Raw genomic sequence first — 55,197 nt, 5'->3', positions numbered from 1 at the left:
TGTGGACGGGCGCACCGCCCATGGATCCCCCACCGACCACTCGCCAAGATTGCGTTGACCCGTGAGTACTGCGAACAACAGCCCCGGACTCGTCGTCCTCGCCGTCGACGACGAGAAGGCGGGCATGGACGTGCTGGTCGAGCGGCTCAACGGCAACCGGCACGTGCGCCGGGTCCTGTCCGCGTTCGACGCGACCGAGGCGCTGCTGCTGCTCTCCGGCGACGACCCGGAGCTGGCAGGCCGCAAGGACCAGGGCCTCTCGGTCGTCGACGCGGTCTTCGCCGACCTCGACATGCCCGGGTTGACCGGCATGGAGCTGGCCAAGGTCCTGGCCGGGTTCAAGCCCGCGCCGATCCTGGTGTTCGTCACCGCGCACAGCCACGAGGCGGTCGCGGCGTTCGAGCTGGGCGCGGTCGACTACCTGCTCAAGCCCGCCGAGCAGCCGCGCATCGACAAGGCCATGGAGCGGGTGCTCGCCAAGATCCACCAGAACGGCGGCGGCAGCCAGAACCCGGTGCCCGAGCAGCGCGACGACGAGGTCATCCCGGTCGAGCTGGCGGGCACCACGAAGCTGGTGTCGCGGGCGTCGGTGCGCTGGGTCGAGGCGCAGGGCGACTACGCCAGGCTCTACACCTCCGACGGCTCGCACCTGGTGCGCATCCCGCTCGCGCAGCTGGAGGAGCGCTGGGAGAAGGCCGGGTTCGTGCGCATCCACCGCTCCTACCTGGTGCCGATCTCGCTGATCACCGAGCTGCGGATGGGCGGGTCGGGCTACTCGGTGGTGATCGGGCACGAGGAGAAGGTGCTGCCGGTCAGCCGCAGGCACACCCGCGAGCTCAAGGACCGGCTCGTCCGGGGCGGCGGCGCGTGAACGGGCCCGGCGACTCACCCGCGCCGAGACCCCGGCGCAAGAAGGTCGTCCTCGCCGACTCGCGCGCGCCGGTCACCGTGCTGCGCACCGTGGTCGAGCTGGAGGAGCAGACCAGCTGGGCCGAGGAGGTCGTCCGCTCGTTCATCCGCACCCAGTTCAAGGACGCGGTGAAGTTCGCGATCGGCACCATGCTGCTCTTCGGCGCGCTGCCGCTGGCCTTCTACCTGTTCCCCGAGCTCTCCGACGTGGAGTTCGCAGGCGTCTCGCTGCCCTGGCTGCTGCTGGGCGTGCTGCCGTTCCCGGTCCTGTTCGCCATCGGCTACTGGTACAACCTGGTGGCCGAGCGCAACGAGCGCGACTTCGTCGACATGGTCGAGAAGTGACGCGGTGGAGCTGAACCCGTGGGCCGTGGTGGCGATCGGCCTGGTCAGCCTGGTCACCTTCTCCCTCGGGTTCCGCAGTTCCCGGCTGGCCAGCACCACCCAGGACTTCCTGGTCGCCCGGCGCACGGTGCGGTCGCGGCGCAACGCGGCGGCGGTGTCGGGGGAGTACCTGTCGGCGGCGTCGTTCCTCGGCGTCGCCGGGCTCGTGCTCAAGGACGGCGCCGACGCGCTGTGGTACCCGATCGGCTTCACCGCGGGCTACCTGGTGCTGATGCTGTTCGTCGCCGCGCCGCTGCGCCGCTCCGGTGCCTACACGCTGCCCGACTTCTGCGAGGCCCGGCTCGGGTCGGCGGGTCTGCGCAGGCTCGCCACCGCGACCGTGGTGTTCATCGGGATCCTCTACCTGGTGCCGCAGTTCCAGGGCGCCGGGCTGACCGTGCACCAGATCCTGCCCTCGGTGCCCAGCTGGATCGGGTCGGCGCTGGTCGCGGTGCTGGTGATCGTGAACGTCTTCGGCGGCGGCATGCGCGCGGTGACGCTGGTGCAGGCCTTCCAGTACTGGCTCAAGCTGTTCGCCATCGCCGCGCCGACCTTCATCCTGTGCGTGCTGTTCTTCAGCCAGGGCGGGGTGAGCGGCCTGGGCGCGACCGGGCTGTCGGAACCGCTGCCGCCCCGGTTCACCCGCGACGCCGTGGTCACCGTCGAGACCGACGTGGTGCTCCAGGTCAAGGACGGCGTGCTGCTGTGGGCGAACGGCCGGGTGCACGGCACGGCCGTCACCGGTCCGACCTACTGGGGCCCGGGTGACCACCCGGTCGACGAGGGCACGGAGCTGCGGTTCTCGTCGGGCAGCGAGACGCCGGTGGTGCACCCCGCGGTGCTCGACAACGCGTCCTGGCTGCGGCCGGTCACCGGGACCGGCGACCTGTTCACCACGTACTCGCTGATCATCGGCCTGTTCCTGGGCACGATGGGGCTGCCGCACGTGCTGGTGCGGTTCTACACGAACCCGGACGGCAAGGCCGCGCGCCGCACGACGCTGCACGTGCTGCTGCTGCTGGGCCTGTTCTACGTGTTCCCGATCCTGATCGGCGCCCTGTCCCGGGTGTACGCGCCGGAGTTGTTGGTGGCCGGTAGGACTGACGCGGCGGTGTTGGCGCTACCGCTGAAGATCGCGCCTAACACGCTGGGGGAGATCCTCGGCGCGGTTACCGCGGCAGGCGCGTTCGCCGCGTTCCTGTCGACCTCGTCCGGGCTCGTGGTGAGCGTCGCGGGCGTGTTGTCGACCGACATCCTCAAGGGCCGCGTGCGCGACTTCCGGTTCGGCACGGCGCTCGCGGGCGGGGTGCCGTTGGCGTTGGCGCTGGTGCTGCGGCCGAGCGACATCTCGCTGAGCATCGGGCTGACCTTCGCGCTGGCCGCGTCCACGTTCTCGCCGGTGCTGCTGCTCGGCATCTGGTGGCGCAAGATCACCTGGGTCGGGGCGGCCGCGGGCATGGTCGTCGGCGGCAGCATGGTGCTGACCTCGATCGTGCTCACCACGGTCAGCGGCTACACCGGCGGCTGGGCACCGTCGTTCCTGCTGCAACCCGCGCTGGTCACCGTGCCGGTCGCGTTCCTGGTCGTCGTGATCACCAGCAAGGCCACCCAGAGCCGCGTCCCGCCGGACACCAACCGCACCAGGCTGCGCATGCACGCCCCGGACCGGCTCGGCTTCATCCGCGACCGCGACATCGCCCGGTTCGGCACCGTCCAGGAGCACACCCGGCTGGCGAACGGACGACACCGGCGCTGACCGTGCAACCCCCGGTCCGGTTGCCGCGTATGTGCGGGTGAGACCGGGGGAGGGCGCGGGGTGCTGCGGGTTCGCGACGAGGAGTTCGCCGAGTTCTTCTCGGCTCGCTTCGACACCTACCGCCGGATCGCGCACGCCCTGTGCGGGAACTGGTCACTGGCGGAGGAACTGGCCCAGGAGTCGTTCGTGAAGGTCTACGCGCGGTGGCCGAAGGTTCGGCTGGAGACCGCCGACGCGTACCTGCGCACGGTCCTGACCAGGACCTTCCTCGACACGAAACGCCGCGGGCGGGCCCGCGAGCACAGTGTCGCCGAGGTGCCGGACACGCCGGTCTGCGGGGAGTTCGCGGCACCGGAGCGCGACGTTCTCCGGGCGGCTCTACTGGGGGTGCCGCCCGGGCAACGCGCCGTTCTGGTGCTGCGGTTCGTCGCCGACCTGTCGGTCGAGGAGGTCGCGGCCACGCTCGGGTGTTCACCGGGCACCGTGAAGAGCCAGACCGCGCGGGGCCTCGCCGCGCTGCGGGCCGCCTACCCGGAGAGCACGAGGAGCGCCTGATGTCCGTCGACGAACACGCGCTGCGCGATCTCCTGGCAGGTCCCGCCCCCGCGGGCACCACCTCGCTGGAGGAGGTCGTCCGGCGTGGCAGGCGGTTGGTCTACGTGCGGGCGGCCAAGACGTCCACGATCATGGTGCTGGTGGTCGGCTTGATCACGGGGTCGTTGTCCTGGTTGCAGGGCGCGCAGATGCCGCCTGCCGTGTTGCGGTTGTTGCCGAGCGAGGCGGACTGGCCGCGGGTCGACCTGCGGCCCTCGACCACGCCGCGCCTGTGGAACGGCGGGGGGCCGCCGCGGTACGTCTGCCCGGTCACCGGGGAGCCGCAGGTCGGCTACGGGGAGGTGTCCGGCGCCGTGCTCGGGGTCACCCGAACGGCGGTCAGCAAGGTGCTGTCCAAGACGAAGATCGGCTACTGGGACGCGCTGACCGGCGGCACCTCGGGCACTCTGGCCGACCTGGACCTGACTGACACGAACGGCGTGGGCAGTCTCGCCGTCCGTAGCGCCATCTTCACCGGTAGCCCTACCTCGTTCGCGGACGCGTTGGCCTTCACCGACAGCAACTGCGAACCACCGAAGCGGCTCGTCACCCAGGACGGCACTGTCGTGCAGGTCTACCCGGAGGTGCCGTCCGAGCCGTACGTGACGCTGACCATGCGCGCCCGGATCTTCCGGCCCAACGGGTCGCTGGTGGTGCTGGAGGTCCGCAGCTTCGGCTCGGTCCACCTCCGGCAGACCGCGGACGGCGCCGAGCGGCTGCCCGGCCGCACGACGCTGCCGATGACCGAGGCGCAGCTGGCCCAGGTCGCGGCCTGGGTCGCCGCCGCGTGAGACCCTTCACCCGCGTCCTACGCCCGGGCGTGGCAGCATCAACGACTGTGATGCCTTCCAGCGTGCCCACCGCCACCGTCGACGCCATCCCCGCCGACGCCACCCTCCTCGACGTGCGCGAGCAGGACGAGTGGGACGCCGGGCACGCGCCGACCGCCCGGCACATCCCGATGGGCGAGCTGGCGGCCCGGCTCGACGAGCTGCCCGCGGACGGCCAGGTCTTCGTGATCTGCCGCTCCGGTGGCCGCTCCGCGCGCGTCACCCAGTACCTCAACGGCAACGGCTGGGACGCGGTCAACGTCGACGGCGGCATGCAGACCTGGTCGGCGCTCGGGCAGCCGGTGGTCAGCTCGTCCGGCCAGGACCCGCAGGTCATCTAGCCGTGTACCAGGGCTACGAGTGGGTGGCGACCCCACCGCCCACGCAGCGGGCACCGGAGCCCCCGCGTCTCCGCTTGCCCTACCTCGGCCCACCGCGCTACCGCACCCCACCCAGGTGGGGCTTCCCGGCCTTGGCCTGGCGCTGGCCGACTGCCGTCGTCGGGGTCGCGGACGAGGCGCCCGCGGCGGTCGAACGGGTCCGTGGCCGGGCTCGTTTCGCGGCGTCGGCGCTGTGGTTGCTGGCTGCGGTGGCCGTGATCGCGGCTGGCGCGGAGATCTGGCGGTACGTGCTGCTGCTGGAGAGCCGCACCGGGGCGCTGTCGCGTGGCGTGGTCCAGTGGTCGGACAGCCTGGTCACGACCGGCTCGGTCCTGTCCATCGCGGCCGGGATCATCAGCGTGACCACGGTGATCTGGTGGCTCCACGCCGCCCGCGACGCCGCAGCGGAGACCGCGGGCTACACCCCCGCCCGCCCGGACTGGCACCTCGTCCCCGGCATCCTGGTCCCCGGCGTCAACCTGGTCGTCCCCGGCGCGGTCCTGGCGGAACTCGAACACGCCATCCTCCGCCGCCCCGCCGCAGGCCGTCCGCGCCCGAGCCCCCTGCTCATCACGTGGTGGCTCACCTGGTCCGCCAGCGGTCTCCTCTTCGCCACCACCCTCCTCTGGCGCCTCCAGGACTCAGCCCAAGCCCAAGCCGACGGCGTCCTGCTCACCGCGGCCACCAACCTCGCCGCCGCCGCCACAGCCATCCTGACCATCCGCGTCGTGGACCGGCTCTCACTCCTGCTGGCCCCCATCGTCCCCTCATCAGTCCGCCGCCTCCGCGTAGTCCGCGTCGAGACCGCGGCCGCTCCCACCCGCGCACCCCGCCCCACCACCGCCAGCCGCTGAGCTGTCCTCAGTGGACCAGCAGGCTGCGCAGGCCTCGGATCACGAACTCCGGGCGACGCACGGGTTCCGCCGCCAGCCGTAGGTGCGGCAGCTGTGTGGTGAGCGCGCGTAGAGCCGCCGCGACTTCCACCCGGGCCAGTGGAGCCCCGACGCAGTAGTGGATTCCTGCGCCGAAGGAGAGGTGGGGGTTGGGGGTTCTGGTGATGTCGAGGCGGTCCGGGGAGGGGAAGGCGGCGGGGTCTCGGGCGGCGGCGCCGAGGAGGGCGGCGATCTTGGTGCCGGGGGTGATGGTGTGGCCTGCGACGGTGACCTCGGTGGTGGCGGTGCGCTCGAACAGTTGCAGCGGGGAGTCGTAGCGCAGGAGTTCCTCGACGGCGCTGGGCACCAGGTCCGGTGTGGACACCAGGAGGTCCCACTGGTCGCGGTGGCGGAGCAGGGCCAGGACGCCGTTGCCGATGACGTTGACGGTGGCCTCGTGGCCCGCCATCAGCAGCAGGACGCCGGTGGCGACGAGTTCGTCGTCGGTCAGCCGGTCGGTCCCGTCGCGCACGGCCACCAGGTCGCTGATCAGGCCGGGGCGCGAGGTCAGCGTGCGCAGGTACGCGGCGAACTCCCCGGACGCCCGTTCCGCCGTGGCGGCCTGGTCCGCGGGCAGCCCGTACTCGTACATCTTCACGATCGTGTTCGACCACGGCTGCAGCAGCCCGCGATCCGACGGCGGCACCCCCAGCAGCTCCCCGATCACCTCGACCGGCAGCGGCCCCGCGACGTGTTCCAGCAGGTCAGCCGACCCGTCAGCGGTGATCCGCGCCGCCAGGTCCGCCACCAGCCGATCGGCCAACGCCTCCACCACGGGCCGCAGCCGCTCGGTGTGCCCGCGCCCGAACGCCGCCGACACCAGCCGCCGGAGCCGGGTGTGCGTAGGCGGTTCGTTCTCCAGCAGCGAGTTCCGGTGCAGCATGTTGAAGGCCGCGAACGCGGACACCGGCTCCTTGTCCTTCCACAACCGCCCCAGCCCGCGGTCGCGAAGTACCGCCGAACAAGCCGCGTGGGACAACGCCACCGGTAGGCCCAACTGCTCGTGCCAGTGGACTTCTCTCTCGGCACGCAGTGAAGCGAAGACCGGGTAAGGGTCATCGATGAAGGCTGGATCAGCCAGGTCGAACACCATCACTGGTCACCCCTTCCTGTCGGTCAGCGTAAGGACTAAGGGGTGTGGTCGCCGGGGGGCTGACGGGGTTGGGTAGCGTCGGCGCACACCGCATCCCAGGTCGACGAGGAGCAGCCCGATGTCCAGGCGATCCGCCGTGAAGAGCAAGGCCAAGGCGCCGGACGCCTCCGGCATCGGTCCCCGCCAGCCGTGTCCGTGCGGGTCGGGCAAGCGCTACAAGGCGTGCCACGGGTCGGCGGGTGGCGCGGTCGAGGTCGCCGTCGCGCGGCCGTTCGAGGGGCTCGCCGGTGAGCGCGAGCTGATCGCGCTGCGCGAGTTCGTGCCCTCCGGCACCGCCGTGCTGCCGCTGGTCGGCCAGGAGCGCGAGATCACGCTCGCCACCGTGCTGCCGATGGCCGCCGCCGCGCTGGTCCGCGCCGATGGTGTCGCCTACGTCGGGTTGCAGGTGCAGACCCGGTCCAGCGACATCAGCCGCGACCTGGCCCGCGCCGTTCGGTGGGCGCTGACCGCCGAGGCGGGTGACGTGCTGACCGTGGTCGGCCCCGACACCGACGCGGGCGACAAGCCGGAGCGCCTGCAGGACCTGGTGGACCTCGACGCGCCGCTCGACGCCACGGTGCACAGCGACTTCTCCTGGTGGATGCCCGAGGGCAGCGAGCCCAGCGGTGAGGTCGCCCTGTCGCTGGAGCGCGCCAACAGCGCCATCCTGCCCACCGAGCGCATCGGCCCGGCCGCGTACTGGGTCGACGCGGGCGACAAGGCGCACCTGCGCTGGGTGCGCCCGGAGCCCGAGGAGGAGTTGCTCGCGGCGCTGGCCCGGCTGCACGCCCGTGGTGAGCTCGCCCTCGGGGAGGGTTCCCGGTACGCGGGCTCGTTCCGCGCGCACGGCCTGCTCGTGCCGGTGTGGGACCTCGACCGCGAGTCGCACGCCCGCGAGTGGACCGAGGCCGTCGAGCAGCTCGGCACCCGCCTGGACGCCGCGCTCGCCTCCCTGGCCGACGAGCCGCTGACCTCCGACGAGCGCCGCGCCCGCGACGGTCTGCTCGGTCGGCAGATCACCATCCGGTGATCCTGCACATCGTCACCACCGCGGGCTGGCCTGCCGACGAGATCACCCCACTCGACGGCGACGAGTTCGTGCACTGCTCCGACCCCGGAACCGTGCACCTGCCCGCCGATCGCCTGTTCGCGGGCCGGACCGACTTGCTGTTGCTGGAAGTCGATCCGGCCCGCTTGGGCGTCCCCCTGCGCTGGGAGGCCGGGTCGCCGCCGATCCCGGGCGGGCCGTGGTTCCCGCACGTGTACGGGCCGATCCCCGCCTCGGCGGTGGTCGGCGTGCACGAGTTCCCCCCTGGCCCGGACGGCACGTTCGAGCTCCCCGCGGCGTTGGCGCAGCGGTAGATAACGGTGGTGTAACGCACGGCAACCGGTTTCCGGGGCTCCGCGTGCTCTTGGTGTCAGCGGCTGGAGGGGCCTGCCGCACCATCGAGGGGGAACTCGGATGTCCAGGAAGTCGTTGCTGCACAAGGGTTTGCTGATCTCCGCCGTCGCCTCCGGGTTCCTGCTCGCCGCGTGCAGCGGTGACCCGGTGCCGGCGGCCGCGCCCAGCCCGACCACGGCGCCGTCGAGCACGCCGTCGAGCACGCCGTCGAGCACGCCGTCGAGCACGCCGTCGACCACCGCGGCCGAGCCCGCGCCTGCCCAGGTCACCGCCACGACCGCTCCCGCCGCGCAGCCGAACGCACCGGTCAAGCAGCAGGCCGCCAAGCCGAGGCCGCAGGCCAAGAGCGGGCCGGTCCTCGGGCCGGACGGCTACGGCACGCTCAAGATCGGCATGTCCCAGCGGGAGGCGGTCGCGACCGGCCGCATCCTGAGCGAGCCGGTGGGCGGGGGCAGCCCGGAGTGCCGTGCCCACGACGCCCCCGGTCAGGTCGAGGGCGCCGGTGCCGTGGGGATCTCCGACCAGTACGGGGTCTCGCTCATCTTCGGCTACGGCGGCGCGCACACGCCCGAGGGCATCGGCGTCGGATCGACCTCGGCCGAGGTCAAGCGCGCCTACCCGAACCTGAAGCAGGGCTGGCCGGGGTCGCACCAGGTGACCGCGGTCCCCGGGCACTCGGGCAACCGGTACGACTTCGCCGTCGTCGACGGCAAGGTCGTGGCGTTCTCCCTGCGCAGCCAGCACGAGGTCTGCGTGTCGTGAGTGCGATGATCGAGATCATCGCGGAACGCGATCTTCAGGGGGAGAACGTGGGGATGGACGAGTTCGCGGACTTCGTCGCAGGCGCCATGCCCGGTCTGCTGCGCTACGGGCACGCCCTCACCGGCAACCCCCACGACGCGGCGGACCTGGTGCAGGGTGTGCTGGAGAAGATCGGGTCGCGGTGGTCGTCGGTGGTGCGCAAGGCGGGCGACCCGCTCGCCTACACCCGCCGGTCGATGGCCAACGCGCACGTCAGCCGGTGGCGGCGCACCCGCAGGGAGAACCTGGTCGCCGAGATCCCGGAGGCCCCGGCCGACCGGGTGCGGTACGCCTTCGAGGACGAGCCGCTGTGGCAGGCGCTGCGGTCGTTGCCCGCCAAGCAGCGGGCGGTGGTCGTGCTGCGGTACTACGAGGGCCTCTCCGAGGCGGAGATCGCGCACACCCTCGGCGTCAGCGCCGGGACGGTGAAGAGCCAGGCCAGCAAGGCGATGGGGACACTACGAACGCGGCTGGGTGCTTCCGCGGAGGGCAGGTGATGGGCATGGACATCGACGACGAGCTGCGCAGGTTGTTCGCCGACGAGCGGTTGGACGTCCCGGTCCGCCCGGGTGCGACCGACGCGGTGGTGACCGGGGCGGGCAGGCGGCGCAAGCGGCGGCACGCGGTGGTGGCGGCGGGGGGCGCGCTGACCGTGGCCGTGCTGGTGGCGGGCGGGGTGGTGCTCAGCGGGATGACGAACAGCTCGTCGTCGCCGCCCGGCCAGCAGGTCGTGCCCACGATGTCGGCCACGCTCAAGGTGACGACCACCCCGAGTTCCGTCGCCGTGCCGCCGGACCGCACCGGGTCGAACTCGGCGGGCGGCACCGCGGGGACTACCAAGCCGTCCACGTCCACCGGCAAGGTGACGACCTCGGTGGTCAAGCCGCCCGCCGTACCCGAGCTGCGGCCCGCGGGCTTCGGCAAGATCCGGATCGGCATGTCGATCGCCGACGCGGAGGCCACCGGGGACCTGGTCCGCCAGGACAACGGGTCGCCGGAGTGCACGAACTACACGTTCAAGGGGTACCCCGAGGGCAGCGTCGGCATCTCGGCGACCGACGGGGTCACCGCGATCTTCCCGCCGCACGGCGCCCGCACCCCGGAGGGCATCGGCCACGGCTCGACCCTGGCCGAGTTCCGCACCGCGTACCCGGCGGCCACCACCGACCAGCACGGGTACCGGATCGTGCGGCTGGACCAGGGGAAGGTCTACTCGTTCGGCTTCGGCGGCGGCTCGAAGGTGGACGAGGTCGTGCTCTACACCGACAAGCAGATGTGCTTCGGGTAGCCGAGGCGCGGGAGCGGGCCTGGGGGCTGCTCCCGCGCCTCACCTGCGGTCAGAGCGCGCCACCGGCCACGCGGGGGGCCAGCGGGTCGGTGCCGCTGTCGCCGACGTGCTCGCGGGCGAGGTGGCTCTCGACGTCGAACAGGTTGCCGTTGGAGCGCTTGACGATGGTGAGCAGCGTGCGCATCGACGCCACTTCCTCGACCTGCTCCTTGAGGAACCACTGCATGAACTGCTCGCCCTTGTAGTCCTCCTCGTCGCGGGCGACCTTGGCGAGGTTGACGATCTCGTCGGTCACCGCCCGCTCCTGCTGCAGGGCGAGGGTGACCAGCTCGGCGGCGTCCGCGAACTCGTTGCGCACCTCGTCGACACCGGGAACGGTCACCGGGATGTCGTTGTCCATCAGGTACTGAGTGATCATCATCGCGTGGTTCCGCTCCTCCAGCGACTGCCGGTAGAAGTGCTTGGCCAGGCGGGGGAGGTCCTGGCCGTCGAACCACACCGCAAGCGCGACGTACTGCTGGGAGGCGGCGAACTCGTTGCGGATCTGCACCTGCAGCAGCTTGTGGAACTTGGAAGTCATGCCATGGGACGGTACGCGATTCGCCGCGTTCCCGCGCTACCGGAACCCCATTTGGCGGGCTATTTCGATCACGTTAGGCAAGGCTTTCGAACCTTTGTTGAGGTTAGCCATTCCTAACTCCGCCGACCGGCTTCACCGCATCGTGGGACAGGTCCTGACCTGCGGGATCGACCCGGTCCTTGCAAGATCACCCGCCGCGCTGAACAATGATCTTGGCGGCGCTCTGCTGTTCATCTTACGCCGGTTGTCCGGCGAATGGGGAAAGATAGGCTCGCCTTAGTTGGGGTCAATTGACCGGGGCTTGGCCAACTGCCTCGGCGACCCGCTCGATTTCCGCACGGCGGCTCTCCCAGAAGGCGGGTTCCCTACCGGCCGCGCTTTCCCCGTCACCCACCGCGCCGTCGAGTTGTTCGCGCAGGATGTCGGCGTGGCCCGCGTGCCGGTTGTTCTCGGCCAGGAAGTGGACCAGGACCTTGAACAGCGTCACCTCGGGGGACGGCCACCACGGCACGTGGCCGGGGGCGTCGAGGTCCAGGGCGGTGATCGTCGCGTCGGAGTGGTCGCACACGCGCCGGTAGCGGTCGATGACCTCGGCGCGGGACTCGTGCTCGGTCGCCCACATGTCGGCACCGCGCTCGGGCAGGGGCTCGGGGAACGGCCGCGCGAAGACCTCGCCGAAGTACCTGGCCTCCCAGGCGGCCAGGTGCTTGATCAGACCGAGCAGGTTGGTGCCGGTGGCGGTGAGCGGGCGGCGGATGTCGTACTCGCCGAGCCCGTCGAGCTTCGCGAGGGTGGCCGCGCGGATCCAGCGCAGGTCGTCGTGCAGGTACGTCTTCGCGGCGTCGCTGAGCATGGGCTCCACCCCACCACACCCGTGCCGGGGCGTGGTGGGGCCGGGCGGCTTAGAGCGGGTCGCGGCTGACCGGGCAGGACATGCAGCGGGGGCCGCCGCGGCCGGTGCCCAGTTCGGAGCCGCTGATGCGCAGGACCTCGATGCCCGCGTCCTCCAGCCGGGAGTTGGTCTCCACGTTGCGCTCGTAGGCGACCACCACGCCGGGGGCCAGCGCGAGGGTGTTGTTGCCGTCGTCCCACTGCTCGCGCTCGGCGGTCACCGGGTCCAGGCCGGTGTCGATCACCCGGAGCCGGTCGATGCCCATCGCGGCCGCGGCGGCGTCGAGGAACGGGGCCGGGCCGTCGACCTGGACGCCGGTCTCGCTCGGGCGCAGCGTGTAGGCGCGCAGCGTGTTGCGGATGGCCGGGTACATGACCACCGCGTCCCGGTCGACCATGGTGCAGACGGTGTCCAGGTGCATGGTCGCCCGGTCCTGCGCGATCGGCACCGCCAGCACGGTGTGCGCCAGGCCGTCGCGGAAGGCCGACCGGGCGAGGGACTCCGCGCCCGCCGGGGTGGTGCGCTCGCCGACCCCGATGGCGATGACCCCGGGGGCCAGCAGCAGCACGTCGCCGCCCTCGACGGGGGCCGAGTGGGCGCCGTAGGCGCGGCCCGCGGTGCGGAAGCGCGGGTGGTAGGCGTAGATCAGGTCCAGCAGCGCGGTCTCGCGGGCCCGCGCGGGCATCGCCAGCGACGCGATCGCCACCCGGTTGCCGATCCACACCGAGGAGTCCCTGGTGAACAGCAGGTTCGGCAGCGGGTCGACCACGAAGTCGTGCGGGTGGTGCATCTTGCGCACCAGCGACGCGCCCTCGGCCGCGGGCAGTTCCTCGAACGTCATGCCGCCGGTGAGCACGTCGGCGAGCCCCTTTGCGTCCACAGTGGACAGGTAGGCGCCCAGCGCGTCGGCCAGCTCGGTGCCCAACCTGCGCCGGTCGACGGCGGTGGCGGCAGCGGCGGCGTGCGCGCGCTCGTCGGCGAGCGCGACCACCAGGCTGTCGAACAGCCGCATCACCTCGACCCCGCGCCCGGTCAGCACGTCGGCGAACGCGTCGTGCTCGTCCTGCGCCCGGTCGACCCACGGGATGCTGTCGAACAGCAGCTGGTCGTTGTTGCGCGGGGTCAGCCGCTTGAGCTCGTTGCCCGGGCGGTGCAGCAGCACGGTGCGCAGCGGTCCGACCTCGCTGTCCACGCGCGGCGCTGCCGCTGTCTGCTCGGCATCGGGGACATCCGGGAAGGCGGTCACACCTGCGAGCGTAACGACTCGCTTCGGAAAACACCGCCCGCGACCGGGCATGATGGCGGAGAACGCCACACATCGCCAGGATGGTAGCCGGTTCGTTAACCGAAAGGCTCGTTTCATGCATCGATCGTTGCGTCGGAAGGCTGTGTGGGGCGGCATTGTCGCCGTCACAGTGGCTGTTGCCGTTGGATTGTGGTTGTTCCAGCCCTGGCGCCTGGTCACCCGGAGCTCGGTGGACGAGGCACTCCCGTTCACCACCCCCGCCGCTGTGTCCACAACCGCTGCTGTCGCGTCCACTACTGCGGTCCCGGTGAACCCGCCCGGCCCGAAGGTCCTCGCCGAGGGCACCTTCGTCAGCCAGGAACACCCCACCCGCGGCACCGCCCGGATCCTCGAGCAGGACGGCACCAGAGTCCTGCGCCTGGAGAACTTCTCCACCTCCGACGGCCCCGACGTCCACGTCTGGCTCTCCGCCACCCCCGCCGCCGCCGACTGGCACGCCTACGACGACATCCGCTACGTCCCCTTGGGCGACCTCAAAGCCACCGACGGCAACCAGAACTACCCCATCCCCGCCGACGCCGACCTCACCGACATCCGCAGCACAGTGATCTGGTGCGACCGCTTCAACGTCGCCTTCGGCTCAGCGCCCCTTGTCCTCGGGTAGGCCTTGGGCGAGAAGCTTCGGGCCCTTGGTGAGCAGTGGCGCGAACAGGTCTCCGTGGTCGTCCACCCGGTCCAGGACCTCGTCCGCCGTGAAGGTCAGGTCCGCGACCGAGGTGCACGACTCCACCTCCGCCCACGTCACCGGTGTCGACACGGTCGGGGTGGGGCGGGCGCGCAGGGAGTAGGGCGCGATTGTGGTCTTGTTGGGGTTGTTCTGGCTCCAGTCGATGAAGATCTTGCCGGGGCGGAGGGTTTTGGCCATTCGGGAGGTGACCAGGGTGGGCAGGTCGCGTTCCAGGCGTTCGGCGAGGGATTTGGCGTAGTCGGAGGTCCGGGTCGGGGAACTGGTGGTCACGGCGGCGTAGAGCTGCATGCCCTTGGAGCCGCTGGTCTTGGCGACGACCTCCAGGCCGTCCGCCGCCATCGCGTCCCGCAGCCGCAGGGCGACGACGCAGCACTCGACCACCGTGGCGGGTGCGCCGGGGTCCAGGTCGAACACCAGCAGGTCCGGGGAGCGCCGCGCGCCCCGGGAGCCGACAGTCCACTGTGGAACGTGCAGCTCCAGCCCGGCCAGGTTCGCCGCCCACACCAGTGACGGCAGGTCGCGCAGCAGGGCGAAGTCGAGGCTCTCGGCGCCGGTTGTGCTGCCGGGGGTCTCGATGGTGACCGTGCGGATCCAGTCGGGGCTGTGGCGGGAGGCGTTCTTCTCGAAGAAGCCCGGTCTGCCGACCCCGTCGGGGAAGCGGCGGAAGGTGACCGGGCGGTCGAGCAGGTGCGGCGTGAGGGCGGGGGCGACCCGGCTGTAGTAGTTGATCACGTCGCCCTTGGTGAAGCCGTCCTCCGGGTAGAGGACCTTGTCGAGGTTCGTCAGGCGCAGCCGCCTGCCCTCGACCTCGACGAGCACCTCGCCGGTCACTCGCGCCACCCCGCCACCGGTAAGTCCGACGGGTCCTTGTCCGCACGCAGTCCACGCCAGGTCGGCGCGCGCATGCGTCCGTCGTCGGTCCAGTGCAGGAACGCGACCTCGCCCACCAGGCTCGGCCGCACCCACCGCGCCCCGCGAGCCCGGTCGCGCGGCACCTCGGTGCCGAACGGCGAGGTCTTGCGCTCCAGCCGGTGCAGCTTCGCGGTCAACGTGCGCAGCACCTCGTCGGTGAACCCGGTCCCCACCTGCCCGACGTACCGCAGCCCGTCCGGCGTCGGCATGCCGACCAGCAGCGACCCGAACACCTCCGACCGCCGCCCCTCGCCGGGCCGCCAGCCGCCGATGATCACTTCCACCGCGCGCTGGTCGGTGATCTTCAGCCACTCGGGCGATCGCCTACCCGGGTGGTACCGCGAGCCGAGCCGCTTGGCGATGATCCCTTCCAGCTCCTGCTCGCGCGCCGTCTCCAGCACCGCGCTGCCGTCGCCGGGGTAGCTGGGCGAGGTGTTCCAGTGCGGCCCGCGCAGGTCCAGGCCGACCAGCAGTTCCCGGCGCTGCGTGTACAGCAGGTCCAGGCAGGGGCGGCCGTCGAGGTGCAGGACGTCGAACACCACGTACGTCACCGGTGTCTCCGCGGCCAGCTTCCGGGCGATCCGCTCGTCGGAGACGTGCATCCGCTTCTGCAGCTCGGCGAACGACGGCTTCCCGTTGCGGAACGCGACGATCTCCCCGTCGAGCCACACCTGCGTGCTACCCAGCTCCTCACCCAGCGTGCGCAGCTCGGGGTAGCTGCCGGTGATGTCGTTTCCCTTGCGCGAGAACAGTCGCAGTCGCCCACTGTCCACTCTCGCCAGGGCGCGCACACCGTCCCATTTGAACTCATATGCCCAGGCGTCGTCGTCCGGCGGCAGTGCGCCCGGACTGGCGAGCATCGGCTCATGCGACGTCGGTAGCGCTACCCAGTCGGACTGCTGCGGTGGCTCTGACCGGCGCACCATCCAGTCCTTCTCGGACTTACCGCCATGGAAGAAGGTGTACTTACCGCGCACCCGCGAGCCGGAGAACACTACGGCCACCTCGCGGTCGCTCCACTTGACCGTCTCGTAGGTGCCGCGGTCCCAGATCACCATCCGGCCGCCCCCGTACTCGCCCTTGGGGATCTCGCCCTCGAAGGTCGCGTACTCCATCGGGTGGTCCTCGGTGTGCACGGCCAGCCGGATGTCGCCCGGCTCGGTGGGCAGCCCCCGCGGCACCGCCCAGCTCACCAGCACCCCGCCGCGTTCGAGGCGCACGTCCCAGTGCAGCCGGGACGCGTGGTGCTCCTGGATGACGAACGTGTCGTCACCGCCCACCGGCAGGGCGTCGTCGACCGGCACGGGCTCGGGGGTCTTCCCGGCGTCGCGCTTGCGCCGGTACTCGCCCAGCCCCGCCATGACCCATTCGTACCTCGAGCTGCGGTGATCCGCCAGGCAAAGGTATTGAAACGCTGTTACGTAACACTGTAATCTATCGCCATGCTGACCATCTCCGATCCCAGCCGCCTGCTCGCGGGCACCGTCCTGCTCTCCGTCGTCGGTATCGAGTTCGGCGGCTGGTTCCTCCTGCGCCTCGCCCGGGGGGACCAGCGCCTCACCCCGTTCCAGCAGAAGTTCGCCCGCGCGGGTCACGCCCACGCGGGCGTCCTCGTCACCCTCGGCCTCGTCTGCCTCCTCCTGGCCGACGCAGCAGGTCTCGACGGCCCCATCGGCTGGATCGCCCGCATCGGCGTCCCCGCCGCGGCCGCCCTGATCTCCGCAGGCTTCTTCTTCTCGTCCATGGGCCGCGGCGAGGTGACCAAACCCAACCGCCTCATCGCCCTGATCTGGCTCGGCGCGCTCTCCCTGGCCGTGGGCGTGGTCTCGATCGGAATCGGCCTGCTCACCGCATAAATCGGGCTACGGCAGCCAGGACACCTTGCCGCGCAGTAGTGAGTAGCCCACGAATGCCACGAAGTCCAGCAGTGTGTGTGCGATGACCAGCGGCCACAGCCGCCCGGTTCGTTGCCATACGCGGCCGAATACCAGGCCCATCACGAGGTTGCCGATGAATCCGCCGAAGCCCTGGTACAGGTGGTACGACCCGCGCACCACCGCCGCGAACAGCAGTGATGAGTTCTCCCGGAACCCCAGGTGCCTCATCCGGGTGATCAGGTACCCGACGACGAGTACCTCCTCGGCCCACGCGTTGCCCGCCGCCAGCAGGGTCAGCGCGATCGGTCGCCACCAGGAGTCGTCCAACGTGGACGGCGCCACTGCCAGGCTGATCCCGATGGCGTGGCCGACCAGGTAGAACACCAGGCCCGGTAGTCCGATGATCGCCGCCAGACCGACCCCGGCAGCGGCGTCACGACCCTTGCGGCGCCCATCGAGCCCGACCTGGTGCAGCCGCGTTCCAGCCCGATAGAGGAGGTACAGCCCCAGAGCGCCCCACGCGACGAGTCGGATGACGCCGAGTAGTTGCTTGATGAAGTCGAGCAGGTCGAGGTCGGCCTGCGGCACGTTGATGGCGACGGTCTGCTGGTTCAGGGCGACTGGTTGCAGCAGCGCGTCGACCAGCGACACCAGGCTGCTCAGCCCGGACAGCCCGAGCGTGACCGCGAAGACGATGAGCAGCTCGATCCACACCAGCCGCCGCTGCGCCGGGTCCTGGATCAGGTCGTCGCCCGGCCGCTCCGGCGCGAACCACGCGCGCAGGTTCACCACCCGGGCGAACCTACCCGGTGTGCCTGCCGGCCAGGAACGGGCAGCCGACGAGCCTGCGCAGTTCGGCGCTGAGCTCGCTCGGGTCGCTCACCGGCCGGGAGAACGCGAGCCGGACGTCGTGGTCGGCGTCGATGGCCTCGACCCGCAGCCGCAGCCCGAACCGGTCGAGGCCCAGCGGTCGCACGTGCCCGCCGCGCAGGTCTTCCGGCAGGTGTCGGACCAGGGAGCCGACGACGTCGGTGTGCGAGAGCTCGAGGTGGCGCAGCCAGCCCGCCTCGAAGGTGACGAACGGGTCGGGCTCGGCCTGGGTGAAGGCGGGGACGCCCACCGAGTGGGTGCCCTCGGCGTCGGCGAGCACGAGCGAGGCGGGCACCAGCCGCAGCAGTGCCGCGCCGTGGCCGAGGTCGAGCAGCCGGGGGTCGGGCCGCTCCTCGGCGACCAGCACGGCCTGCGCGCGGGCCTCGTCGTCGCCGAGTGCCCGCAGCCAGCCGGTGATCCACAGCAGCCCGCGGACGGGTTCGCGCAGCGGGACCGGGGCGGTGTCGGCCAGCTCGACCATCGTGGCCAGTTCGCCGCGCGGCGCCTGCCAGGCGGTGGCGACCAGCTCGTGGTCGTCGGGCAGCAGGACGCTGACCGAGCCGTCGGCGTGCGCGTGGTGCAGGAGGGGGACGACCCGGTCGCCCTGCCCCTGGTCCGCGGCGGGGACCAGCGTCGCGCGCCCGCCGAGTGCGGCGATGCTGCGCGCGCGTTCGGCCGGGTGCGGCGCGGGGGGACGTGGTGCGTCCGATCTGGTCACGACTCACCTCCTGAGTTAGGTCACCCTAACTTGCAGGTGGGTCCGCTGGGAAGTCGTGGCGTCGGTATCCCACGAACTGGCTACGCTGCCCGCGCCGCACCCGACAAGGAGGGCACATGAGCGAGGCACCCGCCGTCGAAGCACCGACCGGCAGGCCCGCGATCGAGGACCTGGCCACCGCCAAGGCCCTCTCCGCGCTGCGCTTGCCGCTGATCGGCCTGCCCCTGGCCGCCGTCGTCTTCGCCGTACCGGCGGTCTGGCTGATCGTCGCCGGTGGTGGCTGGATCGGGATCGCGGTGCTGGCCATCGCCGCGCTGGCGTTCGTGGTGACCTCGGTCCTGGCGTTGGTGATCACCGGCTTCTGGATCGGTCCGGCGGGGCGGTTGCTGCGCGCGGAACCGTGGCGTGCCGCATCGGTCAAGGTCTACCGGCCCAGCAAGGGTTTTCCGCGCGCGCGGCTGGTAGTCAAAGAGGCTTACGGCAAGTCGTTGAGCATCTTGGCCCCTGCGCTGCCGTGGGCGGCGCAGCAGATCCTTGCCCGTACCAGCAAGATCTGGCTGGTAGGCCCGGACGACAAGGGTTGGGTCGCCATCCGGTCGACAGGGTTAGCGCTACCGCTGGGGCAGGCGCGGGTGTCCACGACGGACCTGTCCACCGGGTACGAGATCACTGTGGACCAGCCGGACCCCGCGAGGGCCTCACTCGCCTCCGGTGACGCGGTGCTGGCCAAGGTCATCGCCGCCCCGCGCAAGCGTTCGCGCACCGACATGGTCGCGCCGGTGGTCCTCCTGGCCTTCGCGGGCTTCGTGGTCGTCGACCTGCTGCAACGCGGGGTCAAGGCCGGCCAGGTCGGCCTGGCGATCGGCGTGTTCGTCGGCACGCTCGTCATCGCGGGCTTCTTCGCGTGGCGGCTCTACAAGGCGCTGTACTGGGCAAAGGTCGACAAGTTGCTGTCAGCGGGACCGTGGAACGCGGTGGCGGTAGAGCTACCGGAGCCGACTCGGGTTGGTCGGGAAACGGTGACCATGCAAGCCACGTTCGCAGATGGCCGAACCGTGCCGGTGAAACTAACGCGCGCTGGTCACGCTATCCGTGCGAATGTCGCCGCTACGGGGAAACTCTGGGTGGCAGGTATACCGGGGGAGGGCAAACAGATGGTGGCGGGAATTCCCGGTTATCCGTTCCTCAGCCGGGCCGATTTCGGTTCCTGACCGGCGTCGCCCCAGCCGCGGGTGGCCCGCTCTGTCCGCAGGGCGGCCTGCCTGACCTCGGCCAACTCCTCGGCGGGGTCCTCGACGCCGACCAGGTCCTCGACGGCGGTGACCACGGCCTCCAACTGGCTGATCAGGGTGTTGTAGGTGTCGGTCAGCCGGGTCAGCTCGGCGACGTCGTCCGCGGCGACCTCGACCCGCACGATGGCCGACGCCCGGACCGCGAACCGGCGCAGCGCCCGGTCCAGCACGTCCATGGTCTCGTCGAACCTGGGGTCGATCTCCGCGCGGGTGGCGTGGAAGCGGCGCAGCCAGACGTCCTCGGCGGAGTCAGGCTCGATCGCGGGCGCCGGTGGTTCCTCGGGCTCCTGGATGAGCCGGGCGATGCCCGCCTTGCCGCCGAGCACCACGACGCCGACCCCCAGCGTCATCCACGGGGGTAAGTGGATCGCCCAGGCGACCCCGGCCGCGCTCGCCGCCAGGAGCAGACCCCATGGATCGGCTAGTTCCCTCGCATAACCCATTGCCCACCCTTACCCCACCCAGTACCGGGACAGGGCCAAGATCCTAGGGGAATCCACCCTCCAAATGCGACCCTGGTTCCAGTTGGTGATTTGCGGACAATGAGGTGTGGCCCGATCGCGATTGGGCGGTATTCACAATGCGAACACCGCCCGATCGCGACGTCAGTTCCAGTCCGGTCCGCGCTTGCTCCAGCTCCACGCGTAGCGCGGGTCCTCGCTGTCGGTGGCGGCTTCGCCCAGGTCGAGCGGCCGGAAGGTGTCCACCATCACCGCGGTCTCGTCGAAGAAGTCGGCCCCGATGGAGGCCTCCGCGGCGCCCGGCTGCGGGCCGTGGGTGAACCCGCTCGGGTGCAGCGACAGCGACCCGATGCCGATTCCGGAGCCCTTGCGCGCCTCGTAGTTGCCACCGACGTAGAACATCAACTCGTCGGAGTCGACGTTCGCGTGGTTGTACGGGACCGGGATCGCGTCGGGGTGGTAGTCGACCTTGCGCGGCATGAACGAGCACACCACGAAGTTCGGGCCCTCGAAGGTCTGGTGCACGGGCGGCGGCTGGTGCACGCGGCCGGTGATGGGCTCGAAGTCGTTGATGTGGAACACCCACGGGTACAGGCACCCGTCCCAGCCGACCACGTCGAACGGGTGGTTGGCGTAGGTGAACCGCGTTAGGCCTGCCCGGTGCCGGACCAGGACCTCGACATCCTCACCCTCGACGAGCAGCGGCTCCGTCGGACCCCTCTGGTCGCGTTCGCAGTAGGGGGAGTGCTCCAGGAACTGGCCCTTGGACGACAGGTACCTCCTGGGCGGGCCGATGTGCCCCGCGGCCTCGACGATGAACAGCCGCATCTCGCCGTTGGGCACAACGCGGTAGGTAGTCGAAGTCGGGATGACCAGGTAGTCGCCTTCAGACACCTCAAGAGCGCCGTAGACGGTCTCCACCGTGCCGCTGCCGCCCTGCACGTAGAACAGCTCGTCGCCCACCGCGTTGCGGTAGAGCGGGCTCGGCGCGGACGCGGTGGCGAACCCGATGATCACGTCGGAGTTGCCGAACAGCGTCCTGCGGCCGGTCACGGCGTCGGTGTCCGCGCTGAACTTGAGGCCCTGCGTGCGGAAGTGCCGCGGCTTGAGCGGGTGGTTCGGCACCAGCGCGCCGCGGAAGTCCTCGACGACCTCGGCGTTCACGATCGCGGTCGGCAGGTGGCGGTGGTAGAGCAGAGCCGAGTCGGAGGAGAACCCCTCGACCCCCATCAGCTCCTCGGCGTAGAGCTTCCCCTCCGGCGACCGGAACTGGGTATGCCTCTTGCGGGGGATGTCCCCAACGCGCCGGTAGTGCGGCATGTGCTCCTCCGGAGACCTCTCAGAATCTCAGTTGCTGTGTCCGCCTACCGGACATCTTTGTTCAGTTGGCGGTACGCTACTAGCGTGTCAGCCGTGTCAAGCGCAGCTCCCCTCCCAGGCCCCGGTCCGCGCGGCATCCCGCCGCTGTTCGCGCGGCTTGTCGACGACGCGGCCCTGTTCCCCCCGGGCAACGCACCCATGCCCGACGCGGTGCGCATGCACCTCGCCGGGCGCGACGGCGGGAACGCGGGCGTGATGGGCCTGTTCCTGTGCAACGCCTCCCGCCTGCCCGAGCTGATCACCGAGTTGGTGAAGGCGAAGCCAGCCAAGCCGGTGGCGCTCTCGCTTGTCATCGACACCGGCCTGGGCGGGGTGCCCAAGGCGCTGTCCATCGTCGAGTCGCGGGCCGAGCTGCTCGCGCTGCGGATGGTGGAGATGCCCGCCCCGGCGGACGTCGACGACGTGTGGCTGGAGCGGGTGAACGAGTTCGTGCCCGAGGACGTCATCCGCGTGGTCGAGCCGCGCCGCGGCGGCGTGGAGTGGCTCGACGGCATCCGCAGGGTCGTCGACCACGGCAGCTGGCCCAAGATCCGCTGCGGTGGCCTCAGCCGCGAGGCGTTCCCCAGCGTGGACGAGGTGGCCGACTTCCTGGCGGTGATCAGCAGGGGCGAGGCGTCGTTCAAGGCGACCGCGGGCCTGCACAACGCCGTCCGGCACACCGACCACGAGACCGGGTTCGACCACCACGGCTTCCTGAACCTGCTGGTCGCGACCTCGCGCCTGCTCGCGGGCGGTGACGTGCGCGCCGCGCTGTCGGAGACCGACGGCGCCGTGCTCGCCGAGGAGGCCAAGGGGCTGACCGACCAGGCCGCGCACGCGGTGCGGGCGGTGTTCGGTTCGTACGGATCGTGCTCGCTGAGCGAGCCGGTGGAGGACCTGGAAGGGCTGGGCCTGCTGTGAGCTGGATCGACGACCCCGCGTTCGCCGCGGACAAGCCCTTCGGCCCCCAGACGCTGCCCTACGGCGTCGTGGAGACCGCGGAGGGTCCTGCTGTCGCGGTGCGCGTAGGTGACCACGCGTTGCCGTTGAGGCCCATTGCGGACGAGTTCACGGCAGAGTTGGCCGAGCTCGTTGCCGCTGACTCGCTCGACCCGCTGCTGGCCGCTGGTAGGCCTGCCTGGTCGGCGCTGCGTGCGCGGCTGACAGAGCTGGTTAAGGCAACGGCCGCGCCTGAGGGTGCGGTGCTCTTGCCGCTGTCGGAGACGGTGACCCGGTTGCCGTTCACCGTCGGCGACTACGTCGACTTCTACTCGTCGCGCAACCACGCCGAGAACGTCGGCCGCATCTTCCGGCCCGATGGCGAAGCGGTGTTCCCCAACTGGAGCCACCTGCCCGTTGGCTACAACGGCCGCTCCGGCACGGTCATCGTCTCCGGCACCGATGTCGAGCGCCCGCACGGTCAACGCAAGGGCGACGACGGGCCTGTTTTCGGCCCTAGCGTCCGCCTGGACATCGAGGCCGAGATCGGTTTCGTGTGCGGTGGCCCTGTCGCCCGCCGCGTGTCGACCTCCGCCGCGCCGGACCACGTGTTCGGCGTGGTCACGGTCAACGACTGGTCCGCGCGCGACATCCAGGCCTGGGAGTACGTGCCGCTCGGCCCGCACCTGGGCAAGTCGTTCGCGACGTCTATCGGCGCCTGGATCACCCCTCTGGAGGCGTTCGCGGCCGCGCGCGTCCCCGTGCCCGACCCCGGCCACCCGAGGCAGGACTACCTCGTCGAGGACACCCACTGGGGCCTCGACATCAACCTGCAGGTGTTCTGGAACGGCACCCTGGTCAGCAAGCCCGACTTCGCGGGCATGGCGTTCTCCTTCGCCCAGCAGCTGGCGCACATGACCGTCAACGGCGCCACCGTGCGCCCCGGCGACCTGTTCGCCTCCGGCACCATCTCCGGTCCGGAGAAGCACCAGCGCGGCTCGTTCCTGGAGCTGAGCTGGGGCGGCAAGGAGAAGATCACCCTCGACGACGGCGGCGAGCGCACCTTCCTGCTCGACGGCGACACGATCGTGATCACCGCGACCGCGCCGGGTCCGGACGGCACGGTCATCGGCCTGTCCGAGGTGGCCGGGACGATCCTGGCCGCGGGGGACTGACCGGTGCCTGGCATACGGTCGACGGGGCCGGTCACCCGGCAGGCGGTCCCGGTGGCCAAGGAGAGTTCGCTGACCCTCGACCGCGGCCTGGCGTTGCTCCAGGCGGTGGCCGACTCCGACACCGAGGCGCCGACGATAAGCGATCTCGCGGCGGCGATCGGGGCCAGCCGTGCGGCGGTGTACCGGCTGTTGGTGCCGTTGCAGTCGCGCGGGCTGGTCCGCCGTGAGGGGTCGAAGGTCCGCCTCGGGCTCGGGTTACTCCAACTCGCCGCGAAGGTCGCCCCGCAGCTTCGTGTGGCGGCCCTACCGGCGCTGCGTGAGCTGGCGGAAGCCGTTGGCGCTACCGCTCACCTCACCGTCGCTGATGGCGATGAGGCGCAGGCAGTCGCCGTCGTGGAACCGTCGTGGACGACTTACCACGTCGCTTACCGCGTCGGCACCCGTCACCCGTTGCACAAGGGCGCGGCCGGTAAGGCCATCACGATGCGTCCGGGCGACCTGGGCTGGTTGGGCTCGGTAGGGGAGTTGCAGCCCGGCGCCTACGGGATAGCGGCACCGGTGCGCGGCGTCCTGGACCTGCGCGCGAGCGTCGGCGTTGTCACCTTCGAACCGCTCGATGGCGCTGTCGTCGGCCCGAAGGTGGTCGCGGCCGCCGCGATCATCGCCGAGTCGCTGCGTTAGCCCCGCCTTCCACAGCTACGACCCAACGCGGTCGTAGCTGTGGTTCGGCGGCTCAGCCGAAGATGGCCTCGTAGGTCGCGAACAGCGCGAACCCGACGAACACGAACCCGGCGACCCGCTGGATCAGCTGCGGCTTGATCCGCTCGGCGATCTTGCGCCCGACCAGCACCGCGATCCCCGCGACCAGCACCAGCGCGACCCAGGCCCCCAGGCCGACCCACACCGGCTCGGCGTACCTGGCGGTCAGCCCCGCGGTGGCGATCTGCGAGGCGTCGCCCCACTCGGCGGCGAACAGCACCCCGAACGAGGTCAACCCGGCTCGCCAGAACGACGCAGTCGGCGTCGCCTCCTGCGCCTCGGCAGTCTCCTCCTCCTGCTTCGCGAACCCCTCTTTGAGAAGGAGGAACGCGCCCAGGGCGAACAGTGCGGCCACGACGGCGGCCACCACCTGGTCGGGCAGCAGCGAGAGCACGCCACCGAACGCTGCCGCGATGACGCACTGCACCGCGAACGCCACGCTTACCCCGACGAACACAGGTAGCGCGCGGTAACGCGTAGTCAGGATCAGGGTCGCCACCAGCGTCTTGTCCGGTAGCTCGACGGCGAGCACCAGGGCGAAAGCGCTGGCGAACGCGATAAGGGCACTTCCCACAGCAAAGTCCTCCACGTCCGAGGCCCGGACGGAGGAAGGCGAGCGTTCTCCGACCGGGCATGGTCCTACCCGGCCGGAGGTCTCGTTCGCCCGCGTGGACGCGGGTGAGGCACCGGACTCAAACTCGAGTCAGTATGTCGATGTCCTCGCCGGACCGCAGAAGCGCACGGTCGCGGGAACTACTCCCCTCTGGCTCGGTAAGCCTAACCGCTGTGGGTGGGGCCACGGACGTGTGTCCCCTCACGGGACCTACGTCCCGGCTAGACAGGACTCGCGGACCTGCGAAAACGCGTCGCGCGGGTCGACACTGTTCACCGTGGACGTTCTGGAGTTGGCGCGGTGGCAGTTCGGGATCACCACCGTCTACCACTTTCTGATGGTGCCGCTGACCATCGGCTTGGCGGTGCTCGTCGCCGGGATGCAGACAGCGTGGGTGCGCACCGGCGACGTGAAGTACCTGCGGATGACCAAGTTCTGGGGCAAGCTGCTGCTGGTCAACTTCGCCATGGGCGTGGTGACCGGCATCGTGCAGGAGTTCCAGTTCGGGATGGCCTGGAGCGAGTACTCCCGGTTCGTCGGCGACGTGTTCGGCGCGCCGCTGGCGATGGAGGGGCTGGTCGCGTTCTTCGTAGAGTCCACCTTCCTCGGGCTCTGGATCTTCGGCTGGGACCGGCTGCCCCAGCGGGTGCACCTGGCCTGCGCGTGGGCGTTCAGCCTGGCCACGGTCGCCTCGGCGTACTTCATCCTGGCGGCGAACTCGTGGATGCAGCACCCGGTCGGGGTCGAGCTGGTCGACGGGAAGCCGCGGCTGACCTCGATCTGGGCCGTGCTGACCAACAACACCGCCCTGGCCGCCATCCCGCACACGGTCGCGGGCTGCTTCGCGGTGGCGGGCGCGTTCCTGGTCGGTGTCGGCGGTTGGCACCTCTGGCGGACCCGCGACGACCAGCACGGCGACGACGGCAACCGGCCGGTGTGGCGGGCCTCGGTGCGCTACGGCGGCTGGGTCGGCGCGGTGGCCTTCGCGGCGCTGGCGATCACCGGCGACCTGCAGGGCAAGCTGATGTTCGAGCAGCAGCCGATGAAGATGGCCGCCGCCGAGGCGCTGTGCCACACCGAGCAGCCCGCCGGTTTCTCGGTCTTCGCGATCGGGGACGTGAGCAGGCCGGACTGCGAGGACGTCAAGTCGATCACGGTGCCCGCGCTGCTGTCCTTCCTGGCGCACAACGACTTCACCAGCGAGGTGCGCGGCATCGAGGACCTGGTGCAGGAGTACCGCGAGCGCTACGGCGCCAACTACCCGGTGGACGACCGGCTGGGTGAACTCTCGGGTCAGCCCATCGACTACGTTCCCAACCTCCCGGTGACCTACTGGGGCTTCCGGCTGATGATCGGCTTCGGCGCGCTGTCGGCTCTTGCCGCGGTCGGGGTGCTGTGGGTGACCCGACGTGGGCGGATACCGCGCGGGAAGTGGTTCCCCCGGCTGGCCCTCGCGGGCATCGCGACACCGTTCCTGGCCAACAGCTTCGGCTGGATCTTCACCGAGATGGGCCGTCAGCCGTTCGTGGTGGTGCCCAATCCGTCCGGTGTGGACGGTGTGTGGATGTTCACCGCGCGCGGGGTGTCCGGCCTGAGCACGGGGGAGGTGTGGACGTCGCTGATCACGCTGACCCTGGTGTACGGGGCGCTGGCGGTGGTCGAGGTGTTCCTCATCGCCCGGTACGTGCGCGGCGGGGTCGCCGGGGTCATGCCGCCCAAGAAGCCGGACGGCACGTCCGACGACCACCTCGCCTTCGCCTACTAGCCCGCCATCGACTGGGAGTCCACTGTGGATCTCGCCGACCTCTGGTTCTGTGTGATCGCCGTGCTCTGGCTCGGCTACCTGTTCCTCGAGGGCTTCGACTTCGGCGTCGGCATGCTGATGCCGGTACTGGCCAGGGACGACACCGAGCGCCGTGTCATGATCAACACGATCGGGCCGGTCTGGGACGGCAACGAGGTGTGGCTGCTCGTCGCGGGCGGCGCCACCTTCGCTGCCTTCCCGGGTTGGTACGCGTCCCTGTTCAGTGGGACCTACCTGCTGCTGCTTCTGTTCCTGGTCGCTCTCATCGGCCGCGGTGTCGCCTTCGAGTACCGCGGGAAGGTCGACTCGGACCGGTGGCGCCGCTGGTGGGACCGGGTGATCGTCGCCGGGTCGCTCGTGGCGGCCATCGGGGTCGGGCTCTTGGTGGCCACGACGGTGTTGGGCCTACCGATCGACGCTGACGGTAACCGCGTGGGATCGCCGTTCGCGGCCGTCACCGTTGAGTCGCTACTGGGGGCGGCGGCGCTGGTCGGGTTCGCCTTGGTCCATGGCTCGGTGTTCATCGCGCTCAAGACCGATGGGGATATCCGGCACCGAGCACGCGCGTTCGCGACTCGGGTAGGGCCATGGGCGCTGTTGCCGCTGGCCGGGCTGCTGGTGGTTGTGCAGTTGACGTCAGGCAAGTGGTGGACGTGGACGGCCGTGGTCGTTGTCATCGTGGTCGCGGCGCTGGCGTTCGAACGGCTCACGGCGGGGCGCGAGGGCCAAGCGTTCGCGGCGCTGGGGGTCGCGGTCGTGGCGACGGTCGTCGCCCTGTTCGGCGCGCTCTACCCGAACGTGCTTCCGTCCACTGTGGATCCGGCGTTCTCGTTGACCGTCGCGGACACCGCGTCGAGCCCGTACACGCTGGAGGTCATGAGCTGGGTCGCCCTGTTCGGCACACCCGCCGTGCTGGTCTACCAGGGCTGGACCTACTGGGTGTTCCGCAAGCGGGTCAGCACGGCGCACATCCCGCCGGTGCACGTCCCATGACTCCTCCCGGACAGCCTCGACCCGCCAGTCGGTCCGGGAGGGGCCCGCTCGGCGCGCTGCCGGGACTGTTCCCGTCGGCGCGCCGGGCGTTGGCCTTGAGTGGCGGGTTGGCTGTCGTCAACGCTGCCGCGCTGGTGGTGCAGGCGTGGGCGCTGGCTTCGGTTCTTACCGGGTTTTCGTCGCGGACGTTGGCTGTGTTGGCTGGCGCTGTGGTCGCAAGGTCGCTCCTGGGCTGGGCGACGCAGGTGGTCTCAACGCGCGCGGCGGCTGGGGCGAAAGAGGAACTGCGCGCGATCACCCTGGATCGTGCGTTGGCTCTAGGGCCCGAGTGGATCGCCGCGCGTGGAGTGGGGGAGCTGACCTCGCTGGCGACGCGCGGGCTTGACGCGCTGGACGCCTACTTCGGGGTGTACCTACCTGCGCTGGTTACCGCTGCCGTGGCGCCGTTGGCGGTGGGCGCATCGATCCTGTTCGTGGACTGGCCTTCTGCTCTGGTGGTGGCGCTGACGGTGCCGTTGATCCCGCTGTTCGCGGTGGTCATCGGTCGCTACACCGAAGACCGGGTGGGTCCCGCCGCTGCGGCGACCGAGCGGTTGTCGGGCAACCTGCTGGAGTTGGTGCGCGCGCTGCCGGTCCTGACGGCGTTCCGGCGGGCGTCGGCGCAGGCGGAGGCCGTGCGGACGGTCTCGGACGCTCATCGGCGCGGCACGCTCGGTGTGCTGCGAGTGGCGTTCATGTCGGCGTTCGCTCTGGAGCTGGTGGCGACGCTGTCGGTGGCGCTTGTCGCGGTCGTGATCGGTGTGCGGCTGGTGGCCGGTGACCTCACCTTGGCCGTGGGTCTGTTCGTACTGATCGTGGTCCCTGAGTGCTACCTGCCGCTGCGGGCCGCTGGGGCTGCCCATCACGCCAGCGAAGATGGCCTAGAGGCGATTCGGCGGGTCGCGGAGATCCCGGTCGTCGCTGCTCGCGGGAGTCGCGCGGTCGATGGGTTCAGGGAGCTGCGGATCGACGGCTTGCGGGTGCATCGACGCGGTGGGTACGCGCCTGATGGTCTGTCGTTGGTGGTGCGGCCGGGCGAGATCGTCCGGTTGAGCTCTGCCAGTGGTTCGGGCAAGTCGACTGCCTTCGCCGCGCTGCTCGGGTTCGTGCCGTTCGAGGGCGCTGTTGAGGTGGACGGCACTCCCCTATCCGATGTCGATATGTCGATTTGGCGACAAGTCGTCACGTGGGTGCCACAGCGGCCTGAGTTCGCTGAGGCTGTTGTGGCCGATGAGGTCGACGACCCGGGCTTGGCTGCCGAGCTTGGGATTGTTCACTTGTTGGATCGTAGGATTGTTGAACTCTCGGCGGGGGAGCGGCAGCGGGTGGCGCTCCTGCGGGCCCTGGCTCGACCGGGAACGCGCCTGCTCCTGCTGGACGAGCCGACCGCCCACCTCGACCCGGCTACCGCGGCCACCGTCATGGCGGCCATCGAGAAGGCCGCTGACCGGGGCGTCGCCGTCATCATGGCCACCCACCGCGCGGTCGAGGCAGCGCAGACGGAGCCCGTCGCCCGCCCCCACGTGGACGTCGCGGACGAGGCGGTGGCCGGGTCCGACTCGCTGCGGGGCTTGATCAACCGCCGGATGCTGGGCGGTGCCGCGCTGGGGTCGGCGGCGCTCGTGTGTGGCGTGCTGCTCGCCGCGCTGTCGGCCTGGTTGATCGCCAAGGCCGCCCAGCAGCCGCCGATCCTCACCCTGTCCGTCGCCGTCGTCGGTGTCCGCGCCTTCGGCCTCGCCCGGGCAGCCCTGCGCTACGCCGAGCGCCTCGCCGTCCACGACGCTGTCTTCCGGACCGCGACTGACCTGCGGGTTCGTCTGTGGCAAGCGCTTGTCCGCATCGGGCCTGCGCGGGCGCTCGGCCTGCGATCGGGTGAGGGGCTGCGCCGGTTCGTCGATGACGTCGACACGGTTCGCGACCTGACTCCGCGCGTGTTGGTGCCGCCGCTGGTGGCCCTGGGTGCGTGCGTTGCCGCTATCGCCGTGCAGACCGCGATCCTGCCGAGCGCTGGTCTCGCCCTAGCGGTCGCGGTGGTCCTTGCCGGTCTAGGTGCGCCGTTGGTGTCTCTTGTCGCCGAGCGCCGGGCCACTACCGCGCTGTCGGAGGGCCGACGCACTGTCGCGGCTGGGGTGCTCACCCTGTTCGCCTGCGCGGCAGACCTGATCGCGTTCGGTAGGCACACCCAGCACCGCGCGGCTCTAGCCTCTGCCGACGCTGCTCTCGTGGCCCGTGCCAAGCGACAGGCCTTCGGCGCGGGAGCCGGTCAGGCGCTGATCACCCTGCTTCTTGGCGCGGCCACGGTCGTGAGCACCTACTTGGCCGTGGGCATCGACCCGGTTCTGATCCCGATCGTGGCTCTAGTCCCGCTCGCGCTGGCCGAGGTCCTCGCGCTCCTACCGCCTGCGATGACCCACCTGACCGCCTTGCGCGCCGCCCACACCCGCATCACCGCCCTCGAGTCCGCCCCGCCCGCCGGTCCCCGGCAGTGGACTCCCGGCGCCGCCGTCCACCTGGAGAACGTCACCGCCCGCTGGCCCGGCGCATCGCGACCCGCCCTGAGCGGACTCGATCTCCACCTGCCCCCCGGCACCCACGCAGCCGTCGTCGGCCCATCCGGCGCGGGCAAATCAACCCTGGCGGCCGTGCTCCTCGGCTTCCTGACCCCGGAATCCGGCACCCTGACCCGCCCACCCACCGTCGCCTGGTGCCCCCAAGACCCCATGCTCATCTCCACCACCGTCCGCGAGAACCTCAAACTCGCCAACCCCCACGCCACCGATGCGGACCTGGCGGCTGCCCTAACCCAGTCAGCCCTCCCCGGCTTCGACCTGAACACCACCGCCACCACCACCTCCGGCGGCGAAGCCCAACGCCTAGCCCTAGCCCGAGCCCTCCTAGCCGACGCCGACCTAGTCGTGCTCGACGAACCCACCGCCCACCTGGACACCCCCACCGCCACCCGCGTCCTGAAAACCCTCCGCGAAGCCCTCGCAGGCAAGACCGTCCTCCACATCACCCACCGCCCCGAAGAAGCCACCCACGCCGACATCACCGTGCACCTCGCCCCACCCCAGGCCGATCCCGTGCGCCACGACCTCCAGCTGGAACGCGTTGGTGAGGGCCTAGCCTGATGGTGACCATGGACCCCACCCTCGCCGCGCGGACGCTTACCGCCTCCACCGAGATCGCCACGGCAGCGCTCTCCGGCCAAGACCCGGACGCAGTGCTGGATCTCGTAGTGCGCGCTGCCGCCGAGTTGGCTGAGGCGGATCTAGGGCTAGTCATGGCCGGTAGCGATGACGGCTCCCTCACCGTGGAGGCGGCATACGGGGCTCGCGCGACCAATCCCATCGGCCTGGTCCTGTCGTCGCGGTCGTCGGCGGCGAGGGTTGCTAGGGGTGGCGTTCCGATCGTGGCCGATGACGTGACCACGGACCCGCGCACGTCCCCTTACGTCCCCCGTGAACTCACCGCCTACGGTCCCTTCGCCGCTGCCCCCTTCGGTACGCGCGAGTCACGTCTAGGCGCCCTCACCGTCTACCGCCGCCGGGGACGCAAGCCTTTCACCGGCGGCACGGTGGAGGTCCTGACAGCCTTCGCCGCACAAGCTGGCCTGGTCCTAGTCCTAGCCGAAGGACGTAACGCCCACGAGCGCGTCGGCCTCTATGAAGAACGCGAACGCATAGCCCGCGATCTCCACGACGTGATCATCCAGCGCCTCTACGCCGCAGGCATGCAGTTGGACCTTCTAGCCCGCCGCCCCACGCGCAAGCTCCCCAAGCCGGACGCCACCCGCCTCACCGACGCCGTGGATCAGCTCGACGCCGCCATCGCCGATGTCCGGGCCGTCGTCCGCACCCTGCGCAACCCCGACCCCGCGCCGCAGGCCGACCTGGCCGAGTCCGTGGAGGCGGAGGTCGCCACAGCGCGCGAACTGCTCGGGTTCGACCCCAGCTTCGAGATCACCGGCGACATCGCGGACGTGCCCGCTGACCTGGCCGACCACCTCCGTGCGGCGCTCCGGGAGGCCCTGTCCAACGTCGTCAGGCACGCGGGCGCCCTGCGCGTCGCGGTGCACCTCGTCCGGACCCCCGCCACGCTCCGCCTGACCATCGCCGACGACGGTTGCGGCATCCCGCAGGGGGTCTCCGAGCGCGGCCTGAAGAACCTCAGGGAACGCGCCGAGCAGGTCGACGGGCACTGCCACGTGCGCTCGTCCCCCCGCAGCGGCACCACCGTGACCTGGGAGGTCCCGCTCAGGCGGGTGTCGCGACCTTTGTGACCGGGATCGGCTGGGTCTCGTCCATCGCCTGGGCGGCCTCGGCGCGCTTGGCCCGGCGCCGGGCGATCAGGCGCTTGCCGTAGTTGATCGCGGGCTGCTCGACCCAGCGGTGGATCAGGTCGGCGATCGCGAGCCCGACCAGGACCACCACCAGCGCGGTGATGAGCCGGTTCTGCGCCAGCGACGGGATGGTCAGCACCACGATGAAGTGCACCGGCTGCTGGAGCAGGTACAGCGAGTACGACCGCTCGCCGACGAACCGCATCGGCCTGGTGGAGAGCACCCACCGCATCGGCCCCGGCGCGATCAGCACGACCAGCAGCAGGGCCACGACCACGCCGTAGACCAGGAACAGCGCGAGGTTGTTCTCGGTGTCCCACCACAGGTCTTCCATGTTCACGTGCAGCACCGCGAACACGGCGACGACCGGGATGGCCGCCAGCGGGTGGGTCAGCGGCTTCACCAGCGCGTACGTGCGCCGGTGGTGCATCACCACGGCCAGCACGCAGCCGATCAGCAGGATCGAGTAGTGGATCGTGGAGATGTAGAGCGTCTTCTGCGAGCCGTGCATCAGCCAGCCGCTGGTGATGGGCACCAGCGCGATCATCACCGCGAGCGCGCCCACCGCGAACGCCAGCTTGCGCCACGCCGCCGCCAGCCCGACCGCACCGGCCATGACCAGCAGGAACGGCCAGAACAGGTAGAACTTCTCCTCGATGCCCAGCGTCCACGAGCCGGAGAAGAAGTTGTCCGGCGCGGTCGGGTAGACGCCGGGCAGGAACTCGTTGAAGAAGGTCAGGTAGTACGGCAGCACCTCGGGCATGAACCGGAACCGGAACTCGCCGCGCAGGTACACGAAGATCACGATGCCGCCCAGGATCACCAGGTAGGGCGGCAGGATCCGGAACACCCGGCGCAGGTAGAACGCCTTGAGCGACACCCGCCCGGTGCGGTCCTGCTCGCGCAGCAGCAGCGTGGTGATCAGGAACCCGGACAGCACGAAGAACACGTAGACGCCGGTCCAGCCGGACAGCCACAGGTACTTGGGCCCGGCGAAGTGGAACATGATGACGATGACCGCCGCGAACGCGCGCAACCCGTCGAGCGCGGGGAAGCGCCGCATGTCCAGGAAGTCGGCGTGGTCCAGCGTTCGCACACGGGCCCCCAAAGGTGTAATCGGCCAACCGAGTCTACGGGACCCACTCGTGTTCCCCTGTCCAGTCCCGCCTTCGTGGGCGAGGCGGCAGGTCAGCGCCGTCGGGCGAACCAGGCGACGGCCTGGGTGCGGCGCTGCATCCCGAGCTTGGCCAGCACCGACGTGACGTGGTTCTTGACCGTCTTCTCGGCCAGGAAGAGCCGCTCGGCGATCTCGCGGTTCGACATCCCGTCGCCGACCAGGGCGAGCACCTCGCGTTCGCGCTCGGTGAGGCCCGCCAGCTCGTCGGCCTCCACGCTGCGTCGCATCCGGTCCAGGACGTGGGCCGTCGTCACCGGGTCGAGGAGTGACCTACCCGCGGCGACTTCACGCACCGCGTTCACCAGGTCATGCCCTCTGACCTGCTTCAACAGGTAGCCCGCCGCGCCCGCCATGATCGCCTCGATGAGGGCGGACTCGTCGTCGAACGCCGTGAGCACCAGGCACGCCGGAGGCACCGCCAGCGCTCGCAGCGACCGGCACAGCGCTACCCCGTCCCCGTCCGGCAGCCGCATGTCGACAACGGCGACGTCAACCGGCCGCGATGAGGCCAACGACGAAGTCAGCGCAAGAGCCTCGCCGACTCCACCAGCCTGGGCGACGACCTCTATGTCGTCCTCGCCGTCGAGCAGGTCGCGCAGCCCGCGCCGGACCACCTCGTGGTCGTCGACGAGCAGCACCCTGATCACGGCTCTAGAGCTTACGGAGTCGAACTCGGCTGATCCGGTGGTTCGCGCCCTTGCGCAGCACCAGCGTCGCGCGTGGCCGGGTCGGGAGGATGTTGTGGGCCAGGTTCGGCTCGTTGATCTGCTTCCACAGCCGGGTCGCCTCGGCGACGGCCTCGGCGTCGGTCAGGCTCGCGTAGTGGTGGAAGTGCGACGCCGGGTCGGAGAACGCGGTGTGCCTCAGCGCCAGGAACCGGTCGATGTACCAGCGCTCGATGTCGTCGGAGTGCGCGTCGACGTAGATCGAGAAGTCGAACAGGTCCGACACGGCGAGCCTGGCGGCGGGCTGCAGGACGTTCAGGCCCTCCACGATCAGGATGTCCGGCCTGCGCACAACCTGCTCCTCGCCGGGCAGGATGTCGTAGGCCAGGTGCGAGTACACCGGCGCCCGGACCTCGTCGGCGCCCGCCTTCACCTCGGACACAAACCGCAGCAACGCCCGCCGGTCGTAGCTCTCCGGGAAGCCCTTGCGGCTCATCAGGTTCCGCCGGTCCAGCTCCGCGCGCGGGAACAGGAAGCCGTCGGTGGTCACCAGGTCGACGTGCGGGTGGTCCGGCCAGCGGGCCAGCAGCAGCCGCAGCAGCCGGGCGGTGGTCGACTTGCCGACCGCGACGCTGCCAGCGATGCCGATCACGAACGGCACCTTGGCCGGACTGTCCTCACCGAGGAACTCGACGGTGGTGTTGTAGAGCCGCTGCCTGGCCGCGACCTGCAGCGAGATCAGCCGGGACAGTGGCAGGTAGACGTCGACCACCTCGTCCAGGTCGACCGGGTCGCCGAGCCCGCGCAGCTCGACCAGCTCGTCGAGGTTCAGCGGCAGCGGCGTCGACTCGCGCAGCTCCCGCCACTGCTCGCGGCGCAGCTCCACGTAGGGGCTCAGCTCACGGACCCGCGCCATCTCGGGCTCCCTCGCGCCGGAATGGGTGTACGGGAGTCAACGTAGGTGCTGGGGCGGGGTTCGCGCTGTGACCGAATGCACCGATCAGGGGACAACAGGTGTGGCGCACATGACGTCGCCGCGAACATCAGGTTCGTGCCACACTGCCCGGCTCGAACACCGCGTCCCAGGCGGCGGCCAGCTGGCGCGCGCAGACGTGCGGTGGCACCCCGCCGACACCGGTGCCCAGCCCCGGCATGGCGATCGTCCCCACTGTCCCCCGCACGGGTGCGCCGTTGTCGAACACCCCGTCCCGCCAGAGCCGGAAAACGGCCCTAGCGGCTAGATAGGGGTGGACGGTCTCGGCCGCGAGAGCCTGCGCGGGCTCCTTCATGGTCGGTGCGGTGATGAGCCACGCGGGCCGCTTGGCGCCCGTAGGCACGATCAACGCCTCGCCGATCGGAAGCTCACCGCCGTGGTAGGCCAAGACCGCGCTACGGACCCGCTGCTCGATCGCGGGGAAGTGCTCGGCGTAGACAGCGTCCACGCCACCGCGCATCCAGCCGTAGGAGTTCGCCGGAGACACCACCGCGTCCGCTTGAACCTCTAGCACCGATCCACGATGGACACGGATGTGCGGCCTACCTTCGGCGGCTGTTTCCCAGGCTGTCGCGAGGGATTCACCCACCGCGCATAGGACCAGTTCGAGGGGGCCGGGCCCGCGGCGGGTCGCCGCGACCATGCCGGTCTCCGAGTCCGCGGTCACGGTTGCCAGCATGGCATCCGGGGGACACCGGGGGTAACCGCCGTTTGGCAAGCGCCACATCCCCGTGCAGCGGTTGGGCCTGCGTACTGTGGTCCGCGTGCCGACAACCGCGTACTTCGGACCCAAGGGGACCTTCACCGAACAGGCCGCACGGGCCCTCGCCCCCGGCGCCGACTTCCTGCCCATGCCGACCATCCCCGAGGCCGTGGGCGCGGTCCGGTCCGGGCTGGCGGAGCTGGCGTGCGTGCCGATCGAGAACTCGGTGGAGGGCGCGGTCTCCGCGGCCATGGACACCCTCGCCGCGGACGCCCCGCCGGTGGTCGCCCTCGCCGAGTACCTGCTGCCGATCCGGTTCTCGATCCTGGTGCGCCCCGGCCTCAAGGCCGCCGACGTCCGCTCGATCGCCAGCCACCCGCACGCCCTCGCCCAGGTCGAGCGCTGGATCCAGGACACCATGCCGGACGCGGCGCGCAGGCCTGCCTCGTCCACCGCCGGTGCCGCGGTCGGCGTGCAGTCCGGCGAGTTCGACGCGGCCGTGACCGCCCCGGTCGCCGCGAGCCACTACTCGCTCGACGTGCTGGCCACCGACGTCGCCGACGAGCGCGACGCGATCACCCGGTTCCTGCTGCTGGCCCGCCCCGAGCGGCTGCCCGAGGCGACCGGCGCCGACCGCACCTCGGTGATCGTGGTCCTGTCGCACCAGCCGGGGGAGCTCGCGGCGGTGCTCAACGAGTTCGCCAGCCGCGGCATCAACCTGACCCGCATCGAGTCCCGCCCGCTGCGCAACCGCTTCGGCGAGTACCGGTTCTACCTCGACTTTGACGGCCACATCTCCGAGCCCCGCGTCGCCGACGCTCTAGGCGCGCTCCGCCGCCGGAGTCAGAGGGTCCTGTTCCTGGGTTCTTATCCCAAGGCAGAAGGCAACGCGACAGAGGTGACCGCGCCGCATCGCGCTGCCGACTACGAGTTGTCCGGGACGTGGGTGGCCGCGCTCCTCCGCGGCGAGCAGCCGTGAGATTGATGCTCGCCCGGCACGGCGAGACTCCCTCTAACCTCCGCCACGCGCTCGACTCCCGACCGCCCGGTCCGTCTCTTACCGAGATGGGCCACCGCCAAGCGTCAGCGCTAGCGGAGCGCCTCGCGGGGGATGAGGTGGTCGCCGTCTACGCGAGCATCGCCATCCGCGCACAGGAGACAGCGGCACCGGTCGCGAAGCAGCACGGGTTGGCCGTGGATGTCGTGGAGGGCCTGCACGAGTTACAGGTCGGTGATTTGGAGGGCCGCTCGGACGAGCACGCCCTGCGCAGCTTTGGTGAGGTCTACACGCGTTGGACCCAAGGTGATCTCGCGGCCGCGATGCCCGGCGGTGAGAGCGGCGAGCAGATCCGAGAGCGCTACCTGTCCACGATCGAGCGAATTCGCGAGTCCCACCCCAGCGGGCTCGTCGTGGTCGTCAGCCACGGCGGGATCATCCGCCTCGGCGCGGAATGGCTGGCCGACAACGTCGGCGCGCAGGTGACCAACGCCGCGCTGCTGCCCAACACCGGGCACGTGCTGCTGGAGCCGCGACCGGCCGGGTGGCACTGTCTGGAGTGGACCGGAGTAGACCTGTAGCGCCCCCGCGCCAAGTGGGGGAAAGTCCGGTTGACGAAAATCGCGGCAAGTTGTCGGTGGGTGGGTCTACCCTCCGCCGCGTACTCAACTGCTGTCTATTCAGGGAGGGCTCATGCCCCCGCCCGCGTCCTCGATCGCTGTGCGCGCGGAAGCGCTGGTCAAGACCTTCGGGTCAACCCGCGCCCTGGACGGTGTCGATCTGGAGATCCCAGCCGGAACCGTTCTCGGCCTGCTAGGGCCGAACGGGGCCGGTAAGACGACCACCGTCCGCATCCTCACCACACTGCTCAAACCCGACTCCGGCCAGGCGTTCGTCGCGGGCCACGACGTCGTCGCCGACCCGGACGCGGTCCGCCGCTCCATCGGGCTCTCCGGCCAGTACGCGGCCGTCGACGAACACCTCACCGGCTACGAGAACCTCTACATGGTCGGCAGGCTCTACGGCATGTCCCGCGCGGACGCGTCGAAGCGGGCGCGGGAGCTCATCTCCCGGTTCCGCCTGGACGACGCCGGTGACCGCCCGGCCAAGACCTACTCCGGCGGCATGCGCCGCAGGCTCGACCTCGGCGGCGCGCTGGTGGCCGAGCCTGCCGTCGTCGTGCTCGACGAGCCCACCACCGGCCTCGACCCGCGCGGCAGGCTCGACACCTGGGAGGTCATCGGCGAGCTGGTGGCCGACGGGACCACGGTCCTGCTGACCACCCAGTACCTGGAGGAGGCCGACCAGTTGGCCGACACCATCCTGGTGATCGACCACGGGAAGGTCATCGCGGGCGGCACGGCCGACCAGCTCAAGGCCCAGGTCGGCGGTGAGCGGCTGGAGATCGTGGTCGCCGACGCCGCGGAGCTGGCCGCGACCGCGCGGGTGCTCGCCGAGGTCGGCTCGGACACCCCGACCACCGAGGACCACCAGCGCCGGGTGCACGTGAAGGTCGACACCGGCCCGAAGGCGCTGGTCGAGGCGCTGCGCAGGCTGGACCAGGAGAACGTCGCGGTGCTCGACGTCGCACTGCACCGGCCGACCCTCGACGACGTGTTCCTCGCCCTCACCGGCCACGTCGCCGAGGAGAAGGTCGAGGCGACCGAGACCGAGAAGACCAAGGGCAGGAAGGCCAAGACCCGATGAGCGTCATCACCGCCGGTGCCCGCGACAGCGGGGTCGTCACCTGGCGCAACCTGATGAACGTGCGCCGCCAGCCCGACCTGCTGCTCGGCGCCACGTTGCAGCCGATCATGTTCGTGCTGCTGTTCGCGTTCGTGTTCGGCAACAGCATCGGCGACGACCCCGCCGCCTACCGCGAGTTCCTGATGGGCGGCATCTTCGCCCAGACGGTCGCGTTCAACTCGGCGTACACGACCATCGGCATGGCCGCCGACCTGGAGAAGGGCGTCATCGACCGGTTCCGGTCGCTGCCCATGACCAGGGCGGCGGTGCTGGTCGGCCGCACGGCGTCGGACCTCGCGGTCAGCGCCATCGGCCTGCTGGTCATGTCGCTGTGCGGGCTGCTGGTCGGCTGGCGGATCCGGGGCAGTTTCCTGGACGCGGTGCTCGGCTACCTGCTGCTGCTGGTGTTCTCGTTCGCGATGTCCTGGATCGGCGCGTGGGTCGGCCTGGTGTCGGGCAGCGTCCAGGTCGCGCAGAGCGCGGGCTTCATCTGGATGTTCCCGGTCACGTTCATCTCGTCGGCGTTCGTGTCGGCGTCGAGCATGCCGGGGCCGTTGAAGGTCTTCGCCGAGTGGAACCCGATCACCGCCATCGCCGACGCGGCGCGGGACCTGTTCGGCAACACGGCCCGAACGGGTGTCCTCGGGCAGTCCGACTCGTGGCCCGCGCAGCACGCCGCGCTCTACGCGCTGCTCGCCTGCGTCGGCATCCTGGTGATCTTCGCGCCGCTCGCGGTGTCGAAGTACCGCAAGGTCGCGAGCAAGTAGTCGCGCCGGGGAGGGTGCGCTACGCCCCGGCGGGCGCGCTCTCCCCGGACAACGCCGGTTCCCCCGCCGTGTCGAGGCTGTCGATCTCCGCCTCGAACTTGGCCATCACGGCCCACAACGCCCCGGCCAGGCCCAGCTGCAGCGCGCCGGAGATGAAGAAGACGGCCCGGGTGTTCAGCCAGGCCGCGAGCACCCCGCCGAGCAGCGCGCCGATCGGGATCGCGCCCCACACGGCCGTGCGCCACACGCCCAGCACCCGGCCGAACAGGTGCTCCGGGATCAACGCGTGCCGCAGCGCGCCGATGATGACGTTCACGGTCACGACGCTGGCGGCGAACACGCCGAACAGCAGCGCCGCCGAGACGGGTTCGTAGACCAGGCCCATGACCCCGAAGGCGACCGCGCACCCGGCGACGGCCGAGGTCAGCACGGCTCGCCGGGACAGCACCCTGGTCAGCCGCGGTGCGACCGCCGCGCCCACAAGCCCTCCCGCGCCGCCGACTAGGGCGAAGACGCCGAACGCGGCGCTAGTCAGCCCGAGGTCCTCTAGCGCGTAGAGCACGAGCAGGGCCTGTGCGAGTTCTGAGGTCAACGCCAGCGCGGCCGCGAACGCCACCAGTTGCACCATCAGCGGACGGCTACGGACCCAGCCGAGCCCTTCCGCGAGCTGCACCCGCAGCTTGGGCGCCGGACCTTCGACCTTGGGCCGGTAGCTGCCCCGGATGGCCAGCAGGAAGATCGCCGCGATGGCGAACCCAGCGGAGTTGAGCACGAACGGCAAGGCCGCGAACGCGGCGAAGGTGACGCCACCGAGCGGCCCGCCCAGGAAGGTCTGACCGACGATCTCGGCGGATTGCAGCTTCCCGTTCGCGGACTCCAGACCGGACCGCGGCACGACCGCGGGGATGAGCGCCTGGGCCGCGCTGTCGGCGATGGTCTCGACGGTGCCGATGAGCAGCGCCATGGCGTAGAGCAGCCAGATGGTCGTCGCGTCGAAGAGGACGAGGACGGCGAGCGCCCCGACGATGACCGCGCGGGAGGTGTTGGCCAGCAGCATCGCCTTGCGCCGGTCGACCCGGTCCACCAGGGCGCCGCTGACCAGGGCGAACAGCAGCCAGGGGAGGAAGGCGGTGGCGGAGAGCCCGGCGATGAGCACGGGATCGCGGGTGAGGCTGGCGCCCAGCAGCGGGAAGGCCACCTTGCCGATGCCGTCGCCCAGGTTGGACAGCGCGCTGGAGCCGAGCAGCCAGGTCAGTCGCCGGTCCCTGGCCACTTCGCCCCCGGGTAATCGTGCCGACCCCATGCCGCGACGCTACTGGCCGGTTCCCGCCAGTAACTACCCCCGAACGGGCGGCAATTCTTCCCACGGGGTACTCGCGCGTGTGAAGACCGGCCAGGTGGCGGAAGGTGGGAAACTGGCGCATTGTGGAGCTATGAGGTGGGTGACAAACGGTATCGGGTTGGCGGTCCTCGTCCTGGTCGCGGGCTGCGCCGGGCAGCGCTCGGAGACCCAGCAGCCCCAGGCGGAGATCCCCTCGGCGACCTCCACGGTGTCGCAACCCCCGACCACCCCGCCGACCTCCAGCGGTGAACCGGCCGAGCCCGCCTCGACCGACGACTGCAAGGTCGACGAGCTGAAGCTGGCCGTGCAGGACGGCGACGCCGCGGCCGGGACGGTGTTCCGGAAGCTGGTCTTCACCAACTCCGGCCGGCGCACCTGCGTGATCCAGGGCTTCCCCGGGGTGTCGTACGTGACCGGCGACGACGGCCACCAGGTCGGCCCGGCGGCGTACCGGGTGGGCACCAAGGGTGCCCCGGTCCGCCTGGAACCGGGGTCCTCGGCCACGTCCGACGTCGGGTTCGTGAACGTGCAGAACTACGACCCGCAGGTCTGCCGGCCGACCCCGGTGCGCGGGCTGCGGGTGTACCCGCCGCACGACACGGAGTCGGCCTTCGTGGACCTGCCGGGAACGGGGTGCGCGGGCACCCCGCCGGGCAACCAGCTGACCGTGAAGACGATCGGCTAGACGGTCCGCAGGAACGCGGCCCAGTCCTTGCGGCCGAACCGCAGAGCCGGACCGCTGCCCTGCTTGCTGTCCCGGGTGAGGACGGTGTTGAGGTCGCGGAACGCGACCTCAACACAGCTGTAGGAACCATTGCTGTAACTGCTCTTGCGCCACTTCACGGGCGAAGCTCCTTCTTGGTCTGGTGGATGAACCGCAAGCTGTCCCGTTCGTCGAGCGCCTTCCCCCACATGTCCTGGAACGCGGCGCTGTAGCGCCCCACCTCACTCGGCTTGTCCAAGAACAGTTCACCTACTAGGCCCTCGGTGTGCACTACTGGTGGTTCGGACTCTCTAGTCCCGAACTCGGGGAAGTGCATGACCATGAACCCGCCGGAAACGAGTCCTTGGTGCATACCCGCTGCGAACGGAACAACTCGCACTCTCACTGTATCCACCTGCGACAACTCTGCCAAGTGATCTAGCTGCCGCGCCATCACGTCGATCTCGCCGATCTGCCTACGCAGGATTGCTTCATTCAACAGGGCGGAGATTGTCGGGCGGGCTGTCACCCGAGTGAGTAGATTCTTCCTGTTTGTCCGCAATGCAACACGACTCTGAAGAACATCTTCTGAAATATTTGGATGATGAGATCGAATGATCTCTTTTGAATACTCTTTTGTTTGAAAAAGCCCTGGGATGAGATCTGATTCGTACCAATCGATGGAGGACACCGCTTCTTCGAGGCCGATGTAGAGACCGAAACCATCGGGAACTGCTTCCCCGTAGGCGTGCCACCACCCTTGTTCCTTGGTCTTCTTGGACAGCTCCTTCAGGTACTCCATCACGTCGTCGGGTGCCCCGTAGATCTTGCACATCGCCTCGGTGTCCAGGCTGCGCAGGGGGGTCTGGCCGGTCTCGATGCGCCAGATCTTGGTCTCCGACCACTCCAGCTCCGCGGCCGCCGCGCGGACCGTCAGGCGGGCCCGGCCGCGCAGGTCGCGGAGATATCGGCCCAGTTGCCTGCGCGGCACGGTCGAGCCGGTTGTCGTCTCACGCACGTGCGCCTGCTCCTCGTTCGTCGGGAATCTTGCATTCGCGGTGAAAGTGTCCCGACGAGCAGCCTGCAATACAACGCCGTTGTCATGGCCTTTACGGGTGAATGACCCCGGTGAAAGGTTGCGCTGCGGACCCTCGGACCTGTTGCATCACGCCGCACGCTTTCCGTGCCAACCCCTCCCGAAAGAGGTAAACGCGATGCACTCCGGCTTCCACATGAACACCTGGGCCAAGATCGACGACGGGTGCGAAATCAGCTATTCACCCGATGGTCCGTCCGCCATGTCGGTCTACTTCGGCGGGCGGATGGAGGGCTTCGAGATCGTTATGACCCGCGACAGCCTCGACCGGCTCGCCACCGTCGCCGCCGAGGCCAGGGACAAGTTGGCGGCCTAGTCGGCCATCAGGCCGGTCCGCCACGCCCAGGCGGCGATCTCGACCCGGTTGCGGGCGCCGATTTTGCCCTGGACGGCGGCCAGGTGGGTCTTCACCGTGGACAGCGACAGGTACAGCTCCTGGCCGATCTCGGTGTTGGTCAGTCCCCTGGCCGTCGCCCGGACCACGTCGGTCTCGCGCTCGGTCAGCGGGTTGGCGCCGGTCGGGGTGGGCGCGGCGAAGTGCCGCAGCAGCCGCACGGTGATCTGCGGCGACACCAGCGCGTCCCCCCGGGCGGCGGCCCGCACCGCCTCCATCAGCAGCGCCGGTCCGGCGTCCTTGAGCAGGAAGCCGCTGGCGCCGTTGGCCAGGGCGGTGTGCACGTACTCGTCGAGGTCGAAGGTGGTCACCACGACGACCTTGAGCGGGTCGACCACGTCGGGTCCGGCCAGGGTCTTGGTCACGGCCAGTCCGTCGAGGCCGGGCATCCGGATGTCGACCAGGCACACGTCGGGGCGCAGTTCCCTGGCCCGCGACACCGCGTCGAGGCCGTTGGCCACGTCGGCGACCACCGACATGTCCTCCTGGGACTCCAGGATCATCCGGAAGCCGACCCGGACCATCTCCTGGTCGTCGGCGATGAGCACGCGGATCATGCTGAGCCCTTCCGGTCGGTGCGCAGCGGGAACCCGGCGTCGACGATCCACCCGTTCGGGTCGCCCGGTCCGGCGGCGAACCGGCCACCGAGCAGGTCGATCCGCTCCCGCATGCCGACCAGACCGTAGCCGCCGGACCCGCCGGGCGGCCGCATCTCCACGCGGGTGGCGTCGTCGGCGACCCGCAGCCGCAGTTCGTCGTCGACCACGCCGATGGTGATCGTCACCCGCTGGGCGTCGCGGGCGTGCTTGCCGACGTTGGTCAGCGCTTCCTGCACGATCCGCAGCACCGACCGGCCCGCCTCCGGGGGCAACGACACCGGCAGGTCCAGGCTCATGTCGATCTCGGGGCCGTGGAAGTTGTGCACCAGTGACCGCAGGTCGGCGGCCAGGTCCATCGTCGCCTGGCCCTCGGCCCCGGCCACGGGGGCGCCGCGCATGCTGCCCACCAGCATCCGCATCGCCGCCAACGCCTCACCGCCCGCCGCCTCGATCCGGCCCAACGCGTGCACCGCCGCCGCGGGGTTGGCGTCACCGACCAGCTGCGCCGCCTGCGCCGCGACCACGATCCCCGTCACGTGGTGCGCCACGACGTCGTGCAACTCCCTGGCCAGCGCCATCCGCTCCGCCTGCTGCGCCCCGGTGACCGCCACCCGCACCGTCTGCGCCCGCTCCCGGTCCCGCGACCGGAAGTACTGCCCCGTCGCCATCGACACCACCAGCAGGAACGCCGCGATCAGCAGGAACTCCCGGCTCATCCCGATCGACCCCACCACGGAGATCACCGAGATCAAGTCCACGCCCGCCAGCGCGGCGATACCGACCGCCGCGTCCGTGCGGCTGGCGTACCGCACCAGGTAGGCCACCAGGGCCATGTGGGCGGCGGCGATGCTGACCGGGACCGGGAACTGGTCGTTGTAGCCGAACAGGAAGATCATCGGGGCGAGGCCGATGGTGGCCGACAGCATCGCCACCGTCGAGATGACCGCGTAGCGCAGCGGGGCCGTCGGGCTGAGCACGGCGCACACCGCGGTGCCCACGATCAGCGCGAACAGGGCGACGAAGATCAGGTTGTAGCCGGTGAGGTTCCCCGCCGTGCTGGTCAGGTCGACCAGCATGAGCACCGCCAACGCCACCGCCAAGGGCCACTGCCGCCGGATTAGATCGCCCGCCTTGGTCAGCGACCCGCGCTCCTCGTGCGCGCGCAGTGCGTAACCGACGAGACAACCGCCCACGATGACAATGGCGCCGCTCAGGACCGACAGCACTACCTCGGCGACCGCGATGTCCGGGTCGTAGTGCAGGGTCAGCTGCCGAAGGAGCGCGGCGACCGCCCCGCCTGCCGCCAGCAGCCCTACCAGCGTGACCGAGGTACCCGCCCGGCACCGCCACACCGCGATCGCGGTCAACGCGCCGATGGCCACGGTCTCGGAGAGCAGGAAGCCCTCGACGCCGATCCGGTTCGAGATCCCCACACCAGTGGCCAGGGCGGCGACGGACACCCCGACCAGCCACAGCGCGCCCCCGGCCACCCCCAGAGCGGGTCGGGCGAGCGCCACCAGCGTGAACGCCAGGAGCGGCACCGGCACCAGCGCCTCCGCCGCCCAGCCGCTGCCGATGTTGACCACCACGTCGAACAGGTAGGCCATCCCCAGCAGCCCCGCCAGCCAGCGGCGGGTGGGTGCGAGCAGCTCCATGGCTGAGAAACGTAGGCGCGTTCCGCGCCCGCCGCCTCGGTCGACCGGCGTTCGGGCATCAGCCGATCGGCCGAACCTGGTCGGAGCAGGACCGACCAGTTGGCCCGTGCGCCGTACCTCTCTGGCCGATTCGCGACGCCCCCGCTCGGCGCACGCTGGTTGAGCAGGGGAAACGCTCAAACGGAGGTGCGTGATGGTGGTAGCGGTGCTGGTGTGGGTCGGCGCGGTGCTGGGGATCAGCCTGTTGCTGCTGATGGCGTTCGGCCCGGCGATCGTGGAGTTCGACGCGTGGCACCAGGCCAGGCGCAGGCGGGCGGCTGGCGGGGCCGGTCGGGATCGCTGATCATGGAACGGTGACGACCCGCGCGCTCACCGCCGTCCTGGTCCTGTTCACCGTCGTGGCCTGCGGTCCTGGCCCGACCCAGATCCCCGAGCCGCCGACCCTCGCGCCGCCGAGCTCGGCCGTGAAGAACGCCGAAGTGCCCAACGTGGTCGGGATGGACCACCAGGCAGCACAAGACGCCATGCAGAAAGCCGGGTTCTACTACCTGACCGAGGAAGACTCAACGGGGCAAGGTAGGCAACTCTTGGTCGACCGCAACTGGGTGGTCGTCGAGCAGATCCCGTCAGCGGGCAAGTCCGTGCCGCAGTCGGACAAGATCCTGCTCCGGTCGAAGAAGAAGACGGACCCGTGACCCTAGAAGAACTCTCCGCCCGCCAACGAGCCTTCGCCGACGCCCGCGCCTGGGGGCCGTTCCACACCCCCAAGAACCTGGTCATGGCCTTGACCGGGGAGGTAGGGGAGCTGAACGAACTCTTCCAGTGGCTGACACCGGAAGAGGCCGAGGCAGCGCCGACTGACCCGGACGCGCGCGCCCGCATCGAAGACGAGATGGCGGACGTCTTGCTCTACCTGATCCGGTTGGCTGACGTGCTCGATGTAGACCTCATCGCCGCGGGCAACGCCAAGATCGACCGGAACGAGACCCGGTTCCCGCCGGGTGTCGGCCGTACCGCCCTAGAGCACTGAAAACCGCTGGTCGTGGCCCATCCCCCACAGGCCACGACCAGCGGTCCTCCCCCCATCGCCCGGTGCGGCTCGCCCCCCGCGAGTCACACCGGACGAGTCTCGCGCCAGCCGTGGTCCGGTCCCCCCGACCGGACCACGGCTGGCGGTTCTCCCGCCCTCGGAAGTCCTCTAGCCGCCCTCGTGCCTCTAGTGCTTCTGGTGCCTCTAGTGCCTGGCGAGCGTCTTGCGCAGCCGGTTCAGCGCCCGGTGCTGCGCGACGCGGATCGCCTCGGCGGTGGTGCCGACGATCTCGGCGGTCTCCTGCGCGGACATGCCCATCACGATCCGCATCACCAGGATCTCGCGCTGCCTCGGCGTCAGCGTCCGCAGCAGCGCGCCGGTCTGCTCGACCAGCTCGTGCCGCAGGGTGATCTGCTCCGGGCCGTCCTCCAGGCTGACGGTGTCCGGGGTGTCGGCGATCGGGTCCGACTTGTCCCGGGAGTTGGCCCGGTGCACGTCGGCGATCTTGTGCGCGGCGATGCCGTACACGAAGGACAGGAACGGCCTGCCCAGCTGCTGGTAGGTCGGCAGCGCGCGGAACACCGCGACGCACACCTCCTGCGCGACGTCGTCGGCGGTCGCGAACGAGCGCGGGAGCCTGCCCAGCTTCGCCCGGCAGTACCGCAGCACCAGCGGGCGCAAGAAGATGAGCAGCTGCTCAGTGGCGCTGTTGTCACCACCGATCGCGGCTGCGACTACCAGGTCCAGGTTGTCGCGGTCGGCGACGGTAGGGAAGTGGACGCCATAGCGGGCCTGCTGTTGCGGCACGCAGGGGCCAAACGACGCTTCTAGTGCGGCGATCTCCTCGTCCAGCTCCACCGTGCACAACATCGCGTTCCTCCTGCGCCAAGGGCGTTGACTCTCACCCCTAACAGAGCGCGGGGGGTAGCGCGAAATACAGGACTAGGGACCCTATTTTGTCTGGGGGGCAACTTTCTCGGTACCGATGCCGATCGTGTCTGATCGGCTACCTAGGGCAACGGTGCATCTAGTCGGTAGAGGTTGTTCTCCTGCATGATGCGGATGACCTTGGCCGCGTAGTTCGGGTCCGTGGCGTACTTCTTGGCCACCTCGGTCACGTACGCGTTGGGGTCATGCTTCAGAGGTAGGGCTGCCGTGTAGTTCTTGCTGGTAGAGAGCACGCGGCCGTAGTCCCGGAAGGACGACAGCATCGAGTCGTAGACCCGGAACAGGGCCTGGACTTGGTGGCAGTCGGGGGTGCACTCGGTCGTCGGGTAGTCGTGGCAGGCCACCGCGATGGGGCCGGGCCCGGTCGCGAGGCACTTGAAGCCGAAGAAGTTCCGGTCGGTGACCGCGAGCCTGCTCTGCCCCCAGGAGGACTCCAGGATCGACTGTCCCGCGGTGACCGACGCGGGGATGCCGAACTCGACCGCGACGGCCCGGGCCAGGGGGCCCGCCCGATCGAGGTACTCCGCGGCGAGCTTCTTGGCGTGGGCGGTCTTGGGCTTGCCGAGCGGGGCGGCGGATGCCTGGGCCGGACCGAGCACTAGCGCGGTCACGGCGAGGACAGCGGCTGCGATGCGATGTCTTTTATCCATGCTTCGAGCGTCTGCGCAGGTCAGCGGCACCGCAATCTGACCTTCACCCGGTCGTGGCTGGTGGCCTTGTGGGGGACTAGATCACCAATCCGGTCTCCCGGACGCAGAGGTCCCAGAGCTCCTTGCGGTCCTGCGGGTCGTCGTGCTGCCACGGCAGGTAGTGCGTGGGGCGGACCCGGCGGTCGTGCCAGAACCCACCGGTCGAGTGACCCGGCTCGTCGGCGGCGGCGAGCCAGACGACGGTGTCCGCGCCCTGTTCCGGGCTGCGCAGCAGCGGGCCCATGACCTTGTTGAACCCGGGCAGCGAACCGCTGACCCCGGGGGTGTCGGCCCAGCCGGGGTGCGTGCTGTGGACGGTGACGCCTGCGTCGGCCAGCCGCTGCGCCCACTGCTCGGCGAGCACGACCTGCATCCGCTTGGTCCTGGCGTAGGCCTTGCCGCCCTTGTACTCGCCCTTGCGGTACTGCGGGTCGTCGCTGTGCAGGCGCGCGGCGTACATGCCGCCGGAGGTCACGAACACGACCCTGCCCTTGGCGGCGGCCAGGGGTTCGCGCAGCAGGCCGGTCAGCAGGAACGGGCCCAGGACGTGCGTGGCGAGGGTGACCTCGTTGCCCTCGGGGGTCTCACTGCGGCTCGGCGGGAGCGATCCGGCGTTGTGGACCAGGACGTCGAGGCTGCCGTGCTGGGCGGTGAAGGCTTTCGCGAACTCGCGGACGCTCGCCAGGTTCGAGACGTCGCACTCGCCGATCTCCAGGTGCGCGTTCGGGACGTCCTCGGCGATCTCGTCGCGGGCGCGCTCACCTTTCGCTGCATCGCGGACGACCAGGTGCACCGCGGCACCCAGTTTTGCGAGCGCCGCGACGGTCGCCTTGCCCAGGCCGGAGTTGGCGCCGGTGACGACGGCCGTCTTCCCCTCGAGCGCGCCGGGGGTCGGGTCGGCTGCCCAGAACTTGCTGCGCAGTTCGTACCCGATCTTGGTGTAGCCCGGCACGACCGCCCGGTCCAGCACAGTGTCGAGGATCTTCGTCGCCGCACTCATGGTCCCGACGCTAGTCCGGCGTCCGCTCGCCCGCCGGTTCTCCTTGACAGGCCCCCCAGTTTTCGGTGACCCTGGACGACAAGTAACTGTTACCTGACGTAACACTCCTGACCTCAGGACCCGGAGGGTGGAAACACCATGGCTCGTGTACTTCGACCGAAGGACGCCGACCAGGTGAGCGCCCGCCTGCTCGACGCGTCCGCGCGCACCTCCTACGACCCGTTCGTCGACATCGACTGGGCGGCGCCGCTCGACCGGGAGAAGGCGTACATGCCGATGGAGCGCGTCTCGCTCTACGGCACGGACCTGTGGCGGGGGCTCAGCGAGGAGCAGCGGATCGAGCTGTCCAAGCACGAGATGGCCAGCATCGCCGGGGTCGGGCTGTGGTTCGAGATCATCCTGATGCAGCTGCTCATCCGGTACGCCTACGACCTCGACCCGCGCAGCCCGCACGCCCAGTACGCGCTGACCGAGGTCGGCGACGAGACCCGGCACTCGATCATGTTCGCCAAGGCCATCGCCCGGTTCGACACGCCGAACTACGGCCCCGGCAAGCTGCTGCACAACCTGGGGCGGGTCTACAAGGCCGTCGCCGGTGGGCCGTCGATGTTCGCCGCGGTGCTCGTCGCCGAGGAGGCGACCGACCGGTTGCAGCGGTCCACAATGGATGACCCGGCGATCCAGCCGCTGATCCGGATGGTCAACCGCATCCACGTGATCGAGGAGGCGCGGCACGTCCGGTACGCGCGCGAAGAGGTGGTCCGCGGCGCGCCGGGCCTCAACCGCGCCGAGTTGGAGTGGCACCGGCTGGCGACCGCGGCGACGGCCATCGCGGTGATGGACGCCCTGGTCAACCCGCGGGTCTACAAGGTCATCGGGGTCGCGCCGCGGGTCGGCCGGGAGGTCGCGCGAGCCAACCCGCACTTCCGGGAGACCCGGCGCTGGATGGTCGAGAAGGTCGTCGAGTTCCTCACCGAGACCGGCATGATCGGCGGGCCGTCGCGGCAGCTGTGGCGGCGGGCGGGGCTGCTGCGCTAATCCGGTCGTGTCGGAGGCGTTGTCTCGCATAGCCTTCCGGGCATGGCAGCAACCACGATCCGCGGCGCGAACGTCGACATCCGGCTCTGGGCAGACCCGGAGCAGGTCGAAGACGTCGCGATGCAACAGCTCCGCAACATCGCCGCGCTGCCGTGGACCTACAAGCACGTGGCCGTCATGCCCGATGTCCACTACGGCAAGGGTGCCACGGTCGGCTCGGTGATCGCGATGCGCGGCGCCGTGTCGCCTGCCGCGGTCGGCGTCGACATCGGCTGCGGCATGACCGCGGTCCGGACGTCGTTGGTGGCCAACGACTTGCCCGAGTCGCTCGCTCCACTTCGGACCGCTCTGGAAGCCGCGGTCCCGGTGGGCCGTGCGTCGCACAGGGGCGAGGCGTTCACCGCGCGCGACGCGGCCGACTGGGAGAAGTTCTGGAAGGCGTTCGGTGACCTGACGCCGGTCGTGAAGCGCGAGAGCGGCAAGGCGCTGGTCCAGATGGGCACCCTGGGCGGCGGCAACCACTTCATCGAGGTCTGCCTGGACGAGTCCGGGCAGGTCTGGGTGATGCTGCACTCGGGATCGCGCGGCATCGGCAACATCCTGGCGCAGCACCACATCGGCGTCGCGCAGGAACTGGTGCACAACCAGGGGCTGCCCGACCGCGACCTGGCGGTGTTCATCGCCGGGACCCCGCAGATGGCCGCCTACCGGCACGACCTGTACTGGGCGCAGGACTACGCGCGGCGCAACCGCGCGGTCATGCTGCGCCTGGTGTGCGACGTGCTGCGCAAGCGGTTCCACGGGGTGCGGTTCGACGAGCCGATCTCGGTGCACCACAACTACGTCGCCGAGGAGACCCACTTCGGCGAGGACGTGCTGGTCACCCGCAAGGGCGCGATCCGGGCCGGGCTCGGTGACATGGGCATCATCCCGGGGTCGATGGGCACGGGGTCCTACATCGTCCGCGGGCTCGGGAACCCGGACTCGTTCTCCTCGGCGTCGCACGGCGCCGGGCGCCGGATGTCGCGCACGAAGGCCCGGAAGGCTTACACCGCAGAGGATCTGGCGGCCCAGACCGCGGGAGTCGAGTGCCGCAAGGACAGTGGCGTCGTCGACGAGATCCCGGCGGCGTACAAGGACATCGACGACGTGATCCGCGCGCAGTCGGACCTGGTCGAGGTCGTGGCCCGGCTCAAGCAGGTCGTCTGCGTGAAGGGGTGAACCCCATCCGGGTGGGTAAGGAAGCGACTAGCTCCTCGCCCACCCGGATGTCATCTGTCTACCAGTGGCGGCCGGAAAAACGCGTGATTGGGCGCCTGCGTGTCTGGTAGCGTTGCTTGTGCTCCTGTACCGGTAATCGGCCCTCCGTCGTCGTTGTTCATTCCGGAGTGAGGAGCTTTGCTGTGCATGTAGCGTTTATGGCCGTCCCCGCGCACGGTCACGTTAACCCGAGTCTCGCTCTTGTCGCCGAACTGGTCCGGCGCGGCCACCGGGTCACCTTCTCGGTCCGCTCGGACTTCGCCGCCGCGGTTTCCGCCGCCGGTGCCCAGGCCCTGCCGTACTCGTCCACCTTCCCGTCCGGCGAGGCCGACTGGCCCGACGACGAGGTCGGCGCCCAACGCCTGTTCCACGACGAGTTCCTGGCGGTGACCCCGCAGGTGGAGGCCCTGTACGCGGGTGACGAGCCGGATGCGGTGGTCTACGACATCGGCGCCTGGCACGCCCCGGTCCTGGCCGCCAAGTGGGGCGTCCCCGCGGTCCAGCTGTCGCCGACTTACGTGGCCTTCGAGGGCTGGCGCGAGTACTTCGGCCTCGATTCCCCGGTGCGCCCAGAAATAGCCGAAATGGACGCCGAGTTCTCGGCCTTTGTGGCGTCTTGCGGCGTGTCACTGACCACCGAGGAAATCAAGCACGCCCCCCGCCGCTGCATCGTCACCATCACCCGCTCCTGGCAAATCCGCGGCGAAACTGTGGGCCCCGAATACACCTTCGTCGGCCCCAGCATCGACGAACGCACCCACCAGGGAAAGTGGACCCCGCCGCCAGGCAAGAAGGTTCTCGTGATCAGCCTGGGCTCCGCCTACACCAACCGCCCGGACTTCTACCGCACCTGCGTCACAGCCTTCGCGGACCTGGACGGTTGGCACGTCCTGCTCTCGGTGGGCAAGCACATCACCCCCGCGACCCTGGGCCCTGTCCCCCCGCACATCGAAGTCGTCCAGTGGATCCCCCAGGTCAACGCCCTGGCGGCAGCCGACGCCTTCATCACCCACGCGGGCATGGGCTCCACCATGGAAGCCCTCTACTTCGCCGTCCCCATGATCGCCGTCCCCCAGGCGGTGGACCAGTTCCTCAACGCCCCCCGCATCGCCGAACTGGGCCTGGGCACCCACCTCCCCATGGACGAGGCAACCCCCACCCGCCTCCTGTCCGACCTGCACCACGTCACCACAGACCCCACCATCCGCGCCAACCTCGCCACTTTCCGCACCGAAACCCACACCTCCGGCGGCCCCACCAAAGCCGCCGACATCATCGAGTCCCTGACCTAATCCGCCCCCTCCAGCGCCTCAACCAACGACTCCCCTCTCCGCCACTCCACACACGTCGGCCGCCGCCGAGTCTCCAGAAACTCCGCCAGAGCACGCAGGGCGGTCTCAACAGGGACCTCGGAATGCGGCTGCAAATAGGATTCGTGGGAGCCTGCCAACCAGTAGGCAACCCACTCCTGGTTGGATCCCTCGACGGGCAGGTACGTGTCCTCGCCCTCATCCCACTGCACCGCGCCGATCTCGTTGTGCACACCGAAAGTCAGCGCGGGCTGGTCTTCCTCGGCCGTGAACTCGACCCGCACCTCGGTGAGCACCCACATCCACGGGATCCGAACCCCCGCGTCGTTGATGGCCCGCACCTCTTGGACGAGATCCACCCCCGGTGGAATCGCGTCCATCGAGATGAACCCCCCATGGGTGATGGGTGCGCGCTCCTCACTCACCTGCTCGCCTTCCCGTGATAGGTCTTCTTGAACGGCTGTCCCTGCGCGTCCGTCCCCAACACTGTGAGCGAGCGACCTGCCGGAATGAACCCGGGCAGCGCCTGTTCGCAACCCGGCGGAGCTTCCCACTCGGAACCGCCGGGTAGCGGGGACGCATTACTGCGTCCCCGCCCCCTCAGAACCGGACTTGCGACTTTCACCGCATCCGGCTCAAGCAAGTCTTGATGGCGTTCGGTGGGATTTGAGGGCTACTGCCTGTTGCTCGATTGACAGTAGGTGTGTATTAGCTGGAGTGATTCGGTGCTCGGTGTGTCGGGTGGTCGTTGAGCGAGGTGTCCGTGGACGATCGCTTTGGTGACCACTCGTAGCCATTGTTCCCATTCGTGCGGGTTCGCTGGCGGTCGGTCGGCGTGGAGTAGGTAGTCGCCGCAGAGTCGACACTGTCCCTGTTGCTGCCGGAGCAGCCTCTGGGTCGTGTTGTCGACTGGTAGCTGTTTCTTGCGGCGACGCTTGTTCCAGTAGTCCGTCAGTGTGGGGTCATCCACCGACGACGTGCCGACGACCATGACATGCCGAACAATTTTGGTCCACCCGAACCGATGCAGGTAGGCCCCGGTGTCATGGTCACCGAAGACCCATTGATCGTTTCTGGATGGGTGGAACCGTCCGAAGTACCGCGATACCATCCACCGTCTCGATTTTCTCGGGTGACGGTGCAGCCCCCACTTGTAGAGCAGGTGGAACACGTAGTCGTCCAGGTTCTGGAAGACTCTTGTGGATACCACGGTGTGGTAGTAGGCCGACCAGCCGCGCACGATCGGGTTGAGTACGCGCAACAACGACAGCGCGTGTTGCCCGCGACGGGCGCTAATCTCCGCACGTAGCCGTCGTTTGATTCTGGTGATGGCGTCACGACTGGGCGTGATGAGCAGTTTCCCGTTGTAGCGGCGGATGGTGAATCCGAGAAAGTCGTAACCCTCGTCGATGTGGACGATACGTGTCTTGTCCTCGTTGAAGGTCAACCCTCTCGGCCGTAACCACTCAGCCAGTCGATTTTTGACGTCGATGGCGTCCTGCCGCGTGTGGCACAGGACGACAAGGTCGTCGGCGTAGCGCACGAGAACGGGCGAACTCGGAATGGCGTAACCGTCCTTGTCCACCCACCTCATGTAGCGCACGCCGGCGGCGCCCTCCATTCCGTGTAGCACGATGTTCAGCAGCAACGGGCTGATCACCCCACCCTGAGGAGTTCCGTCCTCCGAGGGAATGAATCTGCCCTTGTCGACCGCGCCCGCCGCGAGCCACTGCCGGATCAGATCCCGCCCGGGGACGTTCCCGAGCATGTCCAACAGGAAACGGTGGTTGACGTGGTCGAACGCAGCTGCCAGGTCCGCGTCGAGTATCCATTTCCGTCGCGGGTTCTTGCCCCGCGACGACCCGAAGATCTGCCCGATCGCGTCGTGGCAGCCGCGCCCCGGCCGAAATCCGTAGGACTTCGGCTCGAACCGGGCTTCCCATTCAGGCTCCAGCGCGTTCACCATGCGAGCCTGCAAGACTCGATCGACCACCACCGGAATGCCCAACGGACGCTGCTTCCCATTGGCTTTCGGGATATACACTCGCCGAACAGGCTTCGCCCGCCACGGGCGGACCTGGTGATGTATCCACCAGGTCAGCATGGCGCGCTGGTCATCAAAGGCCACGACCCGGCCATCGATTCCCGCCGTCCGGCGCCCATTGTTGACCTGCGTCACCCGTCGCACGCTGACCAGCGTGTTGCTCCGGCTGCGCAGCATCAACTTCTGAAGATTTCGTACCCTCTTCAGATCTCCCGCTCTGCTCGCCGTGAAGATTCGTTGCCGTAGCCGCCGTACGTGCCTTTCCGCTGCCGGGAAGTCAACCCGGTCCCATTCGAAAAGGCCGTTCTCCGGTCCGTTCGCCACCACCGAGGTGATGGCGTCCAACTTGCCCTTCGGTTCCGACGTCACGGTCACACCACCCTCACAGACTCACCTGATCCACGTCAGCTCTCTTTCGAGCCGGGCATACGCCCGTATCCGGCCGGTTGTCCGCGCACCCCTCCTGGAGGAGTCGGGAACTCGTGCACAGGTTTCCCGTTTCCTTTCGGCCGCCGGCATTCGCTTCTTGGATCATCCCGATCCCGCCGAGGAGTTCCGCTTCCCTCGCGGTCGGCCTACCACGAGGGAGTCCTCATGGACCTCGACGGGGTTACCACGTTCCACATGCGCAAGAAACGGTCGGGGTGGGTGCCCCCTGGACCGCGGGGCGGTGATGTCCACCCGGTCAACCCTTGCTCCATGACCGGCACCTGCCGCTTCTCAACGGCCAGCCCTATACCCCGCCTGATATCTCCCACCGGCGAGGGTCCACCTAACGCGGCATCACTGAGGGTTCACTGCATTCACCCGTCCGATCTTCCCCTCGCCCGTAGCTCCCGGATGGAACAGGAACCCTTCGGCTTCCATTCGAGCTTCGCACCCTGCCGTTACCAGCAACGCACGTCGAAAGCGGGGACAGCTTGTTGGACACAAAGCCGGGACTACACCTCCGACATAATCAGACCTCCATATCGGTGCATCCACTTGACGCATGCGACATCGTGTCGCAAGCA

At 69.7% G+C, this 55,197-nt stretch carries 59 protein-coding genes; 34 read left to right on the top strand and 25 right to left on the bottom strand.

From position 1 onward, the window contains the following. The first annotated feature begins 61 nt into the window (after window positions 1-61). Genes BMY07_RS08150 through BMY07_RS08120 form a run of 7 tightly spaced genes read left to right on the top strand, consistent with a single transcriptional unit; the run spans window position 62 to window position 5,707 of the window. Window positions 62-871 carry a LytR/AlgR family response regulator transcription factor gene (locus BMY07_RS08150; protein ID WP_092775891.1) on the top strand — a complete coding sequence of 270 codons (810 nt, stop codon included), beginning with the start codon at window positions 62-64 and terminating at the stop codon, window positions 869-871. Beyond that, window positions 868-1,254: a hypothetical protein gene (locus BMY07_RS08145; protein ID WP_092775888.1), complete on the top strand. Its 387-nt coding sequence runs from the start codon at window positions 868-870 to the stop codon at window positions 1,252-1,254. The genes BMY07_RS08150 and BMY07_RS08145 overlap by 4 nt, the downstream gene beginning before the upstream one ends. A gap of 4 nt (window positions 1,255-1,258) precedes the next feature. Further along, complete coding sequence (locus tag BMY07_RS08140; RefSeq protein ID WP_092775886.1) at window positions 1,259-3,049, top strand: sodium/solute symporter; 1,791 nt, start codon at window positions 1,259-1,261, stop codon at window positions 3,047-3,049. A 60-nt stretch (window positions 3,050-3,109) separates the two neighbouring features. Next, window positions 3,110-3,604, top strand: coding sequence for a SigE family RNA polymerase sigma factor (locus BMY07_RS08135; RefSeq protein WP_177215491.1), 495 nt, complete (start codon window positions 3,110-3,112; stop codon window positions 3,602-3,604). Then, entirely contained in the window at window positions 3,604-4,434 is an 831-nt protein-coding gene (locus BMY07_RS08130; protein WP_092775883.1) for a hypothetical protein, read from the top strand. The genes BMY07_RS08135 and BMY07_RS08130 overlap by 1 nt, the downstream gene beginning before the upstream one ends. 50 nt (window positions 4,435-4,484) lie before the next feature. Next, window positions 4,485-4,814: a rhodanese-like domain-containing protein gene (locus BMY07_RS08125; RefSeq protein ID WP_092775880.1), complete on the top strand. Its 330-nt coding sequence runs from the start codon at window positions 4,485-4,487 to the stop codon at window positions 4,812-4,814. A 2-nt stretch (window positions 4,815-4,816) separates the two neighbouring features. Beyond that, window positions 4,817-5,707, top strand: coding sequence for a DUF4328 domain-containing protein (locus BMY07_RS08120; RefSeq protein WP_177215490.1), 891 nt, complete (start codon window positions 4,817-4,819; stop codon window positions 5,705-5,707). Window positions 5,708-5,714: 7 nt separating this feature from the next. Here BMY07_RS08120 and BMY07_RS08115 read toward each other — a convergent pair whose 3' ends face one another. Continuing rightward, a complete protein-coding gene (locus BMY07_RS08115) occupies window positions 5,715-6,878 on the bottom strand; it encodes a cytochrome P450 (RefSeq protein ID WP_177215489.1) in 1,164 nt (387 codons plus the stop codon). A 118-nt stretch (window positions 6,879-6,996) separates the two neighbouring features. Between BMY07_RS08115 and BMY07_RS08110 the strand changes: the two genes are divergently transcribed. The 5 genes from BMY07_RS08110 to BMY07_RS08090 all read left to right on the top strand — a co-directional run bounded on the left by BMY07_RS08110 (window position 6,997) and on the right by BMY07_RS08090 (window position 10,408). Then, window positions 6,997-7,947 (top strand): DUF5926 family protein, encoded by a 951-nt coding sequence (locus BMY07_RS08110; protein ID WP_092775877.1) that lies wholly within the window; start codon window positions 6,997-6,999, stop codon window positions 7,945-7,947. After that, window positions 7,944-8,279: a DUF952 domain-containing protein gene (locus BMY07_RS08105; RefSeq protein ID WP_092775874.1), complete on the top strand. Its 336-nt coding sequence runs from the start codon at window positions 7,944-7,946 to the stop codon at window positions 8,277-8,279. The genes BMY07_RS08110 and BMY07_RS08105 overlap by 4 nt, the downstream gene beginning before the upstream one ends. A gap of 100 nt (window positions 8,280-8,379) precedes the next feature. Beyond that, complete coding sequence (locus BMY07_RS08100) at window positions 8,380-9,081, top strand: hypothetical protein (protein ID WP_092775871.1); 702 nt, start codon at window positions 8,380-8,382, stop codon at window positions 9,079-9,081. A 5-nt stretch (window positions 9,082-9,086) separates the two neighbouring features. Next, complete coding sequence (locus BMY07_RS08095; RefSeq protein WP_092775868.1) at window positions 9,087-9,617, top strand: SigE family RNA polymerase sigma factor; 531 nt, start codon at window positions 9,087-9,089, stop codon at window positions 9,615-9,617. Between the two features lie 5 nt (window positions 9,618-9,622). Continuing rightward, entirely contained in the window at window positions 9,623-10,408 is a 786-nt protein-coding gene (locus BMY07_RS08090; protein ID WP_143073396.1) for a hypothetical protein, read from the top strand. Between the two features lie 49 nt (window positions 10,409-10,457). Here BMY07_RS08090 and BMY07_RS08085 read toward each other — a convergent pair whose 3' ends face one another. From BMY07_RS08085 to BMY07_RS08075, 3 genes are all read right to left on the bottom strand, one after another. Continuing rightward, window positions 10,458-10,988, bottom strand: coding sequence for a ferritin (locus BMY07_RS08085; protein ID WP_092775862.1), 531 nt, complete (start codon window positions 10,986-10,988; stop codon window positions 10,458-10,460). A 286-nt stretch (window positions 10,989-11,274) separates the two neighbouring features. Further along, window positions 11,275-11,841 (bottom strand): DinB family protein, encoded by a 567-nt coding sequence (locus tag BMY07_RS08080; RefSeq protein ID WP_092775859.1) that lies wholly within the window; start codon window positions 11,839-11,841, stop codon window positions 11,275-11,277. A gap of 49 nt (window positions 11,842-11,890) precedes the next feature. Beyond that, window positions 11,891-13,072 (bottom strand): arginine deiminase, encoded by a 1,182-nt coding sequence (locus tag BMY07_RS08075; RefSeq protein ID WP_092776158.1) that lies wholly within the window; start codon window positions 13,070-13,072, stop codon window positions 11,891-11,893. Window positions 13,073-13,355: 283 nt separating this feature from the next. Between BMY07_RS08075 and BMY07_RS08070 the strand changes: the two genes are divergently transcribed. Beyond that, entirely contained in the window at window positions 13,356-13,790 is a 435-nt protein-coding gene (locus tag BMY07_RS08070; protein WP_245782266.1) for a DM13 domain-containing protein, read from the top strand. On the opposite strand, the gene ligD (BMY07_RS08065) is transcribed toward BMY07_RS08070, so the two are convergent. Then, the gene (gene ligD / locus BMY07_RS08065) at window positions 13,767-14,705 is read right to left on the bottom strand and encodes a non-homologous end-joining DNA ligase (protein ID WP_092775855.1); all 939 of its coding nucleotides are present in this window, start codon (window positions 14,703-14,705) and stop codon (window positions 13,767-13,769) included. The genes BMY07_RS08070 and ligD (BMY07_RS08065) overlap by 24 nt on opposite strands. Continuing rightward, on the bottom strand, window positions 14,702-16,147 hold the full coding sequence (gene ligD / locus BMY07_RS08060) for a non-homologous end-joining DNA ligase (RefSeq protein ID WP_092775853.1): 1,446 nt from the start codon (window positions 16,145-16,147) through the stop codon (window positions 14,702-14,704). Before ligD (BMY07_RS08060) ends, ligD (BMY07_RS08065) begins: the two co-directional genes overlap by 4 nt. A gap of 81 nt (window positions 16,148-16,228) precedes the next feature. Between ligD (BMY07_RS08060) and BMY07_RS08055 the strand changes: the two genes are divergently transcribed. Continuing rightward, window positions 16,229-16,642 (top strand): hypothetical protein, encoded by a 414-nt coding sequence (locus BMY07_RS08055; protein WP_092775851.1) that lies wholly within the window; start codon window positions 16,229-16,231, stop codon window positions 16,640-16,642. A 6-nt stretch (window positions 16,643-16,648) separates the two neighbouring features. Here BMY07_RS08055 and BMY07_RS08050 read toward each other — a convergent pair whose 3' ends face one another. Next, window positions 16,649-17,455: a CPBP family intramembrane glutamic endopeptidase gene (locus BMY07_RS08050; protein WP_092775848.1), complete on the bottom strand. Its 807-nt coding sequence runs from the start codon at window positions 17,453-17,455 to the stop codon at window positions 16,649-16,651. Between the two features lie 10 nt (window positions 17,456-17,465). Next, the gene (locus tag BMY07_RS08045; RefSeq protein ID WP_092775844.1) at window positions 17,466-18,251 is read right to left on the bottom strand and encodes a DUF2470 domain-containing protein; all 786 of its coding nucleotides are present in this window, start codon (window positions 18,249-18,251) and stop codon (window positions 17,466-17,468) included. A gap of 116 nt (window positions 18,252-18,367) precedes the next feature. On the opposite strand from BMY07_RS08045, the gene BMY07_RS08040 reads away from it, so the two are divergent. Next, window positions 18,368-19,462 carry a hypothetical protein gene (locus BMY07_RS08040; RefSeq protein WP_092775841.1) on the top strand — a complete coding sequence of 365 codons (1,095 nt, stop codon included), beginning with the start codon at window positions 18,368-18,370 and terminating at the stop codon, window positions 19,460-19,462. On the opposite strand, the gene BMY07_RS08035 is transcribed toward BMY07_RS08040, so the two are convergent. Both BMY07_RS08035 and BMY07_RS08030 read right to left on the bottom strand, forming a co-directional pair. Beyond that, window positions 19,426-19,986 carry a hypothetical protein gene (locus BMY07_RS08035; protein WP_143073395.1) on the bottom strand — a complete coding sequence of 187 codons (561 nt, stop codon included), beginning with the start codon at window positions 19,984-19,986 and terminating at the stop codon, window positions 19,426-19,428. The two genes, BMY07_RS08040 and BMY07_RS08035, sit on opposite strands and share 37 nt — an antisense overlap. A 162-nt stretch (window positions 19,987-20,148) precedes the next feature. Next, complete coding sequence (locus tag BMY07_RS08030) at window positions 20,149-21,324, bottom strand: homogentisate 1,2-dioxygenase (RefSeq protein ID WP_092775835.1); 1,176 nt, start codon at window positions 21,322-21,324, stop codon at window positions 20,149-20,151. Window positions 21,325-21,417: 93 nt separating this feature from the next. Here BMY07_RS08030 and BMY07_RS08025 point away from each other — a divergent pair, with 93 nt between their 5' ends. From BMY07_RS08025 to BMY07_RS08015, 3 genes are read left to right on the top strand one after another with little or no spacing between them, the layout of a single operon-like run. Further along, on the top strand, window positions 21,418-22,284 hold the full coding sequence (locus BMY07_RS08025) for a DUF488 family protein (RefSeq protein WP_281245049.1): 867 nt from the start codon (window positions 21,418-21,420) through the stop codon (window positions 22,282-22,284). Beyond that, window positions 22,281-23,477: a fumarylacetoacetase gene (fahA, locus tag BMY07_RS08020; protein WP_092775829.1), complete on the top strand. Its 1,197-nt coding sequence runs from the start codon at window positions 22,281-22,283 to the stop codon at window positions 23,475-23,477. The genes BMY07_RS08025 and fahA overlap by 4 nt, the downstream gene beginning before the upstream one ends. Window positions 23,478-23,528: 51 nt before the next feature. Next, window positions 23,529-24,158, top strand: coding sequence for a helix-turn-helix domain-containing protein (locus BMY07_RS08015; protein ID WP_177215499.1), 630 nt, complete (start codon window positions 23,529-23,531; stop codon window positions 24,156-24,158). 52 nt (window positions 24,159-24,210) lie between these two features. On the opposite strand, the gene BMY07_RS08010 is transcribed toward BMY07_RS08015, so the two are convergent. Then, on the bottom strand, window positions 24,211-24,810 hold the full coding sequence (locus BMY07_RS08010; RefSeq protein ID WP_092775824.1) for a TMEM165/GDT1 family protein: 600 nt from the start codon (window positions 24,808-24,810) through the stop codon (window positions 24,211-24,213). Between the two features lie 316 nt (window positions 24,811-25,126). Between BMY07_RS08010 and BMY07_RS08005 the strand changes: the two genes are divergently transcribed. Genes BMY07_RS08005 through BMY07_RS07990 form a run of 4 tightly spaced genes read left to right on the top strand, consistent with a single transcriptional unit; the run spans window position 25,127 to window position 31,967 of the window. Next, window positions 25,127-26,614 (top strand): cytochrome ubiquinol oxidase subunit I, encoded by a 1,488-nt coding sequence (locus BMY07_RS08005; RefSeq protein ID WP_092775821.1) that lies wholly within the window; start codon window positions 25,127-25,129, stop codon window positions 26,612-26,614. A 24-nt stretch (window positions 26,615-26,638) separates the two neighbouring features. Continuing rightward, on the top strand, window positions 26,639-27,646 hold the full coding sequence (gene cydB, locus BMY07_RS08000) for a cytochrome d ubiquinol oxidase subunit II (protein ID WP_092775818.1): 1,008 nt from the start codon (window positions 26,639-26,641) through the stop codon (window positions 27,644-27,646). Beyond that, a complete protein-coding gene (gene cydC / locus BMY07_RS07995; RefSeq protein ID WP_092775815.1) occupies window positions 27,643-30,816 on the top strand; it encodes a thiol reductant ABC exporter subunit CydC in 3,174 nt (1,057 codons plus the stop codon). Before cydB ends, cydC begins: the two co-directional genes overlap by 4 nt. Window positions 30,817-30,824: 8 nt before the next feature. Then, window positions 30,825-31,967 (top strand): GAF domain-containing sensor histidine kinase, encoded by a 1,143-nt coding sequence (locus tag BMY07_RS07990; protein WP_092776155.1) that lies wholly within the window; start codon window positions 30,825-30,827, stop codon window positions 31,965-31,967. On the opposite strand, the gene BMY07_RS07985 is transcribed toward BMY07_RS07990, so the two are convergent. The 4 genes from BMY07_RS07985 to BMY07_RS07970 all read right to left on the bottom strand — a co-directional run bounded on the left by BMY07_RS07985 (window position 31,942) and on the right by BMY07_RS07970 (window position 35,542). Then, entirely contained in the window at window positions 31,942-33,123 is a 1,182-nt protein-coding gene (locus BMY07_RS07985; RefSeq protein WP_092775813.1) for an acyltransferase family protein, read from the bottom strand. The genes BMY07_RS07990 and BMY07_RS07985 overlap by 26 nt on opposite strands. A 92-nt stretch (window positions 33,124-33,215) precedes the next feature. Next, window positions 33,216-33,848, bottom strand: a complete 633-nt coding sequence (locus tag BMY07_RS07980; protein WP_092776152.1) for a response regulator — start codon at window positions 33,846-33,848, stop codon at window positions 33,216-33,218. A 7-nt stretch (window positions 33,849-33,855) separates the two neighbouring features. Further along, complete coding sequence (coaA, locus tag BMY07_RS07975; protein ID WP_092775810.1) at window positions 33,856-34,785, bottom strand: type I pantothenate kinase; 930 nt, start codon at window positions 34,783-34,785, stop codon at window positions 33,856-33,858. 127 nt (window positions 34,786-34,912) lie between these two features. Further along, entirely contained in the window at window positions 34,913-35,542 is a 630-nt protein-coding gene (locus BMY07_RS07970) for a macro domain-containing protein (protein ID WP_092775807.1), read from the bottom strand. An 85-nt stretch (window positions 35,543-35,627) separates the two neighbouring features. On the opposite strand from BMY07_RS07970, the gene pheA reads away from it, so the two are divergent. The 4 genes from pheA (at window position 35,628) to BMY07_RS07950 (ending at window position 39,076) form a co-directional block, all read left to right on the top strand. Continuing rightward, window positions 35,628-36,545, top strand: a complete 918-nt coding sequence (gene pheA / locus BMY07_RS07965) for a prephenate dehydratase (protein ID WP_177215487.1) — start codon at window positions 35,628-35,630, stop codon at window positions 36,543-36,545. Further along, the gene (locus tag BMY07_RS07960; RefSeq protein WP_092775801.1) at window positions 36,542-37,144 is read left to right on the top strand and encodes a histidine phosphatase family protein; all 603 of its coding nucleotides are present in this window, start codon (window positions 36,542-36,544) and stop codon (window positions 37,142-37,144) included. The genes pheA and BMY07_RS07960 overlap by 4 nt, the downstream gene beginning before the upstream one ends. 112 nt (window positions 37,145-37,256) lie before the next feature. Then, entirely contained in the window at window positions 37,257-38,270 is a 1,014-nt protein-coding gene (locus tag BMY07_RS07955) for an ATP-binding cassette domain-containing protein (RefSeq protein ID WP_092775798.1), read from the top strand. Further along, window positions 38,267-39,076, top strand: a complete 810-nt coding sequence (locus tag BMY07_RS07950) for an ABC transporter permease (RefSeq protein ID WP_092775794.1) — start codon at window positions 38,267-38,269, stop codon at window positions 39,074-39,076. The genes BMY07_RS07955 and BMY07_RS07950 overlap by 4 nt, the downstream gene beginning before the upstream one ends. Window positions 39,077-39,095: 19 nt before the next feature. Here BMY07_RS07950 and BMY07_RS07945 read toward each other — a convergent pair whose 3' ends face one another. Then, the gene (locus BMY07_RS07945) at window positions 39,096-40,379 is read right to left on the bottom strand and encodes an MFS transporter (protein ID WP_092775792.1); all 1,284 of its coding nucleotides are present in this window, start codon (window positions 40,377-40,379) and stop codon (window positions 39,096-39,098) included. Window positions 40,380-40,509: 130 nt separating this feature from the next. Between BMY07_RS07945 and BMY07_RS07940 the strand changes: the two genes are divergently transcribed. Continuing rightward, complete coding sequence (locus BMY07_RS07940) at window positions 40,510-41,103, top strand: DUF4232 domain-containing protein (RefSeq protein WP_092775789.1); 594 nt, start codon at window positions 40,510-40,512, stop codon at window positions 41,101-41,103. On the opposite strand, the gene BMY07_RS07935 is transcribed toward BMY07_RS07940, so the two are convergent. Together BMY07_RS07935 and BMY07_RS07930 are read right to left on the bottom strand one after the other, a co-directional pair. Then, complete coding sequence (locus BMY07_RS07935) at window positions 41,100-41,261, bottom strand: DUF397 domain-containing protein (RefSeq protein WP_092775786.1); 162 nt, start codon at window positions 41,259-41,261, stop codon at window positions 41,100-41,102. The genes BMY07_RS07940 and BMY07_RS07935 overlap by 4 nt on opposite strands. Next, a complete protein-coding gene (locus BMY07_RS07930; protein ID WP_092775783.1) occupies window positions 41,258-42,139 on the bottom strand; it encodes a helix-turn-helix domain-containing protein in 882 nt (293 codons plus the stop codon). Before BMY07_RS07930 ends, BMY07_RS07935 begins: the two co-directional genes overlap by 4 nt. Before the next feature lie 196 nt (window positions 42,140-42,335). Here BMY07_RS07930 and BMY07_RS07925 point away from each other — a divergent pair, with 196 nt between their 5' ends. Further along, window positions 42,336-42,533, top strand: coding sequence for a hypothetical protein (locus BMY07_RS07925; RefSeq protein WP_092775781.1), 198 nt, complete (start codon window positions 42,336-42,338; stop codon window positions 42,531-42,533). Here the strand turns inward: BMY07_RS07925 and BMY07_RS07920 are convergent. After that, complete coding sequence (locus tag BMY07_RS07920; RefSeq protein WP_092775779.1) at window positions 42,530-43,168, bottom strand: response regulator; 639 nt, start codon at window positions 43,166-43,168, stop codon at window positions 42,530-42,532. The genes BMY07_RS07925 and BMY07_RS07920 overlap by 4 nt on opposite strands. After that, window positions 43,165-44,865: a sensor histidine kinase gene (locus BMY07_RS35855; protein WP_092775777.1), complete on the bottom strand. Its 1,701-nt coding sequence runs from the start codon at window positions 44,863-44,865 to the stop codon at window positions 43,165-43,167. Before BMY07_RS35855 ends, BMY07_RS07920 begins: the two co-directional genes overlap by 4 nt. A 193-nt stretch (window positions 44,866-45,058) precedes the next feature. Here BMY07_RS35855 and BMY07_RS34225 point away from each other — a divergent pair, with 193 nt between their 5' ends. Genes BMY07_RS34225 through BMY07_RS07905 form a run of 3 tightly spaced genes read left to right on the top strand, consistent with a single transcriptional unit; the run spans window position 45,059 to window position 45,895 of the window. Beyond that, the gene (locus BMY07_RS34225) at window positions 45,059-45,208 is read left to right on the top strand and encodes a hypothetical protein (RefSeq protein WP_177215486.1); all 150 of its coding nucleotides are present in this window, start codon (window positions 45,059-45,061) and stop codon (window positions 45,206-45,208) included. Between the two features lie 10 nt (window positions 45,209-45,218). Continuing rightward, window positions 45,219-45,560 carry a PASTA domain-containing protein gene (locus BMY07_RS35260; RefSeq protein ID WP_245782265.1) on the top strand — a complete coding sequence of 114 codons (342 nt, stop codon included), beginning with the start codon at window positions 45,219-45,221 and terminating at the stop codon, window positions 45,558-45,560. Then, complete coding sequence (locus BMY07_RS07905; RefSeq protein WP_092775775.1) at window positions 45,557-45,895, top strand: nucleotide pyrophosphohydrolase; 339 nt, start codon at window positions 45,557-45,559, stop codon at window positions 45,893-45,895. The genes BMY07_RS35260 and BMY07_RS07905 overlap by 4 nt, the downstream gene beginning before the upstream one ends. A gap of 204 nt (window positions 45,896-46,099) precedes the next feature. On the opposite strand, the gene BMY07_RS07900 is transcribed toward BMY07_RS07905, so the two are convergent. From BMY07_RS07900 to BMY07_RS07890, 3 genes are all read right to left on the bottom strand, one after another. After that, entirely contained in the window at window positions 46,100-46,765 is a 666-nt protein-coding gene (locus BMY07_RS07900) for a sigma-70 family RNA polymerase sigma factor (RefSeq protein WP_092775773.1), read from the bottom strand. 140 nt (window positions 46,766-46,905) lie between these two features. After that, window positions 46,906-47,493 (bottom strand): glucosaminidase domain-containing protein, encoded by a 588-nt coding sequence (locus BMY07_RS07895; RefSeq protein WP_092775771.1) that lies wholly within the window; start codon window positions 47,491-47,493, stop codon window positions 46,906-46,908. A 76-nt stretch (window positions 47,494-47,569) separates the two neighbouring features. Further along, the gene (locus tag BMY07_RS07890; protein ID WP_092775769.1) at window positions 47,570-48,532 is read right to left on the bottom strand and encodes an SDR family NAD(P)-dependent oxidoreductase; all 963 of its coding nucleotides are present in this window, start codon (window positions 48,530-48,532) and stop codon (window positions 47,570-47,572) included. 138 nt (window positions 48,533-48,670) lie between these two features. On the opposite strand from BMY07_RS07890, the gene BMY07_RS07885 reads away from it, so the two are divergent. The 3 genes from BMY07_RS07885 (at window position 48,671) to BMY07_RS07875 (ending at window position 52,122) form a co-directional block, all read left to right on the top strand. After that, complete coding sequence (locus tag BMY07_RS07885) at window positions 48,671-49,570, top strand: AurF N-oxygenase family protein (RefSeq protein ID WP_092775767.1); 900 nt, start codon at window positions 48,671-48,673, stop codon at window positions 49,568-49,570. A gap of 42 nt (window positions 49,571-49,612) precedes the next feature. Beyond that, window positions 49,613-50,791 (top strand): RtcB family protein, encoded by a 1,179-nt coding sequence (locus tag BMY07_RS07880; RefSeq protein ID WP_092775765.1) that lies wholly within the window; start codon window positions 49,613-49,615, stop codon window positions 50,789-50,791. A gap of 197 nt (window positions 50,792-50,988) precedes the next feature. Beyond that, window positions 50,989-52,122 carry a macrolide family glycosyltransferase gene (locus tag BMY07_RS07875; RefSeq protein ID WP_092775764.1) on the top strand — a complete coding sequence of 378 codons (1,134 nt, stop codon included), beginning with the start codon at window positions 50,989-50,991 and terminating at the stop codon, window positions 52,120-52,122. Here the strand turns inward: BMY07_RS07875 and BMY07_RS07870 are convergent. Both BMY07_RS07870 and ltrA read right to left on the bottom strand, forming a co-directional pair. After that, complete coding sequence (locus BMY07_RS07870; RefSeq protein ID WP_092775762.1) at window positions 52,119-52,565, bottom strand: Imm1 family immunity protein; 447 nt, start codon at window positions 52,563-52,565, stop codon at window positions 52,119-52,121. The genes BMY07_RS07875 and BMY07_RS07870 overlap by 4 nt on opposite strands. Before the next feature lie 248 nt (window positions 52,566-52,813). Next, entirely contained in the window at window positions 52,814-54,559 is a 1,746-nt protein-coding gene (ltrA, locus tag BMY07_RS07865) for a group II intron reverse transcriptase/maturase (protein ID WP_245782264.1), read from the bottom strand. Window positions 54,560-55,197: the final 638 nt, after the last annotated feature.

It is taken from the genome of Actinokineospora terrae (assembly GCF_900111175.1).
Classification (GTDB): Bacteria; Actinomycetota; Actinomycetes; order Mycobacteriales; family Pseudonocardiaceae; genus Actinokineospora; species Actinokineospora terrae.
This window is presented reverse-complemented; position numbering and strand designations above follow the sequence as displayed.

What these genes read in the sequence shown, in the direction of transcription:
- BMY07_RS07955 (WP_092775798.1), top strand. Translation starts at nt 37,257, where the DNA reads ATGCCCCCGCCCGCGTCCTCGATCGCTGTGCGCGCGGAAGCGCTGGTC.
- BMY07_RS07895 (WP_092775771.1), bottom strand. Translation starts at nt 47,493, where the DNA reads ATGGATAAAAGACATCGCATCGCAGCCGCTGTCCTCGCCGTGACCGCG.
- BMY07_RS07940 (WP_092775789.1), top strand. Translation starts at nt 40,510, where the DNA reads ATGAGGTGGGTGACAAACGGTATCGGGTTGGCGGTCCTCGTCCTGGTC.
- BMY07_RS08085 (WP_092775862.1), bottom strand. Translation starts at nt 10,988, where the DNA reads ATGACTTCCAAGTTCCACAAGCTGCTGCAGGTGCAGATCCGCAACGAG.
- BMY07_RS07875 (WP_092775764.1), top strand. Translation starts at nt 50,989, where the DNA reads ATGGCCGTCCCCGCGCACGGTCACGTTAACCCGAGTCTCGCTCTTGTC.
- BMY07_RS07950 (WP_092775794.1), top strand. Translation starts at nt 38,267, where the DNA reads ATGAGCGTCATCACCGCCGGTGCCCGCGACAGCGGGGTCGTCACCTGG.
- BMY07_RS07970 (WP_092775807.1), bottom strand. Translation starts at nt 35,542, where the DNA reads ATGCTGGCAACCGTGACCGCGGACTCGGAGACCGGCATGGTCGCGGCG.
- BMY07_RS08035 (WP_143073395.1), bottom strand. Translation starts at nt 19,986, where the DNA reads ATGGGTTATGCGAGGGAACTAGCCGATCCATGGGGTCTGCTCCTGGCG.
- BMY07_RS08080 (WP_092775859.1), bottom strand. Translation starts at nt 11,841, where the DNA reads ATGCTCAGCGACGCCGCGAAGACGTACCTGCACGACGACCTGCGCTGG.
- BMY07_RS07920 (WP_092775779.1), bottom strand. Translation starts at nt 43,168, where the DNA reads ATGATCCGCGTGCTCATCGCCGACGACCAGGAGATGGTCCGGGTCGGC.
- BMY07_RS08095 (WP_092775868.1), top strand. Translation starts at nt 9,087, where the DNA reads ATGATCGAGATCATCGCGGAACGCGATCTTCAGGGGGAGAACGTGGGG.
- BMY07_RS08130 (WP_092775883.1), top strand. Translation starts at nt 3,604, where the DNA reads ATGTCCGTCGACGAACACGCGCTGCGCGATCTCCTGGCAGGTCCCGCC.
- BMY07_RS35855 (WP_092775777.1), bottom strand. Translation starts at nt 44,865, where the DNA reads ATGGAGCTGCTCGCACCCACCCGCCGCTGGCTGGCGGGGCTGCTGGGG.
- ligD (WP_092775853.1), bottom strand. Translation starts at nt 16,147, where the DNA reads ATGGCGGGGCTGGGCGAGTACCGGCGCAAGCGCGACGCCGGGAAGACC.
- BMY07_RS07990 (WP_092776155.1), top strand. Translation starts at nt 30,825, where the DNA reads ATGGACCCCACCCTCGCCGCGCGGACGCTTACCGCCTCCACCGAGATC.
- BMY07_RS07925 (WP_092775781.1), top strand. Translation starts at nt 42,336, where the DNA reads ATGCACTCCGGCTTCCACATGAACACCTGGGCCAAGATCGACGACGGG.
- BMY07_RS08100 (WP_092775871.1), top strand. Translation starts at nt 8,380, where the DNA reads ATGTCCAGGAAGTCGTTGCTGCACAAGGGTTTGCTGATCTCCGCCGTC.
- BMY07_RS08055 (WP_092775851.1), top strand. Translation starts at nt 16,229, where the DNA reads ATGCTGACCATCTCCGATCCCAGCCGCCTGCTCGCGGGCACCGTCCTG.
- BMY07_RS08040 (WP_092775841.1), top strand. Translation starts at nt 18,368, where the DNA reads ATGAGCGAGGCACCCGCCGTCGAAGCACCGACCGGCAGGCCCGCGATC.
- BMY07_RS08110 (WP_092775877.1), top strand. Translation starts at nt 6,997, where the DNA reads ATGTCCAGGCGATCCGCCGTGAAGAGCAAGGCCAAGGCGCCGGACGCC.
- BMY07_RS08115 (WP_177215489.1), bottom strand. Translation starts at nt 6,878, where the DNA reads ATGGTGTTCGACCTGGCTGATCCAGCCTTCATCGATGACCCTTACCCG.
- BMY07_RS07900 (WP_092775773.1), bottom strand. Translation starts at nt 46,765, where the DNA reads ATGTTGTGCACGGTGGAGCTGGACGAGGAGATCGCCGCACTAGAAGCG.
- BMY07_RS34225 (WP_177215486.1), top strand. Translation starts at nt 45,059, where the DNA reads ATGGTGGTAGCGGTGCTGGTGTGGGTCGGCGCGGTGCTGGGGATCAGC.
- BMY07_RS07885 (WP_092775767.1), top strand. Translation starts at nt 48,671, where the DNA reads ATGGCTCGTGTACTTCGACCGAAGGACGCCGACCAGGTGAGCGCCCGC.
- BMY07_RS08090 (WP_143073396.1), top strand. Translation starts at nt 9,623, where the DNA reads ATGGACATCGACGACGAGCTGCGCAGGTTGTTCGCCGACGAGCGGTTG.
- BMY07_RS07880 (WP_092775765.1), top strand. Translation starts at nt 49,613, where the DNA reads ATGGCAGCAACCACGATCCGCGGCGCGAACGTCGACATCCGGCTCTGG.
- coaA (WP_092775810.1), bottom strand. Translation starts at nt 34,785, where the DNA reads ATGGCGCGGGTCCGTGAGCTGAGCCCCTACGTGGAGCTGCGCCGCGAG.
- BMY07_RS08030 (WP_092775835.1), bottom strand. Translation starts at nt 21,324, where the DNA reads ATGCCGCACTACCGGCGCGTTGGGGACATCCCCCGCAAGAGGCATACC.
- BMY07_RS08125 (WP_092775880.1), top strand. Translation starts at nt 4,485, where the DNA reads ATGCCTTCCAGCGTGCCCACCGCCACCGTCGACGCCATCCCCGCCGAC.
- cydC (WP_092775815.1), top strand. Translation starts at nt 27,643, where the DNA reads ATGACTCCTCCCGGACAGCCTCGACCCGCCAGTCGGTCCGGGAGGGGC.
- BMY07_RS07890 (WP_092775769.1), bottom strand. Translation starts at nt 48,532, where the DNA reads ATGAGTGCGGCGACGAAGATCCTCGACACTGTGCTGGACCGGGCGGTC.
- BMY07_RS07945 (WP_092775792.1), bottom strand. Translation starts at nt 40,379, where the DNA reads ATGGGGTCGGCACGATTACCCGGGGGCGAAGTGGCCAGGGACCGGCGA.